Origin of the sequence: Rhodopseudomonas infernalis, from assembly GCF_022271405.1 — a bacterium.
GTDB lineage: Bacteria > Pseudomonadota > Alphaproteobacteria > Rhizobiales > Xanthobacteraceae > Rhodopseudomonas > Rhodopseudomonas infernalis.
In genome coordinates, this window is the sequence record NZ_JAJNAL010000030.1 from 1 (window position 1) to 56,698 (window position 56,698).

The window sequence follows — 56,698 nt, forward strand, 5'->3', positions numbered from 1 at the left end:
GGCCGCGCCCCCCCCCCCCCCCCCACCCCCCCCCCCCCCCCCCCCCGCCGCCCCCCCCCCCCCCCCGGGGCGGGGGGGGGGGGGCGCCCCCCCCCCCCCCCCCCCCCGGGGGGGGGCCCCCCCCCCCCCGCGGGGCGCGCCCCCCCCCCCCCCCCCCCCCCCCCCCCCCCGGGGGGAGGGGAGGTCTAGCGCCGTGCTCAGTCACTGATCGTAGTTAGTTCGCCCGCCCCACCCCCGTCATTCCGGGGCGCTCGCGTCAGCGAGCGAACCCGGAATCTCGAGGTGATGGAAAAGAACCGGCGCACAACAACTTCTGGATTCCGGGTTCGCGCGTTTCCCGCGCGCCCCGGAATGACGGAGTGTGGAGCTAGAAGAGTCGTTCTTTCCTGAAGTCCGCAATTAGTATGCGGGACGACAGCCGCTCTTACTTATAAATATCCTTGTACGTCTCGCGCAGGACGTTCTTCTGGACCTTGCCCATGGTGTTACGCGGCAGGTCGTCGACGAAGATCACCTTCTTGGGCATCTTGAATTTGGCGATCTGGCCGTCGAGGCTCTTGATCACCTGCGTCTCGTCGATCGGCGCGCCCTTGGTCCGCACCACCACGGCGGTGACGCCTTCGCCGAAATCGGCATGGGGCACGCCGATCACGGCGGATTCGACCACGCCCGGCATGGCGTCGATCTCGCTTTCGATTTCCTTCGGATAGACGTTGAACCCGCCGGTGATCACCAGATCCTTGCCGCGGCCGAGGATGTGGACGTAGCCGCGCTCGTCGATCTTGCCGAGGTCGCCGGTGATGAAGAAGCCGTCGTCACGGAATTCCGACTTGGTCTTCTCCGGCATCCGCCAATAGCCCTTGAACACGTTCGGGCCCTTCACCTCGATCATGCCGATCTCGCCGATCGGCAACTCCCGGCCGGTCTCCGGATCGGTGACGCGCGCCGCGACGCCCGGCAGCGCCGGCCCGACCGCGCCGGGGACGCGGTCGCCGTCATACGGGTTCGAGGTGTTCATGTTGGTCTCGGTCATGCCGTAGCGCTCGAGCACGGCGTGACCGGTGCGCGCCTGCCATTCGCGGTGCGTATCGGCGAGCAGCGGCGCTGATCCGGAGATGAACAGCCGCATGTGGCTGGTCGTTTCCTTGGTGAGCCGCGAGCTCTGCAGCAGGCGGGTGTAGAAGGTCGGCACGCCCATCAGCACGGTGGCACGCGCCATCAGGTCGATGATCTTGTCGGGATCGAGCCTCGGCAGGAAGATCATCGCGGCGCGGGCGAACAGCGTGACGTTGCTGGCCACGAACAGGCCGTGCGTATGATAGATCGGCAGCGCGTGGATCAGCACATCGTCGGGCGTGAAGCGCCAGTAGTCCACCAGCGTCAGCGAGTTCGACGCCAGATTGTCGTGGCTGAGCATCGCGCCCTTGGAGCGCCCCGTGGTGCCCGAGGTGTAGAGGATGGCGGCGAGATCGTCGGCGCCGCGCGGCACCGTCGCGAAGTCTTCGTTTGCCTGCGCGGCCGCATCCGTCAGCGAGCCCTGGCCGTCCGCCCCGAGCGTCTCGACGCGCGCGCCGACCTTGGCGGCGAGCTCGGCGATGCCGTCGCGCTTGCCAGGATCGCACACCACCAGCTTGGGCTCGGCGTCGCCGATGAAGTAATCGAGTTCGTGCAGCGTGTAGGCGGTGTTGAGCGGCAGATACACGGCGCCGGCCCGCACCGTCGCCAGATACAACACCAGCGCCTCGACCGATTTCTCGGTCTGCGCCGCCACGCGGTCGCCGGGCTGCACGCCGCGATCGATCAGGACGTTGGCGACGCGTCCGGCGCGGGCCACCAGCTCGCCATAGCTGATCCGGCCGCCCTCCGCAGTTTCGATCGCGAGCTTGGCGGGATCGGCGAGCCCGTCGAACAGACGGGAAAACAGATTGGCGCTCATGGGGATGTTCCGTCAGGCTGCGAAAAGGCAGCACTGCAATAACAACAACGCCGATCCGAGCGCAACGGCCGGCGACAGCCCAAGCGGCTAGGAACGGTCGACGCGGCGTTCGGTTTCGCCCTGCGACAAAAAAGAAATCCTGAAACGGCGCCCGAAACCTCCCGTAACTCCGCTCGACAAGGCACTCCGCCCACGGCGCTCTCGCCGGTGCGGGCCGGGTCATCAACCGCCCGCTTCACTTGCGCGGGTCTTCAACCAAACGGGAGACGAGAGATGTCCAAGCGAATTGCTTTTCTGTCCGCCGCCGCGCTCAGCGTGCTGACCCTCAACGCCGTCGTGACGGTGCCGGCGTCGGCCGAAGACAAGATGATGATGAAGAAGAGCGAGATGAGCGGCGACAAGACCGTGATGGTCGGCGGCGCGCCGATGTATCCGTCGAAGAACATCGTCGAGAACGCGGTCAACTCCAAGGATCACACCACCCTGGTCGCCGCCGTGAAGGCCGCCGGCCTCGTCAAGACGCTGGAAGGCAAGGGTCCGTTCACCGTGTTCGCCCCGACCAACGCCGCCTTCGGCAAGCTTCCGGCCGGCACCGTCGACACGCTGGTGAAGCCGGAGAACAAGAAGCAGCTCACCAAGATCCTCACCTATCACGTCGTGCCCGGCAAACTCGTCGCCGCTGACCTGACCGACGGCAAGAAGCTGACCACCGTCGAAGGCGAGACGCTGACCGTGAAGCGCATGGGCGACCAGGTGATGCTGGTCGACTCCAAGGGCGGCAGCTCGACCGTGACGATCCCGAACGTCAATCAGTCCAACGGCGTGATCCACGTGGTCGATACCGTCCTGATGCCGTCCTAATCGGACACCGGCCGCTCCTCACGTCCCCCGGGAGCGGCCGGACGAAGTGGCTCCCTGGCCGCTTCGCGAGGCGCGGGCCGCATGCGGCTCGCGCTTTCGTGATCACCACCTCGGTTCTATGCTGGCGATCGTGAGGGAGTGACCGTAACGAGGCGGGGTTATGGTTGGGCGAAACGCCTCCTCCACTTTGACCATCCCGTTTCAGGACAGTAGCCGATGTCGAGCACGACGATCAGCGATCAGACCGGCGCCGCGCGCGTCGAGGGCGCCGCCAAAGTGATCCAGCCCGCCTGGGTGCGGATCATGCACTGGATCAACGCGGCCGCGATGATCGCGATGATCATGTCGGGCTGGCAGATCTACAATGCCTCGCCGCTGTTCGACTTCCAGTTCTCGCGCAACATCACGCTGGGCGGCTGGCTCGGCGGCGGATTGTTGTGGCACTTCGCCGCGATGTGGGTGCTGGTGATCAACGGCATCCTGTATGTGGCGCTCGGCTTCGCCACCGGCCGCTTCCGCCGCAAGCTGTGGCCGATCTCGCCGCGCGGCGTGGTGTCGGATCTCGCCAAGGCGGCGACCTTCCGGCTGTCGCATGCCGACCTGTCGGTTTACAACTACGTGCAGCGTCTGCTCTATGTCGGCATCCTGCTGGTCGGCGTGCTGATCGTGCTGTCCGGCCTGTCGATCTGGAAGCCGGTGCAATTCCAGGCGCTCACCGCACTGTTCGGCGGCTACGACACCGCCCGCTACGTGCACTTCGCCGCCATGACGGCGATCTGCGCCTTCCTGGTCGTGCACATCCTGCTCGCGCTGCTGGTGCCGAAAAGCCTGCGCGCGATGATCATCGGGAGATAGGCCATGATGCGTATCAAATCCCTGCTGATACCCGGTGTCGACAAGAAGCTGCTGGTCAAGGACGCCGCGGCGCTGATGCCGGACGTCAGCCGCCGGCGCTTCCTCACTGGCGGCGCCAGCCTCGGGGCGCTGACGCTGCTCACCGGCTGCGACGTGGTCGACGGCGCATCGGCCGAGACGCTGCTCGCCAAGGTGTCGAAATTCAACGACGCGGTGCAGGCGGCGATCTTCAATCCCGACACGCTGGCGCCGACCTATTCGGACAAGGACATCACCCGCCCGTTCCCGTTCAACGCGTTCTATTCACTGGACGACGCGCCGACCATCGACGGCAAGGAATGGGCGCTCGAAGTCACCGGGCTGGTCGATAACAAGAAGAGCTGGACGATCGAAGAGCTCGGCAAGTTGCCCGAGGTGAGCCAGATCACCAGGCACATTTGCGTCGAGGGCTGGAGCGCGATCGGCTCGTGGAGCGGCACGCCGCTGCGCGATTTCCTCAAGCTGGTCGGCGCCGACACCCGCGCCAAATACGTCTGGTTCCGCTGCGCCGACGACTACACCTCGCCGATCGACATGCCGACCGCGCTGCATCCGCAAACCCAGATGACGTTCAAATACGACGGCCAGGTGCTGCCGCGCGCCTACGGCTACCCGATGAAGATCCGCATCCCCACCAAGCTCGGCTTCAAGAATCCCAAATACGTCGTGTCGATGGAAGTCACCAACGACTACAAAGGCGGCTACTGGGAAGACCAGGGCTACAATTCGTTCAGCGGCCTCTGACGTCCCACCCCACCCACCGTCATTCCGGGGCGCGCAGCAAAGCTGCGCGAACCCGGAATCCAGAAGTGATGAAAAAGAACCAGCCACCGAGATTCCGGGTTCGCTCGCTGCCGCGAGCGCCCCGGAATGACTCGTGGAGAGGCCCGTCCAGCCGCGCTGCTTGCGAAAAGTTCCCCGATGGCCCCGCGGCTGATGGCGTGTTGGCGGTGTCATCGCCGTGGTGATAGCGTCGCGCAGCAAATCGAAACGGGAGGGACGTATGATTCGAGCCATGTTGTGCACCGCTGCGCTGATCGGCTTCACCGGCAGCGCGCTGGCGGCCGACACCGCCAAGGCGCTGCTGAAGAATGCCGCGGGCGCCGAGATCGGCACCGCCACCCTCACCGAAGGCGCCAAGGGCGTCGCTATCAAGTTGAGTCTGAAGGGGCTGCCGCCCGGCGAGCACGCCTTCCACGTCCACGCCGTCGGCAAATGCGAGCCGCCGTTCACCTCGGCAGGCGGCCATTTCAATCCGGACAACAAGAAGCACGGCAAGATGGCCGAGGGCGGTGCCCATGCGGGCGACATGCCGAACCTCGAGATCCCGGCTTCGGGCGCACTCGACATCGACGTCACCAACGACGCGGTGACGCTCGCCAAGGGCAAACCGAATTCGGTGTTCAAGGACGGCGGCACCGCGCTGGTGATCCACGCCAAGGCCGACGACTACAAGTCCGATCCCGCCGGCAACGCCGGCGACCGCATCGCCTGCGGGGTAATCGAACAGGCGAAGTAACCGTCCAGGCGACCGTCATCCCGGGGCGAGCGTCGCGTTTCCAGGGCATTTCATTCCGGGGCACGCGTCGGGTTTCAGGGCATGTCATCCCGGGGCGCGCGTCGCCTTTCCAAGGCACGTCATTCCGGGGCACGCGCGCAGCGCGTGAACCCGGAATCCCGACCTGTTCTGCGCCGACGCACGTCGCACCAACCACCGGATTCCGGGCTCGCTCGCTGCGCGAGCGCCCCGGAATGACGTCCGTGGGTGAATTATTACTTCAGCGGCCGTTGAAACGCCGACAGCACCGCGCCGAGCGCCAGCGTCGCGGCCGACACCGCCAGCGCCGAGGACAGGTTGCCGATCGCATCGGTGATGGCGCCGACCACCAGCGGGCCCAGCGTCTGGCCGATGCCGAACGCAATCGTCATGGCGGCGATCGCCCCCGGCCATTGCGCCTGGCTGTAGTTGAAGCGCACGAACGCGGTGGTCGAGGCCACCACGGCGAAGAACGACACCCCGAACGCCAGCGCCGAAATCGCCAGCATCGCGGTCGACAGCCCGAACAACGGCAGCGCCGCGCCGATCGCGTTGACGGCCAGGATGATGGTGGTCGACAGCCCGCCGCGGTGCAGCGCCATCACCCGCCGCCAGACCCAGGGCGTCACGAAGGCGCTGCAGCCGATCAGGCACCAGAACGCGCTCTGCGCCGCGGCGCCGCCGCCGGCGTCGCGCACATAGGCGATCATGAAGGTCATGTAGGCGATGTAGCCGGCGCCGAACATGAAGTAGCCGGCCAGATAGATCAGCACCGGCCGCACCCGGAAGCTCGCCGGCATCTCGCTGCTCATGGTGGCGTGGCTGTCGAGCGGCGCCAGCAGCAGCGGCAGCGTCATCGCGGCGCCCAGCGCCCCCATCACCAGCCAGCCGATCCACCATGAGCCAGGCCCCGCCGCCTGCAGCAGAAACGGCGTGATCAGCCCGGACGACAGAATGCCGATGCCGGGCCCCGCATAGAACAGGCTGAGCAGGAACGCCGAGCGCGCCGGTTGCGACTGCGCGATGATGGTGGCGAGCGCGCCGCCCGCCACGAACGCCAGCGCCGCCCCGACCCCGGCGATCAGCCGCGCCGCCGACAGCAGAATGAAATTGCCCGACGCGGCGCAGATCGCCAGCGACAGCACGCAGGCCAGCGTCCCGGCGCGGACGATCGCGGACAGCCCATAGCGCTGCACCAGCCGCGAGGTGATCAGCGCGCCGACCAGATACCCCGCCGCATTGACGGTGTTCATGAATCCGGCGGCCGAATACGACCAGCCCAAGCTGTCGCGCATGTCCGGCAGCAGCAGCGAATAGGCGAAGCGGCCGATCCCGAGGCCGACCGTGGGTGCTAATGACAGGATCAGGATCAGGCGCGCGGCATGCGGCTGCGCCTCGGTGCGGTCGAGCAGGGTCAAGCGTTTCTCCCGCCGCCATAGTGACAGCGAGTTCGCCATTTGGGCAACAGAGCCGCCCGCAACACTGTCTTGCCAAGCCCGCAACGGCGCTTTAGCACTCGCGCGGATTTCCCACAGGTCGTCATTGCCGGGCTCGACCCGGCAATCCAGCTTCTTCGCGAAAATGGATGGATGCCCGGGTCAAGCCCGGGCATGACGACCTTCCTAATATCGAGGTCTCAAATGGCGACGCATAAACTCCTCCTTCTCCCCGGCGACGGCATCGGCACCGAAGTGATGGCCGAAGTCAGCCGGCTGATCGACTGGCTCAACAAGGCCGGCATCGCCAAATTCGAGACCGAACACGGCCTGGTCGGCGGCGCCGCCTATGACGCCGACAAGGTCGCGATCACCGACGCCACCATGGCGCTGGCGCAGGCCTCCGACGCAGTGATCTTCGGCGCGGTCGGCGGCCCGAAATGGGACGGCGTGCCCTACGAGGCGCGCCCCGAGGCCGGCCTGCTGCGGCTGCGCAAGGATCTGGCGTTGTTCGCCAATCTCCGCCCGGCGGTGTGCTACCCGGCGCTCGCCGAGGCCTCCAGCCTGAAGCCCGACGTGGTCGAAGGCCTCGACATCATGATCGTGCGCGAGCTGACCGGCGGCGTGTATTTCGGCGAGCCGAAGACCATCACGGATCTCGGCAACGGACAGAAGCGCGCGGTCGACACCCAGGTTTACGACACCTACGAGATCGAGCGGATCGGCCGGGTAGCGTTCGACCTCGCTCGCAAGCGCCGCAACAAGGTCACCTCGATGGAGAAGCGCAACGTCATGAAGACGGGCGTGCTCTGGAACGAGGTCATCACCCAGCTGCACGGCCGCGACTACAAGGACGTCGAGCTCGAGCATCAGCTCGCCGATTCGGGCGGCATGAACCTGGTGAAGTGGCCGAAGCAGTTCGACGTCATCGTCACCGACAACCTGTTCGGCGACATGCTGTCCGACATCGCGGCGATGCTGACGGGGTCGCTCGGCATGCTGCCGTCGGCGTCGCTCGGCGAGGTCGACGCCAAGACCGGCAAGCGCAAGGCGATGTACGAGCCGGTGCACGGCTCGGCGCCCGACATCGCCGGCAAGGGCATGGCCAATCCGGTGGCGATGCTGGCCTCGTTCGGCATGGCGCTGCGCTATTCGCTCGACATGGGCGAGCTCGCCGACAAGCTCGACGCCGCGATCGCCGCGGTGCTGGCCAAGGGCCTGCGCACCGCCGACATCAAGAGCGAAGGCTCGACCGTGGTGTCGACCAGCCAGATGGGCGAAGCCATCGTGGCCGAGCTGCAGGCGCTGCACGGCTGAGGCTGAGGCGGGCCGCTTCGCCGGCCGCTCCCCGTAGGGTGGGCAAAGCGAAGCGTGCCCACGCCGACGCCTGAGTGGTGAACGCCGAACCCGTGGGCACGGCGCTGCGCGCCTTTGCCCACCCTACGGGCCCAGGTCCATAAAAAATGCCCGGCTCAGCCGGGCATTTTCGGTTCTGGATGTCTTATCCCGATCTCGGCGTCGCTCAGTACAGCGGGAAGCCGGTCGGGTAGCCGCCCAAATCCGACGGCGGGTTGAGCGGGGCGCGGTCGATCGGGCGCTGGCCATTCTCGCGGGCAAAGGAGTAGCCGGGCGGGTTGGCATAGTCGGTGAACTTGCGGTCGCCCGGCAGCACTTCGGTGCCGGCATCGAGCCACGAGCGCTTGGTGATGTAGACGCGGGTGCGCGGGCCCGACTGGTACGACACGTTCGGACCGCGGTCGCCATAGCGAACCTGGTCGTTCGACCGGTAGACACGCTTCTTGGAGGCCTGCTGCGCGTCTGCGGAGGGGATGCCGGTCGCGATCACGGCTGCCGTCGCGAGCAGCACCGCAAACGTCTTGGCGGCATTGAATTTCAGGGTCATCGGGTCCTCATCGACAGACGCATTGCGAATTACGCCTCTTTCTAGCCGTGCCTGTGGCATTGCCACAAGGTCAATCGGGCAACACCGCGAGCAATAATGCAATCCGGGCCTTGCCAGAATGTTGCATCGATTCCAGCGCTTTAATCCATTGCGCGAATCATTGTCATAACGCCCCGCGCAACCCGAAAGGTGGCGCGCCCGAGGCTGTCCGGCCTGCCGCGCCCGGCGCCGGGCGGCGCGCCGTGTCCCTGCGGCCGCCATCGGCATCCGCGCCGGCGTCGCTGGCCAGATCGATCCGGCCCGCGAAAGCGTCCGTCGCCGCCGTGATCGCCATGTCGGTCAGCGGTGCGGCGGCGTAAACGACGGCGCTGCCGATCAGCGCCAGAGCACCTACATAGACCACGAGGCCCATCAGCGTGCGGCCGCAGTCCTCCGCAAATCCGGCGAGCGCCGGGTGGGTCCGAGAGGCATCAGCCTGGCGTGGCGGGTTGGGTCGCATCGGCAAAGCTCCAGGCGGAAGGGCACGCAAAACGCCGGTGCGGCGGATGCCGCAAGGCAGGTATCAAGTTGTGTTGCGGGCGTTTCTCGCATAGAAGCGCTGGCTTCTCCTTTCCGCGCCTGGGCGCGGCGAAGCGAATTTCTTCGGAGAGTGAACGATGGGTTATAAAGTCGCGGTGGTGGGTGCGACCGGCAATGTCGGGCGCGAGATGCTCGGCATTCTGGACGAACGCAAGTTCCCGGCCGACGAGGTGGTGGCGCTGGCGTCGCGCCGCTCGGTCGGCGTCGAGGTGAGCTACGGCGACAAGACCCTGAAATGCAAGGCGCTGGAGCATTACGACTTCAGCGACGTCGACATCTGCCTGATGTCGGCGGGCGGCGAGGTGTCGAAGGAATGGTCGCCCAAGATCGGCGCGCAGGGCGCGGTCGTGATCGACAATTCGTCGGCGTGGCGGATGGATCCGGACGTGCCGCTGATCGTGCCGGAGGTGAACGCCGCGGCTGCCGCCGGCTTCACCAAGAAGAACATCATCGCCAATCCGAACTGCTCGACCGCGCAGCTTGTGGTGGCGCTGAAGCCGCTGCACGACTTCGCCACCATCAAGCGCGTGGTGGTGTCGACCTATCAGTCGGTGTCGGGCGCCGGCAAGGATGGCATGGACGAATTGTTCTCGCAGACCAAGGCCGTCTACACCAACTCCGAGCTGGTGAATAAGAAATTCCCGAAGCGGATCGCCTTCAACCTCATCCCGCAGATCGACGTCTTCATGGAAGACGGCTTTACCAAGGAAGAGTGGAAGATGGTTGTCGAGACCAAGAAGATTCTCGATCCCAAGATCAAGCTGACCGCCACCTGCGTGCGGGTGCCGGTGTTCGTCAGCCATTCGGAATCGGTCAATATCGAGTTCGAGAATCCGATCTCGGTCGACGAGGCGCGCAACATCCTGCGCAGCGCGCCGGGCTGCCTGGTGATCGACAAGCACGAGCCCGGCGGCTACGTCACGCCGTATGAAGCCGCCGGCGAGGATGCGACCTATATCAGCCGCATCCGCACCGACCCGACCGTCGACAACGGCCTGGTGCTGTGGTGCGTGTCCGACAATCTGCGCAAGGGCGCAGCGCTGAACGCGATCCAGATCGCCGAAGTGCTGATCAACCGCAAGCTGATCACCGCCAAGCAGAAAGCGGCGTAGTCCGTCGTCTGACAGGTCACGACAGCGTGCCGGGCTTGATGCCGTCGAGCCCGGCGATGACGGATCCTTGGTGCGCGGTCCGTTTTGACTGGCCCTCCCCGACAGGCAGTGTTGATCCATGACCGAGACTCAGACCAGAGCAAAAGCCGGCGCCACCATCATTCCGGTGACGCCGTTTCAGCAGAACTGCACGCTGCTGTGGTGCGAGGCCACGCGGAAGGCGGTGGTGATCGATCCGGGCGGGGACGTGCCGGAGATTCTGGCGGCGATCGAGAAGGTCGGCGTCAGCGTCGAGGCGATCTGGCTGACGCATGGCCACATCGATCACGTCGGCGGCGCCGCCGAGCTGCGCGACGCGTTGAAGGTGCAGATCATCGGGCCGCATCGCGACGATCAGTTTCTGCTCGACAACGTCGTGAACAGCGGCCGCAGCTTCGGCATCGACGGCGTGCGCGATGTCACCACCGATCGCTGGCTCGACCAGGGCGACAGCGTCGAGATCGGCGAGCTTAAATTCCAGGTACTGCATTGCCCCGGCCATTCGCCCGGCAGCGTGGTGTTCTTCAACGAGGCGATGCGCTTTGCGCTGGTCGGCGACGTGCTGTTCGCCGGCTCGGTCGGCCGCACCGATCTGCCCGGCGGCAACCACGCGACGCTGATCAGCTCGATCAACGACAAGCTGCTGCCGCTCGGCGACGACGTCGGATTCATCTGCGGCCATGGCCCCGGATCGAGCATCGGCCAGGAGCGCTTGACGAATCCATTTCTGACCTGACGCTGGTGCGTTCTGGTGCAGCCGGACGCGCAAAGGCCAGACGCGCAAAGGACGGACCGCGCGAAGCGGCCCGTCCCGTGCACTCATTCAAGACTCAGCCGGATCAGTCGATGATTTCGACGATGCGGTGGGTACGCGGCTCGACCAGCACGGTGCGGCCGTTGACCACCGTGTAGCGATAGTCACGCGCGGCGCTGAAATTATCCGGGACTTCGTAGTAGGTCACGCCATCGGCCGGCAACACGGCACCGACGCGGACTTCGTCACGATACGAGTAGGACGGCCGGCGCTGCTCGACGACGTAGGAGCGGAAGCGCGGACGGTCGTCGACGCCGAGGATGCCGCTGACACCGCCGACTACGCCACCGATGGTGCCGCCGACGACTGCGCCGATCGGGCCGGCGGCGCGCTCGCCTTCACGCGCGCCGCGCTCGACGCCGCCCGGGACGCCCTGGGCGTTGGCGACGGCAGGAGCAGCAAGCGCGAGAATAACAGCGGCAGTTCCGACAAAGCGATTGAACATGATTGAAGCTCCATAAGTAGGAAAGGTGCATGACAAGTCGCCGCACGATGATCCGTTCCGGCGCTGCAGCACGTCACCTGCAGAAGAATCGGCGCCCCGCCGCTGCGATGAACGGACGTTCAGACTGGAACGAAGCCGAACGGGGAATCGAACTACGCGTTGGCCAGCATCGCGCGGACGCGCGCCAGCATGTCGCCGAGATCGAACGGCTTGGTCATCAGCTCCATGCCGGCCTGGGCGATGTCTTCGGTCATCGCCGCGCTCTCGGCGTAGCCGGTCATCAGCAGCACCTTGAGACCGGGCCGCAGGACGCGCGCCTGATCGGCAAGCTGGCGACCGTTCAGACCGGGCAGGCCGATGTCCGACAGCAGCAGGTCGATCGGCTCGCCGCTCTGCACGAACGCCAGCCCCGACGGGCCGTCGATCGCTTCACGCACCCGGTAACCGTGATCACGCAACATCTCGACGATCACGCCGCGCACCACCGCCTCGTCTTCGATTACCAGCACGGTCTCGCCGCGCGCCGCGTGGTCGTGCGTCGGCTTCGCCGAATCCGGCCCTGCCGATGCCTCGCCGTAATCGCGCGGCAGATACAGCGTCACCGACGTGCCTTCGGCAGGCTTGCTGGCGATGCTGGCATGGCCGTGCGACTGCTGCGCGAAGCCGTAGATCATCGACAGACCAAGGCCCGTGCCCTGCCCCAGCGGCTTGGTGGTGAAGAACGGATCGAATGCGCGAGCCGCGATCTCCTCGGTCATGCCGGAGCCGGTGTCGGCCACGGTGAGGCAGACGTAGTCGCCCGGCACCAGCGCCGGCATCTCGGCGGCATCGAAGCTGCTGTTGCGGGTGGAGATCGTCAGCCGACCGCCGTCCGGCATCGCGTCGCGGGCGTTGATGGCGAGATTGAGCAGCGCGCTCTCGAGCTGATTGGGATCGCACAGTGTCAGCCACACGCCAGGCTCCGGCTTGATCGACAGATCGATCGCCTCGCCGATCGTTCGCCGCAGCAGATCTTCGAGCGACACCACGAGCTGATTGACGTCGACCGGCTTGGGCACCAGCGGTTGCCGCCGCGCGAAGGCGAGCAACCGATGCGTCAGCGCCGCCGCGCGATTGGCCGAGGTCATCGCGGCGCCGATATAGCGATCGAGTGAATCGAGGCGGCCCTGCCCGAGCCGCGTCTGCATCAGATCGAGCGAGCCGACGATGCCGGTCAGCAGGTTGTTGAAGTCGTGCGCGATGCCGCCGGTGAGCTGGCCGACCGCCTCCATCTTTTGCGATTGCCGCAGCGCCTCTTCGGCGAGGCGAAGCCGTTCGGCGGCGGCCTTCTCGGCGGTGACGTCGCGCGCCACCGCGTAGACCGCCTCGGCATCCGAGACGCCTGTCCAGGACAGCCAGCGATAGCTGCCGTCCCTGTGGCGGATGCGGCTCTCGAACCGAACGGTGCCGCCGCTGGCGAGCCGGGCGAATTGCCGCCGCGTGATCGCCTCGTCGGCCGGGTGCTCGAGCCATTCGGAGGTCTTGTCGAGCAGTTCATCGGCGCGCCAGCCCAGCGTCGCGGTCCAGGCCGGATTGACCGTGCGCCACACGCCGTCCTGATCGGCGACCAGCAGCAAATCCTGCGAGACGTTCCAGATCCGGTCACGCTCGCGCGTCTTCTCCTGCACGCGCTGCTCGAGCGTGGTGTTGAGCTGCGCCAGTTGATCGGCCAGCCGGCGCGCGGCCTCTTCGCTGGCCTGCAGCCGCTGCTCGGCTTCGACCTGCTCGGTGACGTCGATATGCGCGCCGACCAGTCGCAGCGGCGCGCCGTCCTCGTCGCGCTCGATCACCGAGCGCACCGAGATCCACCGCGTCTCGCCGTCGCTCGGGCGGATGATCCTGTAGCGGGCCGTGTAGTCGCGCGTCCCGCCTTTCACCGCATCGACGAATTGTCGTTCCGTGGCCTCACGGTCCTCGGGATGAACCCGCCGAACCCAATCCTCGTGGGTCTCGTTGGTCGCATCCGGCGGCAGGCCGTGGACCAGCAGATATTCCGGTGAACGCCGGTTGCGGAATCCCGAACGCAGGTCGACCTCGAGTCCGCCGATCCGGCCGATCTGCTGGACCCGCGCCAGCTCGGCCTCGCGTTCGCGCAGCCGCCGCGACGCCAGCACGTCGCCGGTCACGTCGCGGCACACCACCAGCACGCCGCCGATGTCGCCGTCCTGATCTATCGGGCTGAACCCATAGGTCCAATAGACGTCTTCGAGCCGGCCGTGGCGCAGCACCGGCACCAGCTCGTTCTCGCGCCAGATCGGCTCGCCGCCGCTCAACGTCTGCTCGATCTTCGGCGCGAGCTGGTCCCAGAATTCCGGCCAGCATTCGCGCGCCCCTTGACCGAGCGCACCGGGATGGCGCTCGGGCCCGATCAGTTCGCGATAGGCGTCGTTGTAGAACTGGATCAGGTCGGGACCCCACCACACCAGCATCGGATGCCGGGTTGTGAGGACCAGCCGCAGCACGGTGCGCAGCCCCTGGGGCCAGCCCTGCGGCGGTCCCAGCGGCGAGTTCGCCCAGTCATATGCACGGATCAGCGCGCCGAGCTCACCGCCGCGAGCGAGAAAACTTGCAGTGTGGGAGGGTTTTGGGTCCAGCATGTGCCAGCAGACGATGTCGCGCGTGGCGAGGAACGGCAACCTAACACCGCTTTCCCCGCCCGCAAACCGAGCCCCATACATGGAACTGCCGCCGGCCTCAGCCGGCGACGAAACTACTTCATCAGGCCGGCCGCCGTGAGGGCGCGGGTGATCACGGCATTGACGTCGAGGCCCCGACCTCGCCCCTGCCCGCGTCCGGACGACGGCCGTGCGCGAAAGGTGCCCGCACGAGCATCCGCTTCACTCTCCAGCTTCGGCGCCGGTTTCACCACCGCTGTCTTGCGCTGAACCACACGTCCGGTGAGGCCGAAAAATTCGGCGATCAGATGCGACGACGAAATGCCCGCTTCAAGCAAATACGGGCCGGCGACGCCGTAGGCCTCGTCGTCACCACGGCCGAGCGGCGTGCCGTGCGCCATGCCGGTGACGGTGTAGGACTCGACGGCGATCTCGCCGCGCGGATTCCGCCACACCTGATGCGGAAAGCCGTCGACCTCGCCCTGTTCGGTCGGCACTTCCGGCAGGCCGTTGAGGTCCAGCCATTGCCGGACCAGCGCATCGGCATTGCCGGAATCCACAGTGCGGTCGGCCGTGCCGTGCCAGACCGACAGCTTCGGCCACGGGCCGCGATGCGACGAGGCGTGGCGCACCAGATCGCCCAAGGCGCGGGCGGACTGCGGCGAGGACTGCCGCATCTCCTTCAGCGCCTGCCGCACATTGGTGGCGACACCGTAGGGCAGCCCCGCGATCACGGCGCCTGCGGCGAACACGTCGGGATAGGTCGCCAGCATCACCGCGGCCATCCCGCCGCCCGCGGATAGGCCGGTGACGTAGATCCGCGCATCGTCGATGCCGTGGTGCCGGGTCATATGCTCGACCATCTGCCGGATTGATCCGGCCTCACCGTGATCGCGCCGGATATCCTCGGACGCGAACCAGTTGAAGCAGTTGTTCGGGTTGTTGGCGCGCTTCTGCTCCGGCATCAGCAGGGCGAAGCCATACCGCTCCGCCAATGACGACCAGCCGGTCCCTACTTCATAACCGGCGGCGGTCTGGGTGCAGCCATGCAGCACGACGACGAGGGGAATGCGCTTCGCGCCGACCTCCGGCGCGTACGACAACATTCGCAAATTACCCGGATTGGCGCCGAAATCGGTTGTCTCGGTCAGCCGGCTGGCAGGTTCAGAAGCACCGCCACTCTCGCTCAACCCGCTGAAGCCGTTAATCTTTCGAAGATGGGCGAGAAAATCGATTGTGTTCTTGAGAGACACGGCAGCTCCTATTCCGGCAGCCCACAGGCCCTGGCACATATAGTTGCTGCATTGCAATATGGAATGGATTGCACGCTGCTTTGTGCGTTGCGGCACATGGTCGGAAGATTCGAAGCCCTTGAAGGTTCCTGGCTCGGCCGCACACCAGCCCGGCCCAGGTGCAGCCCGAGCCCGGAGCCGGCGCAAAGCAGCAGCACGATCGCGGTACCGACCTTGAAGCGCAACACCGCCACCATCGCGGCGGCAACCGGCCGAGCGGTTGGCGAGCGAAACGCCGTGCACAGGCCCGGCGGCCGAATCCGGCTGGGAATAGCTGTGCTCAAGCCCGCGCTCGCCGCGCGTGGCGCAACGCTAACAACTCCGCGGCGGCGCCTCGACCGTCGCCCTGGCGCAGACTTCGACAACATCTCGCGCGGCGTGCCGCAGCGGCGCGGGCCCGGCTCGGCGCGCCATTCGGTCGCCGCAACGAAGGTCGATTTGACAACCGCTCCGAAAACCCCGAGCAACCTGACAGCGCCGCGACCATGCAGCCTCGGCGTGCTGCAATGCGCCCGGACGGAGTGCGACTTGTCGGACCATATGTACGACGTCTTCAAATTTCTCCATGTCGTCGGCGTGGTGGTGCTGGTCGGGAATGTCACCATCACGGCGTTCTGGAAGGCGTTCTCCGACATGACGCGCGACCCCAAGATCATCGCCCACGCGCAACGCGGCGTCACCGTGTCGGATTTCATCTTCACGGTGATCGGCATCGTGCTGGTGATGGTCGGCGGCTACGGCGCCGCGCTGGTCCGCGACGTCCCGCTGTTCACCTCGTTCTGGCTGGTCGCCGGCCAGATCCTGTTCGCGATCTCGGGGCTGATGTGGCTGGGCGTGCTGATCCCGCTGCAGATCCGCCAGGCGCGGGCGGCGCGCGGCTTCGCCGACGGCAGCCCGATCCCCGACAGCTATTGGCGCGATGCCAAGCGCTGGCTGGTCTGGGGCATCATCGCCACCGTGCCTCTGGTGGCGGCGATCTTCTTCATGGTGGTCAAGTTCTGACCGCCGCAGAGCCAGCGCCGAGGGGTCCGATGCCTGTTCGGGAAATTCGGCCGACCGTCGAGCGCGACGTGCTGCTGCCCGGCGCGCAGTTCGTCGACGCCTTCTGCATCGGGATCGGCGACCGGGCGCTCGATGCCCGCACCGCGGCGGTCCGGATGATCGAACAGGGCCCAAGCTGGATCGGCATGCTGATGCGGCTGCGCAATCTTATCGTGGCGCCGTTCGGACTGAAGACACCAACCCGCGATCGGCCGGCCCACGGCGACACCATCGGGATCTTTCCGGTGCGGAGCGAGACGCCGCAGCGCATCGTCGCCGGCTTCGACGACAGCCATCTCGACTTCCGCGTCGTGATCGATGTCGAGGGTGGGGAAAACGGCCGCAGGGTCGTCGCCTCGACGCTGGTGCGAACCAACAATCGGATCGGCCGGATCTATCTGGCGACCATTATGCCGTTCCACCGCGCGGTGGTGCGTGCGATGCTGCGACAGCTCGCGGATTGACGGCGCGCGACGGAACTTCAGGGAACGGCAGCGGTTGGCGCAGCGTGGACGGTGACATCGACAACACGACCGGCGTATCGCCCCCCGACGAGCACACCGCAGCGCTGGCGCGGGCGTTCGACAGCGCCTGGGAGCGCTTCGTCGAGGTCGAAGGCTCGCGCGTCGACACCGAGGACAACCGCAAGCGGCTGGCAGCCCGGATCGTCGCGCTGTCCCGCGCCGGCGAGACCGACGAAGATGCACTGGCGCAGTCGGCGCTGATCCATCTGTGCGTGATGGAAGAAGCCGCCCGGCTCGGCAGCAAATTGAAGACCACCGCAGACTCGCCGGTGCCGCCACCAGGCGAGGTGTCGCCGACGGCGCATGCCTTCAGCCCGCAGGTGGTGGCGGCGATGTCCGAGGCGCTCGAGCGCTGCATCGAGACGCTGCCACTGCAGGCGCCGTCGAGCGCCTTGCAATTCCTTTCCGACCATATCCTCGAAGACGCCTCGCGCGGCGAACACGACCCGGAGCGGCTCAGCCAGCTCGCTCTGGAAGCGCTGCGCACGCGCTGACGGACGGGCCCTCAGCCTGCCGGCGCCGTCGCGGCGGCGCCTGACTTCGTCCACTCTCCCACGCGCATTTCCAGATCGACGAAATTCTGCCGCAGCTGTTCCATGGCGAAGCCGAGCGCGAAGAACCGCTCGGCCTGTTCGCCCGACAGGCTGCGGGTCAGTCCGTCCTGCCGCACCGTCTGGACCTCTGCCGAATAGGCATCGAGCGCCGCGGTCACCGCCCGCAGCGGCGGCGGCGGCGTGCGATCGCGCAGCGCCGCGGCGCTGGCGGCGAGATGCAGCGTCGCCGCCGATCGGAACGACTCCAGCGACGGACCCAAACGATCTTTCAGCGGCTGCGGGAAGGGCGCCGTCACGGCGCGGCCGATCATCACCAGATCGTGCCGCAACCGCAGCAGCGTGCGGCTGAGCGGTGCCAGATCCGGCCCCGGTGACACCCCGGTGGCGCGTTCATGCTCGGCCTCGCCGCCGATCTCGGTCAGCTTCACCAGCGATTCGCCGATGCCGTCCTGCAGCCGGTGCAGCGCCTCGGTATCGAGCCCTCTGGTGAGGCCGTTGAGCAATTCGCCGAGCGCCACCGCCATCAGGTCGAGCGCGCGCGCGGCCGAGCCGAGCGCCAGCCCCTGGGCGCGCGACGGCAGCACCAGGAACGACACCAGCAGTCCGGTCAGCGCCCCGACCGCGACTTCCAGCACCCGGTCGATCGCCGAATCCAGCGGCGCCACCTTGGTCATGGTCGGCACCAGCAGCACGATGATCGCCGTGACGGTGGCGACGTTGAAATACGGTTTGATGGCGGTGAGCAGCGCCAGCGGCGCCACCACCAGCGCCAGCACGCCGAGCAGCTCCAGCTCGTTGTGATGCGGCAGCAGGATGGTGATGGCGCCGCCATAGATCGCGCCGCCGATGGTGCCGACCAGATAGTCGAACGCGATCTGCACCGAGCGGCCGACGCTGAGCTGGGTGACGATGATGGCGGTCAGCACCGCCCAGAGCGGCAGCCGCAGATGCAGAGCCTGGGCGATGGCGAGCGCCAGCAACGACGCCAGCGTGACCCGCAGCGCCAGCCCCCATTGCGGCCGGCGCGGGCGCCATTGTGCGGGGTATCGGGACCAGAATGGCTTCATGCTGAAGGAATCGTCGCAACGGTGATGATCGGGCTGACAGAGCATAGCGGCTGCTGCGGTGCAATTGCGGCCGCAGCCCGGCCCTGCGGCCGCGTGGCTTGAACCGCGTCGCCGGCCCGCCTAACGTGCCGCGCAAAACAACAGGGAGCCCCCATGGCCAACGAAACCGCCACGCTCGCCGGCTATGTGGCCGCGCTGCGCTTCGACGACATTCCGCAGGACGTGCTGGCGCGGGCCAAGGTGCTCACCCTCGATTTCCTCGGCAGCGCGATCCGCGCGCGGCGCGACGCCGAATCGACGCCGTCGCTGCTGGCGATGCTGCAGGCGCTGTCGCTCGACGCCGATGGCGAGGCGACCGTGTTCGGCGACGACAAGGGCCGCACGCCGGCGATCGCAGCCCTGCTCAACGGCGCGTTCGGCCATTCGCTCGATTTCGACGACACCCACGCCGACTCCTCGCTGCACCCCTCGGCCCCGGTGGTGCCGGCCGCGTTCGCGGTCGGCGAAATGGTCGGCGCCTCGGGCCGTGACGTGCTGACCGCGATCGTCGCCGGCTACGAGGTGTGCTGCCGGCTCGGCAACGCGCTCGATCCGACCTCGCATTACGCCCGCGGCTTTCACCCGACCGCCACAGCCGGCACCTACGGGGCCGCCGCCGCGGCCGCCAAGCTGTACGGCCTGTCGGCGGATCAGATCGTGTCGGCGTTCGGCGTCTCTGGCAGCCAGGCCGCCGGCTCGCTGCAGTTCCTGGTCAACGGCGCCTGGAACAAGCGCTATCAGGTCGGCGCCGCCGCGATGAACGGCGTCGTCGCCGCCACGCTGGCCAAGAACGGCTTCATCGGCTCGACCGAATCGGTCGAGGGCATCCACGGCCTGCTGGTCGGCTACACCGACACGCCGCATCACGACAAGGCGGTCGCCGATCTCGGCCGCGTCTACGAGACCATGAAGATCGGCGTGAAGCCGTATCCGAGCTGCCGCTACACCCACGCGGCGATCGACACGCTGATCGCGATGCGCCGCGAGCACAATCTGGCGCCGGATCAGATCAAGCGCGTCGAGATCGGGCTGCACCGCAACGGCATCACGCTGACCGGCGACGCCGCCACCAAGCGGCATCCGTCCTCGATCGTCGGCGGCCAGTTCTCGATGTTCTTCACCGGCGCGCTGGCGCTGGAGCAGGGCAGCTTCGGCTGGGACGACTATGCCCGGCTCGGCGATGCGGCGGTCGATGCGCTCGCCGACAAGTTCGACGTCGTCCGCGACGAGCGGCTCGAAGGCAAGACCCATCCGTTCGGCGCGCGGGTGTCGGTCACCACCGACGACGGCACCCACGAGCGGTTCGCGGCCGATCCGCCCGGCGAGCCCGAGACCTTCCCGTCCGATCAGGCGATGGCGCAGAAGTTCCTGCAGCTCGCCCGCCCGGTGCTGGACGGTCAGGCGCAGCGCTTCGCCGACGCCATTCTGACGCTGGAACGCCAGGACAAGGTCGCCGACGCGACGAGACTGGCCCGCGCGCCTGTCTGCTAGGTATTGACTTACTCACAATCTAAAGTAGCTAATCCTCGTCGCATCAATTATTTGGCGAGGTGGCATGCAGCGGTTCGTCTGCGAGCAGAACATCGCGCATTTCGATCGGTTGCTCGAGAGCGCTGCTGACGAAACCTTGCGCCGGACGCTGCTGAAACTGCTCGCCTTGAACAAGCGCGAGCTGGCATTGCTGAATTCGCAGCTCTCCGGCGCGGATCTGTTGCCGATTGCGGCGCGGCGACGCAGTGGTGATCACGAAGGCGGCCTCACGCGGTTGTGGAGCAACTTCGACACCTCCGTCGATCCCTACATGCTGATCGACTCCGGCCCCGGGCTGAAGATCATCGCCATCAACGAAGCCTACGGCCGCGCCACCTACACAAACCACCGCGAGGTTGCGGGCAAGCCACTGTTCGACGTGCTTCCCGACAATCCGGCGATCGAGACCGCCGACGGCGTCAGCAACCTCTACAACTCGCTGCGCGCGGTGGCCGAAACCGGCCAGCCGCATGCTTTGCCGGTTCAGCGCTACGACGTCCGCGACGGCTCTGCGGCATTCATCGAGCGCTATTGGCTGATGATCAACACGCCGCTGCACGCCGCCGACGGAAAACTGATCTGCCTGCTGAATCACATCGAAGACATCACCGCCGAAGTGCTGGCGAACTGATCGCCGCCGATCACGATGCCGTGGCGCAACCATCTGCGGCGTCGCGCGTCTGGAACAGGTCGCGCGGCGCCTCTATGCTTTGCGCATAGCGAAGGCGCGACACCGCACCATGCATGCCAGAGGGAGAATTGAATGCCGCAAGCGACCGTCGATCGCGCGTCGGAATTCCTTGGCGGGCTGTTCACCAGCCTCACCGAACGCGGCCGCAGCCTGTTCCGGTCGAACAACAATCAGCCGAAGACCAAAGACGAGTTGATCGCGCTCGGCGAAACGCTGCTGTCGCGCCGCGGCGAAGCCACCGGCGTCGTGCTCGCGAGCACGCTGCTGTCCGGCTATGACGATGCCGACGAAGCGGACCAGATCGGCTTTCTCGATGCGCTGGCCGAAGAGTTCGGTCCCGACCTCGCGCAGCTCACTGCGGCGGTCGAAGCGTTTCACGTCAGCGGCGCGTCACCGGACGCGGCAGGCCGTCTGCTCGAGGCCGCCGAGCCGCGCCGGCAGGAGCTGATCCGCCGCCTCAACCTCGCGCCGGGCGGCACCGCGTCGCTGGTGCGGATGCGCGAGGGCGTGCTGCGGCATCTCGGCGATCATCCGCAGCTCAAACATGTCGACGACGACTTCGTGCATCTATTCACCTCGTGGTTCAACCGCGGCTTTCTGGTGCTGCAACGGATCGACTGGAATACGCCGGCGAACATTCTCGAGAAGATCATTCGCTACGAGCAGGTCCATGCCATTCACAACTGGGACGATCTGCGCGCGCGGCTCGCGCCGCCGGACCGCCGCTGCTACGGCTTCTTTCATCCGCAGCTGGTCGACGAGCCGCTGATCTTCGTCGAGGTCGCGCTGACGCTGGAGCGTCCGAACGCGATCGCGCCGCTGCTCGATCTCGACCGCGCGCCGATCTCGCCGAAGGATGCGACGACCGCGGTGTTCTACTCGATCTCGAATACGCAAAAGGGCCTCGCCGGCATTTCGTTCGGCAATTTCCTGATCAAGCAGGTGGTCGAGGAGATCAAGCGCGAGCTGCCCAACGTGCAGAGCTTCGTGACGCTGTCGCCGGTGCCGGGCTTCGCCAAATGGCTGGCGCGCGAACGCGCCAACGCCGACTCCGTGCTGCTCGACGCGTCCGCACGCGCGGCGCTCGAGGTGCTCGACACACCGGACTGGTTCGAGGACCCGGAGACGGCCGATCACATCAAGCCGTTGTTGTTGCCGCTCGCCGCCGCGTACTTCCTGCAGGCCAAGAACCCGCGCGGCCTGCCGCTCGACCCGGTGGCGCGCTTCCATCTCGGCAACGGCGCGCGGCTCGAAGCCCTCAACTTCCTCGGCGACCGCTCGCCCAACGGCATGCGGCAGTCGCACGGGCTGATGGTGAACTACCTGTATGCGCTCGGCGAGATCGAGACCAACCACGAGGCCTTCGCCGAACGCGCCCAGATCGCCGCCGCCTCGGCGGTGCGCAAGCAACTGCCGTCGAAGCCGCTGACCAGCGAACCCCGCAAGACCAACGGCAAGGCGGCTCCGCTGGCCATCGCGCCGCCGGCGTAAGGCGCACGCGGACGATGTGATGCAGGCAAACGTCGTCACAATCACCGTCATGCCCGGCCGGGCCTTCGCCGCGCCGAAGGGGCTTCGGCCCCGCAGGCGGGACAAGCCCGGCCATGACGGAAGTAACAAGTTGACCGAGCCGCGCGTCTCGCCGGCTATAGGAAGAAAGAGGGCCCACCATGAGCTGGATGCCGACCGACGATCCCGTGCTTGGCGACCCGAAGACCTGCGACGCGCTCGATCTCGTCATCGTGCCGCGCACGCGTGACCTCGGCGACGGCTTCGCGGTGCGCCGCGCGTTGCCGCACGGCAAGCGGCAGATGGTCGGGCCGTTCATTTTCTTCGATCATTTCGGCCCGGTGCAGTTCATCGCCGGCAAGGGCATGGACGTGCGGCCGCATCCGCATATCGGGCTCGCCACCGTCACCTATCTGTTCGACGGCAAGATCATGCATCGCGACAGCGAGGGCAACATCCAGGAGATCGCGCCCGGCGCGATGAACCTGATGACCGCCGGCCGCGGCATCGCGCATTCGGAGCGCACGCCGGAGGTCGAACGCCGCGACGGCCAGAACATGCTCGGCCTGCAGAGCTGGATCGCGCTGCCGAAGGGCTCGGAAGAGATCGCTCCGTCGTTTCAGCATTTCGCCGCCGGCACGCTGCCGACCGTCGAGACCTCCGGCTTCACCGCGCGCGTGATCGCCGGCAGCGCGTTCGGCAAGTCGTCGCCGGTAACGATGGTGTCGCCGTGGTTCTATGCCGAGGTCAACGCCCGCGCCGGGACCTCGGTGCCGCTCGATCCCGACCACGAGGAGCGCGCCATCTATCTGGTCGACGGCGAGATCGAGATCGCCGGCGACCGCCATGTCGGGCCGCAGCTCTTGATCTTCCGCCCCGGCGACCGCATCACCGTCCGGGTTCAGACCGACACGCGGATGATGTTTCTGGGCGGCGACGCGCTGGAGGGGCCGCGCCACATCTGGTGGAATTTCGTCTCGTCCAGCAACGAGCGCATCGAACAGGCCAAACAGGACTGGAAAACCGGCCGTTTTGCCGCCGTTCCGAACGAGAGCGAGTTCATTCCGCTGCCGGAATGATAAAGTCCCGCTTCCGATTGTTGCGCACCGCCGGCCGCCGGCGGTCGCCTGCTGCGTGAAAGACCGGGCCCATGACCACGATGCTCTCGAGCGACCTGCCGCTGACCAAGATCGGCCGCGGCAAGGTCCGCGACATCTACGCCGTCGACGACGAGCGCCTGCTGCTCGTCACCACCGACCGGATCAGCGCGTTCGACGTGGTGATGGGCGAGACCATCCCGATGAAGGGCGCGGTGCTCACCCAGGTCAGCGCGTTCTGGTTCAGCCAGCTCGGCGGCGTGGTGCCGCACCACATGATCAGCGCCGACACCGACGAGATCGTCGACGCCGTGCCGGCGCTGGCGCCGCACCGCGCCGAGATCGCCGGCCGCACCATGCTGTGCCGTCGCACCACGGTGTTTCCGATCGAATGCGTGATTCGCGGCTACATCACCGGCTCGGCCTGGAAGGAATACGCCGCCTCCGGCACGCTCGCCGGCGAGCAGCTGCCCGAGGGCCTGCTTGAAAGCGGCAAGCTGACGCCGCCGATCTTTTCCCCGGCCACCAAGGCCGAGACCGGCCACGACGAGAACATCACCATCGGCCGGATGCGCGAGATCGTCGGCGAGGAAGACGCCTTCACGCTCGAACACATGACGCGGGCGATCTACACGCTGGGCGAACAGATCGCCCGCGAGCGCGGCATCATCATCGCCGACACCAAATTCGAATTCGGCCGCGACACCGATGGCCGCATCATCCTGATCGACGAGGTGATGACGCCGGATTCGTCGCGGTTCTGGGCCGCCGACGCGTATCAGCCCGGCCGGCCGCAGCCCTCCTTCGACAAGCAGCCGCTGCGCGACCACCTCGACGCCGAACGCCGCGCCGGCCGCTGGAACGGCGAAGCCCCGCCGCCCAAGCTACCCGACGACGTCGTCACCGCGACCTCGCAGCGATATCTCGAAGCCTATCGGCGGCTGACGGGGACCGATTTGGTGGTGAAGTAACGCCGCCCCATCCGCGTCCCCTCCCCGTCATTCCGGGGAGTGCGCGGAACGCGCACGAACCCGGAATCCCGCAGTTGTGGAAACCACTGAGTCGCAGAACACTTCGGGATTCCGGGTTCGCGCTTCGCGCGCCCCGGAATGACAACCGCGGGGGGACCGCCTTTGATACTCATCAACGTCGGCGGCTGAGCCGCAGTTGATATCCGCTCCAACCCCACCCGCCCCTGACCTCGCAAGACGACGGAGTTTCCGCATGCCCAAGGATACGGTGCTGATCAATCGCGACGGACCGGTGACGATCGTGTCGATCAACCGGCCGGAGCGCCGCAACGCGGTCGACGGCGCCACCGCCAAGAAGCTGTACGACGCCTTCCTGGCGTTCGATGCCGACGAGACGTCGTCGGTGGCGGTGCTGACCGGCACCGGCGGCACGTTCTGCGCCGGCGCCGACCTCAAGGCGGTCGCGGCGGGCGACGCCGAGCGCCGGCGCGATATCGCCGGCCATGGCAGCATCGCCCCGATGGGCCCGAGCCGGCTGCGGCTGAGCAAGCCCGTGATCGCCGCGATCGAAGGCTTTGCTGTCGCCGGCGGGCTCGAACTGGCGCTGTGGGCCGACATGCGGGTCGCCGCCGACGACGCCACCTTCGGGGTGTTCTGCCGCCGCTTCGGCGTGCCGCTGATTGATCTCGGCACCATCCGGCTGCCGCGGCTGATCGGCCATTCGCACGCCATGGACCTGATCCTCACCGGCCGCGCCGTGTCGGGCATCGAGGCCCACCGCATCGGCCTCGCCAACCGGCTGGTCCACCGCGGCGAAGCAGCGCTGTGCGCCATCACGCTCGCCAAGGAGATCGCCCAGTTCCCGCAGACCTGCATGCGCGCCGACCGGCTATCAGCCCTGCAGCAATGGGACATGCCGGAAGACGACGCGATCATGAACGAAATGCGCGGCGGCCTGCAGGTGATCGACAGCGGCGAAACCCTCCAGGGCGCCGAACGCTTCACCCAGGGCGAAGGCCGGCACGGGGCGTTCTGAGGGGCTGCTCAGTTATTAAGACATCCGCCCTCTCCCCGTGATTGCGAGGAGCGAAGCGACGAAGCAATCCAGCTCAGTGCACCGCGCTGGATTGCTTCGCTTCGCTCGCAATGACGGGGCTGGCGCTTGTTAAAACAACTTCATCCCCTTCAAACTCGCGTGCCCGTTCTTGCCGACGATGATGTGGTCGTGGACGGCGACGCCGAGCGGGTCGGCGATAGCCGCGATCTGCTTGGTCATCTGGATGTCGGCCTGCGACGGCGTCGGATCGCCGGACGGGTGGTTGTGGACCAGGATCACCGCGGTCGCCGATAGCTCCAGCGCGCGCTTGACGATTTCGCGTGGATACACCGGGGTGTGGTCGACGGTGCCGACCTGTTGCAATTCGTCGGCGATCAGCTGATTGCGCTTGTCGAGAAACAGGATGCGAAACTGCTCCTTGTCGGCGAACGCCATGGTAGTGCGGCAGTAATCGATCACCACCGACCACGACGACAGCACCGTGCGCTGCTTCACCTGCCCCTTGGTGACTCGCGCCGCCGCCGCGGCGATCAGCTTGATCTCGGTAATCGCCGATTCGCCGAGCCCGCTAACTTCGCCCAGCCGCGCCTCCGGCGCCTGGACGGCTTCGGCGAACGAGCCGAACTTCGCGATCAACGCCTTGGCGAGCGGCTTGACATCGCGGCGCGGCAGCGCGCGGAACAGCACCATCTCCAGCAGTTCGTAGTCCGACAGCGCGTCGGCACCGGCCTCGCGAAACCGTTCGCGCAGCCGCTCGCGATGGCCGTGATAATGCGGCGCCTCGGCGAAACCGGGCTGCTGATGCTTATCATCCCGATCGAACGGCATGTGGTCTGCTGACATGTGGTCTGCCGACATGGGGCCTGCTGACTTGGCGGGCGCGAGTCCTCACGGCCTCAACCATGCCGGGCGCGGCTGCTTTTGCAACCGGGAATTCTGCGTTTCCCAAACCGGCCGAAGGCTCAGTCCGCCGTCGGCAGCCGCCGCATGGTAAACTCGATGGTATCATCCGGCAGTTCGCGCCAGCTTTCGACGCCCGACATATAGGCCGCCTTCGGCCAGGCCTCGAAGAAGGCCCGAGCCTTCGCCCGCGCGTCCTGCCGCGGCAGCACGAAGGTTTCCCGCACGAAGCCATCGGCCTTGCTGCGCCGCGCCATGCGTTCCGCAAGGTCGCGGGGCTGATCGTGGGGCGCATTCCGGCTGCGATCGACCATCCTGGTACTCCGAACAACAGCGAATGGGTATCAAGGCAACGGTATATGGGGACTCCTGGAACGAATCCGAGCCCCTGCGCTTGAGTCCCGGTTCCAAGGGGCCGGTCCGGGCTCAGTTTGTTGCGTCAGTGGAGTATGCGTCAATGGCCCCTCGCGCCAATTGGAAAGGCTTTTTGCGGCTGTCGCTGGTGACCTGCCCGGTGGCGCTGTTTCCCGCCACCTCCGACGCCGAAAAGATCAGCTTCAACCAGATCAACCGGAGCACCGGCCACCGCATCAAGTACCTCAAGGTCGATGCCGAGACCGGCGAAGAGGTGTCGTCCGACGACATCATGAAGGGCTACAAGGTCGATTCCGACACGTATATCGAGATCACCCGCGACGAGCTCGACGCCCTCGCGCTGGAATCCACCCGCACCATCGAGATCGATCAGTTCGTGCCGAAGTCGGAGATCGACGACCTCTATTTGGTCAGACCCTACTACATCGTGCCGGACGGCAAGGTCGGCCATGACGCCTATGCGGTGATCCGCGAGACCATCCGGTCGATGGACCGCGTCGCGCTGGCCCGCGTGGTGCTGACCAATCGCGAGCACGTCATCGCGCTGGAAGCGCGCGACAACGGCCTGATGGGCATGCTGCTGCGCTACCCCTACGAAGTGCGCGACTCCGCCGATTACTTCGACGACATCCAGGACGTCAAGATCACCAAGGACATGCTCGACCTCGCCCGGCACATCGTCGAGCAGAAGTCCGGCCACTTCCAGCCCGAGCTGTTCGAGGACCACTACGAGACCGCGCTGACCGAACTGATCAACAAGAAGGTCGCCGGCCAGCCGATCGCCGCCAAGGCCCGCCCGCGCGGCGACAACGTCGTCGACCTGATGGAAGCACTGCGCCGCAGCCTCGGCCAGGGCGACAAGCCAGCCCCGGCCGCCAAGAAGGCCGACGCGTCCGACAAGACCGCGACCGCCAAACCGGCCCGCGCCAAGAAGCGCAAGACCGCGCCCGGCCAGAAGGAAATGCTGCTGCCGATCTCGGGCAGCGGTGCCGGCAAGGCGAAGGAAGAGACCGCAAAGCCCAGGAAGCCCGCACGCACTCCGGCGAGTAGCAAGGCGCGGAAGGCGGGTTAGTTTATCGCAAAATCACTGCCCGTGTCGCCCTCACCCCAACCCTCTCCCGCACGCGGGAGAGGGAGTTCGCTGTGCTTGGGGAGATGCGTACATCGAACGAGAGGGCGTTTCGGCAATCCATGAACGTCGCGCCGAGGCACGGCGCGCCCCCTCTCCCGCTTGCGGGAGAGGGTTGGGGTGAGGGCGACGCGAGTCGTAAGCTAACGGCGGGGCGCGACGGCCTGACGCTCATCGCCACCAGGACGGCGTGCCGCTCGCCGTCGCCGGCGGGCGTTCGGGCTGACGCCGCGGTTCGCGGCGCTGCCTTTGCTTCCTCGCCGGCTTCTCCGCCTCAGGCTCCTTCACCGGGCCGATCCGTTTCAGCGCCGCGTCGGCGGCGCGTTCGCCGGAGTCCCAGGCGCCCTGCACGGTGCCCCACAGATCCTCGCTGGTGGCCTCGCCGGCGATCAGCAGATTGCCGAGCGGCTCGCCCAGCACCTTGCGGGACGGCTGCGCGCCGGGCGCCGCCGCCGACATCGCCCCCAGCACATACGGGTTGGCGTTCCAGCGCGTCACCGCCTGGCGCTCGACCGACCGGGCGATCTCGCTGCCGAACAGCTTGCCGAGCCATTCCAGCGCGAACGCCTGCATGGCGGCCTCGCCCTGCGCCGACAGATCGCGGCCGAAGCTGCCGGCGATGTCGACGACGCACAGCGATGAACCATTGATATTGGCATAGAGCGCGGCGGTGCGCGGGCCGCTGCTCTGCTCGATCAGCAGCTCGTCGCGCGACAGCCCGAGCGGGTTGCCTTTGAACTGCAGCGCGATGCGATCGGTGCTGCCGAGCTGGAGCTTGCCGGCGGCGTCGAGCTGACGCTTCGGCAGCTCCGGCGTGAACTTGATCGCGCCCGAGCTCAGCACATTGGTGGACACGGTGAGGATCACCGCCTTGGCGGCGATGCGCCCCGCCGCGGTTTCGACCCCGGTGTCGCGGCCGTTCCAGACGATGCGGCTGACCGGCGTCGACGTCACCATCGGCAGCGGCGCCGCCAGCCGCGCCAGCAGCGTACCGAGGCCCTGGCGGGCGCCGGCCAGCGCGTTGCGATCCGGCGCGCGACTCTCGTCGCTCGCCGACAGATCCTTCAGGTCGGTGCCGCTGGCGTAGGGGCCGAGCACGTAGTCGATGGTCGGGCCCCACTCGCCGAGATCCTTCGGCAGCGCCGCCGCGCAGGCGACGTCGACCCTGCCGCGCGCCGCCTCGTCGATCGCGCGGCTGGCGCGCACCAGCGTCGCCAGATAGTCCTCGGTCTCGCGCGCACGCGCGTTGCGGCGGCCGATCCGGATCTTCTGCCCCGGCGGCGCCGGCACGATGTCGATGCCGACGCTGCGCGCCTGCTTGGCGATCGGGTTGCGGTCCGGATTGTGCAGAAACCGCGCGCCGCGATCGAACGGCGCCGCGAAGCTCTCGGTGTCGGTGACGCAGCGGCCGCCGGGCTGCGCCGCGGCCTCGACGATCAGCACCTTGCGGCCGGCCGCAACGATTCGCCGGGCGGCCGCGATGCCGGCAGCGCCGGCGCCGACCACCACGACGTCGACCTCGCGCGGCAACGCCGCGCGCGCCCGCGAGGCGAAAGCGGGCACCAGCACGAGGCCGGCCGAGGCCGTCAGGAAGCGGCGGCGGGAGATTGTCATGGCATGGTTTCCAAAGGCTTGTGCGGTCGCGGACAGAGCCGCGATCCTGGCGGGATCGCCGGCCGCTGCGTCTTGCTCAGTCTGCCGGTCGACCCCGTCAAAACCATGATCCCCTTGGGTTTCGCACCCCGTACCGAAGCCGCATCCGGTCGCCGCCGCCGCCAACTTGCCGGAATCGCTGCAGCGCGGCAACGGGCATGGTGAACGAGATGTCGCCGCGGTCCGGAACCGATGAACTAAATTGCAACCGCTGTGGCCAATCATCATTCAGGACACGCGAAGCCCCGGGCGGAGCAGACAGATGGGTTTGGTGCTCGATGCGCTCGGCAAGATGATTGCCGGCTATCTGCAGAAGGAAGAACCCGGCTATGAGCCATTCACGCCGAGCGACCCCGATCAGTTGCGCACGATCCTGCAGCCCGGCGACGTGCTGCTGGTCGAGGGCAATGCGCGGATCTCCGGCATCATCAAATATCTGACGCAGTCGACCTGGTCGCACGCGGCGCTGTATGTCGGGCCGATCGACGGCGCCGCCGAGCCGGACGGCGAACCCCACGTGCTGATCGAGGCGAATATCGGCGAGGGCGTCTCGTCGTCGCCGCTGTCGCGGCATCTCGGCTATCACACCCGCGTGTGCCGGCCGGTCGGGCTATCCTTTGAGGATCGCCACACCGTGTGCCGCTACGCCATCAACCGGATCGGCTTCGGCTACGACACCAAGAACATCATCGACCTGATGCGTTACCTCGTTCCGCTGCCGGTGCCGCAGCGCTGGCGCCGGCGGATGATCGCGCTCGGCTCCGGCGATCCGACCAAGATCATCTGCTCGGCGCTGATCGCGCAGGCGTTCGATGCGGTGCGCTATCCGATCCTGCCGAAGATCACCAAGGCCGGCAGTCGCGCGGCGCGGCGCGAGATCCTGCACATTCGCGATTCCTCGCTGTACATGCCGCGCGACTTCGATATCTCGCCGTATTTCGAGGTCGTCAAGCCATCGATCGTGGGCGGCTTCGACTACACGACGCTGCATTGGGCCGACAAGCAGAAGCCGCTCGCGGAGACAGCGGGCCCGTTCACCACCTGCCAAGATCCCGTCGACCCGGCGCTGCTGCTTCGTGAAACGCCCGACGCGGAGACGCCGCAACGCGCCCCGGAGCTGACGCTGGCCGAGCCGTCTCACGAGCGATGAACCGAGAGCGACTTTCCAGATCGCTCGATCAGCTAACAAATTCCGTCATGGCCGAGCTCGTTCCGGGCATGACGGGTGGAGACGGAATCGCCTGATTTCAATGGGTGCTTTTTCCGGTCAGGCTCTGAGGAGCCCGGCGCAGCCGGGCGTCTCCTCCGCTACGCGCGCGGAATCGCCCGCGGCGGCGGCGGTGCGCTGGAGTTCGAGCAGGCCGTTGATCTCGTCGTTCGGCCGCGCCGGGCTGAACAGGAAGCCTTGCGCTTCGTGGCAGCCTTCGGAGCGCAGCCAGCTCAGCTCGGCTTCGGTTTCGACGCCTTCCGCCGTGATGGTGACGCCGAGCCCCATGCCGAGGCTGATGATGGCGCGGACGATCGCCTGCGAATCGCGGTTGTCGCACAGCCCGCGCACGAACGACTGATCGATCTTGATCTTGTCGAACGGGAAGCTGCGCAGATAGCTCAGCGACGAATAGCCGGTGCCGAAATCGTCCATCGAGATCCGCACGCCGAGCGCCCGCAGCGCGTGCAGCGTGGCGATCACCTGGCTGCTCTTCTCGAGCAGCAGCGTCTCGGTGATCTCGAGTTCGAGCCGGCGCGGCGGCAGGCCGGATTGCTTCAGCGCGTCCATCACGGTCGCCATCAGATTGCCGACACGAAACTGCAGCGGCGACAGATTGACGGCGACGCAAACCTCGCCCGGCCAGCGCGCGGCATCGAGGCAGGCCTGGCGCAGCACCTGGGCGCCGATCGCGTTGATCAGGCCGGTGTCCTCGGCGACCGGGATGAATTCCGCCGGCGAGATCATGCCGCGCTCCGGATGCGGCCAGCGCACCAGCGCCTCGCAGCCGGTGATACGCCCGCTCTCCAGCCCGATCAGCGGCTGGTAGTACGGCCGCAGCACATCATGGCGCAGCGCGGCGCGCAGATCGGTCTCGATCTTGCGCCGCGCCTGGGCGCGCGCGTCCATGCCGGGTTCGAAGAAGCTGAAGCTGCCGCGCGAATCCTTCTTGGCGCGCGACAGCGCCATGTCGGCGTTCATCAGCAGCTTCTCGGAATCGTCGCCGTCGAGCGGCGCCACCGCGATGCCGATGCTGGCGCTGGCGACCACCGAATGGCCTTCGAGCAGATACGGTTCGGCGATCGCGTTGAGCAGCCGCTTGGCCAGCAGCGTGATGTCTTCGGGCCGCTTGATGCCGGTCTGGATCACGGCGAATTCGTCGGAGTTGAGCCGCGCCAGCGGATCCTCCTCGCGCAGCGTCGAGCGCAGCCGCCGCGCGATGCCGCGCAGCAGCTTGTCGCCGACCGCGTGGCCGAGCGTGTCGTTGACCGCCTTGAAGTGATCGACGCCGATGAACAGCACGGCGATCTTCTCGCCGGTGCGCCGTGTCTGCGCCAGCAATTCGTCGAGCCGCTTGCGCAGCAGATTGCGGTTCGGCAGCCCGGTCAGGCCATCGTGATGCGCCATGAAGGCGAGCCGCATTTCAGCGCGCTTGCGCTCGGTGATGTCCATCAGGGCAAGCAGCACCGCAGGCTCGCCGTTGTAGATCAGCTGCCGCGCGTAGATCGCCAGATCGATCAGCGAACCATCGGCTTTGACGTGTTTCCAGGTCTTCGCCGCGCGCTCCTCGCTGCTGGCGTCGCCGGCCCACGGCAGTTCGGTCTCGAAAGCCTGCAGCCGGCGCAGCGTCAGTTCGGCGAACTCGGCCGGCGAATAGCCGTAATGCTCGACGGCGGCCTCGTTGACGGCGAGGATGCGCTCGTTCTGCAACGCGCAGACGATCATCGGCACCGGATTGCTGTCGAACATCAGCCGGAACGAGGCCTCGCGCTGCTTCAGCTCGGTGATGTCGACGCGCAGGCCGATCACCCCGCCGTCGGAGGTGGTGCGTTCCTCGATCTGGATGCAGCGGCCATCGGCCAGCACCTGCTCGTGGCTGTGGCCGGGATGAAACAGCCGGCGCATCCGCTCGGCGATCCATTCCTCCTCGTGGCCGATCGCCTCCGGGTAGTCGCCGCGCGCGACGCCGACCCGCATCGTGTCCCCGATCCGCGCGCCGGGTTTGAACAGATCGGCGCTCGCCTTGTAGATCTCGGCATAACGCTTGTTCCAGAGAATGTAGCGCCCTTCGGCATCGAGGAACACGATACCCTGCGGCAGGATGTCGATCGCCTCGCGCAACCGTTCATGCGATTTGCTCGCCTGCGCCAACGCCGCCGCAAGCGCGCCCTTGCGCTCGGCGACGACGGTCGGGCGCGGCCTCCGCTTCAACACCACCGACGACTTGACGGTCTTGGCGGCGGCTTTGACGCTGGCATTGGCGACGGAACGCTTCGATTCACGGCTGTGCGTACATCGCTTGGATGTCTTGTTGGTCCTCAGCCGGATCTGCGGCATTTCTACGCCCCACGCAATCTGCGACTACGTTGTGCAATATGTGTCTGAAAAAAGGTGTAATGGAGCACGGGCGGGCCTCGGCTACCTGCTGCTTGGCAGCTCGGCAGCGCGGCTGCTCATTGGTGGAGCAACCGAATTGCCGAGTTTCGCGCAAGGCGGCCGCACTGACCGTTTCCGGACAGCTGTCAGAATGAGGTTTTGGGTATTTCTGTGCAGCCCATAGGCGCACCCGACCGATCAGACCAATTCTGCGCCAATGCCGAGAATGGTTGCCGGCCTCTTAACGGCGCGTCCGGGCGCGCCCGCTTCGTCCGTCATGCGTACGCTGCCGCATCTCTGCCTGGCTGATTTTACCAGCCGAGTCGGCTATCATCGGGCCGATGCATCGCCGATCGATTCCCCTCCGATTGTTACTTGCCGCCACGCTGCTCGGCAGCTCGGCCGCGGTTGCGTGCGCCCAGGACAGGGGCACGGTCAATCCGAAGCCGCTGCCGCCGCTCGCCAATCCGAACGACCCCGGCCTGCCGGCGCGCGAGCTGTTCGCCCGCAGATATCTGCCGGCGGCGTTGCCGCCGCGACCGATCGGGTTCTATGCCCATGGCTGCCTCGCCGGCGGCGAGGCGCTGCCGATCACCGGCAGGACCTGGCAGGTGATGCGGCTGTCGCGCAACCGCTACTACGCCTATCCGGCGATGGTCGATCTGGTGGCGCGGCTGTCCGCGAAGGCGCAGCGCGACGCCGGCTGGCCCGGCATTCTGGTCGGCGACATGTCGCAGCCGCGCGGCGGGCCGATGCTGACCGGCCATGCCAGCCATCAGGTCGGACTCGACGCCGACATCTGGCTGACGCCGATGCCGAACCGGCAGCTATCCCGCAACGAGCGCGAGGAGATGTCGGCGGTGATGATGGTACGGCCGGACCGGCTCGACATCGATCCCAAAGCCTGGACGCCGACCCACTGGAAAGTGATCCGCGCCGCCGCGCAGGAGCCGGCAGTCGAACGCATCTTCGTCAACGCGGCGATCAAGAAGGCGCTGTGCCGCGAGGCCAAGGGCGACCGCGGCTGGCTCGGCAAGGTGCGGCCGATGTGGGGGCACGACTATCACTTCCACATCCGGATTTCCTGTCCGCACGGCAGCCCGGGGTGCGAATCGCAGCCGGAGCCGCCGGCCGGCGAAGGCTGCGCGCCGGCGGACCTCGCCTATTGGTTCTCCGACGCGGTGCTGCACCCGAAGCCGCCGAAAGAACCGCCGAAGCCCAAGAAGCCGCTGACGCTGGCGGACCTGCCGACCGAATGCCGCGCCGTCCTGGCGGCGCCTGATCAGCGGCCGGACTGATCAGACCCCCGACAGCGCGGTCCAGACCTTCGACAATTCGCGCTTCAGCTTCTGCGCGCGGGTCGGCGGGGCGTCGTCCTCGTCCTCGGGCAGCCGCAGGCCGACGACGTTGACCCTTCCGCCGCCGAGGCTGCGCGCCACCAGCACGATCGCATCCAGCTGCAGTTCGGCCCCCACGGTCGGCGCGCGGTCGAGGTGGATGTCGAAGTAGTCCGCCAGCGTCAGCGCCTCCTCGCCGGGCTTGACGCTGACCCCGTAGGCGCCGGCGAGGTCGCCGAGCGAGGTCTCGCCCGGCACCACGAAATCGCCGAGCAGATGCGGGTCGGGCGCGGCCGAGGGCGGCATGTCGACGAAGAAACGGTCGAGCGACTCGGCCTTTTCTGGCGGCGCCAGCAGATAAAGATAATCGCCGGGCGCGATCGGCTCGGCCTCCTCGGGCGTCAGGATCCGTTCGTCGCGGATCACCAGGGTCGGCTTCGACCAGGACGGGATCAGCCCGCGCCTGAGATACAGGCTCTTGGCGCGCACCGGATAGCCGACTAGCTGCTGCTCGAGCTGGCCGGGCAGGTCGAGCTCGATACGGCGCGGGCCGCGGTCGGTGCGCGGCAGCGCGACGTGCAGCTTGCGGGCCGCGGGTCCGAGCGTCCAGCCCTGCAGCAGCAGCGAGATGATCACCACCACGAAGGCGACGTCGAAATACAGATACGCCTTCGGCAGCCCGACCAGCATCGGGATCGACGCCAGGAAGATCGCCACCGCGCCGCGCAAGCCCACCCAGGCGATGAACAGCCGCTCGCGCCAGTTGAAGCGGAACGGCGCCAGGCACAGGAACACCGCGGCGGGCCGCGCCACCAGCATCAGCACCAGCGCCACCAGGATCGCCGGCCCGACGCTGCCCATCAGCCGCTGCGGCGACACCAGCAGGCCGAGCAGCACGAACATCACGATCTGCGCCAGCCAGGTCGCGGCGTCGAGAAACGCCACCACCGAATTATGCGCGCGGGTCGGCTGATTGCCGATGATCATGCCGGCCAGATACACGGCGAGAAAGCCGGACGCGTGGGTGATCTGCGAGGCGCCGAACACGACCAGCGCCGCGGTGGTGACGAACGGCGCGTGCAGCCCCTGCGGCAGCGCCACGCGGTTCAGCGCCATCACCACGGCCCGGCCGCCGACCACGCCGATCAGTGCGCCGAGCGCCGCCTCGCGGACGAATTCGACGATGACATGCAGGGTCGAGCTTTCGCCGCGCGAGATCAGCTCGACCAGCATCAGGGTGAGAAACACCGCGAACGGATCGTTGGTGCCGGATTCGACCTCCAGCGTGGCGCCGACGCGGGGGCGCAGCCGCAGGCCTTGCGAATGCACCAGCAGGAACACCGCGGCCGCATCGGTCGACGCCACCACGGCGCCGGCCAGCAGCGCCTCGGTCCAGTTGAGGTCGAGCGCGTAGCGCGCCACCGGCGCGGTGATCAGCGCCGTCACCAGCACGCCGAGCGTCGCCAGCCCCATCGACGGCGCCAGCACCGTCTTGATGCTGGAAAACCGCGTCCGCAATCCGCCGTCGAACAGGATCAGCGCCAGCGCCACCGAGCCGACCAGATAGGCGGTGCTGAGATCGTCGAATTTCAGCCCGCCCGGGCCGGACTCACCCGCCAGCATGCCGAGCAGCAGAAATACCAGCAGCAACGGCGCGCCGAACCGCAGCGCCAGCAGGCTCGACAGGATCCCCGCCATCACCAGGATGGCGCCAAGCAGGATTGCGATGCTGACGGTGTCGAGCGACTCCATCGCACTGGTGTAGCCGAGCGACCCGCCGCTGTCGTCCCTATCGTCGCACAGGCGCTGTGCTTGCGTCGCCCTCACCCGCCCCCTCCCCCGCACGCGGGGGAGGGGGCTCGCCGTGCAGGGGGAGAGGGCTTTTGTTTAGAACTATGCAGACGCCCCGCATCGCAGCAGGCTCCCTCTCCCGCGTGCGGGAGAGGGCTGGGGTGAGGGCGCCCCAGGCACTGAGCTACTGGTCCAAATCACGGACGCCCGGTAAGAGAAAGTCGCCATCCAGCGGAGCGCGGCGCGGACGATGATCGATCTGACACAGGCTTACGAGGCGCTGCTGGGGGCGGCGAGCTCGATCGGCGCGGAATTCACCTCGCCCTGGTTCTACACCCAGCTCGGCATGATCATCGCGGCGCTCGGCGTCGGCCATGGCGGCGGCGCCCTGATCAAGGCGCGGGTCGACATGCCCCGGCTGACGATGGGCTGGCCGGCGCCGCTGCGGATGTTTCTACGGGTGGTGGTCGACAGCGCCTGGACGGCGATTTTCGCCGTGGTGGTGATCGCCATTCGGCTGGTGATGCTGCAGGCGACCTGGCCGAGCCGCAGCTACCTGATCGGCATCTCGGCCAAGCTGGCGCTGGCCTGGCTGGTGATCCGGCTGGTCACCAGCATCCTGCGCAACGCGTTCCTGATCCGGGTGGTGTCGGTGTCGGCCTGGTGCATCGCCGCGCTCAGCATCGTCGGGCAGCTGTTTCCGGTACTCGAAGCGCTCGACTCCGTCGCGATCGTGGTCGGCGATCTGCGGCTGTCGCCGCTGCTGGTGCTGAAGCTCACCGTGCTGCTGGCGGTGGCGCTGTGGCTCGCCAATATCGGCAGCAATTTTTTCGAAGGCCGCATCAAGCAGACCGCCGATCTGACGCCTTCGATTCAAGTGCTGCTGATCAAGCTGATGCGGATCGGCCTGATGGTGGCGGCGATCGCGCTGGTGATGAGCGCGGTCGGCATCAACCTGCAGGCGCTGGCGGTGTTCTCCGGCGCGGTCGGCGTCGGCATCGGCTTCGGCCTGCAGAAGATCTTCGGCAATTTCATCTCCGGCGTGATCCTGCTGGCCGACAAGTCGGTCAAGCCCGGCGACCTCGTCACCATCGGCGACAGCTCCGGCCGGATCAGCGCGATGAACACCCGCTACATTTCGGTCGCCGCCGGCGACGGCCGCGAGTTCCTGATCCCCAACGAGGACCTGATCACCCAGAAGGTGGTGAACTGGACCTACACCGACAAGAACACGCTGGTGAAGGTCGCCTTCGCCACCAATTACGATGCCGATCCGCGCATCGTCTGCAAGCTGGCGGTCGAGGTCGCGGCGGCGGTGCCGCGGGCGTCCAAGACCAAGCCGCCGGGCTGCATCCTGACCGAATTCACCGACACCGGCATGAAGTTCGCGCTGACGTTCTGGATCGCCGAACCCGACGGCATGGACGGCGTCAGGAGCGAGGCGATGCTCGGGCTGTGGGACGCGTTCAAGCGCGAGGGCATCCGCGTTCCCTATCCGGTGCGCGAATTGCGGGTGCGCGGCGGCGCGCTGCCGGTCGAGACCATCGTCGAGACGCCGCAATAAGCGGCTCCGGGCTCGCCCGGAGCCGCTTCGGCTTGCGTGCGGCGCCGTGATGACTAGATTGCATGAATCCTTCCCGTTCCCCGAACCAGACCGGCCCGATGAGCTACGTGGACGCCTCCGACGCCGCCCTCCGCAAGACAGGGCAGATCAAATTGCACGGCGCCGCCGGCTTCGCCGGCATGCGCAAGGCCGGCCAGGTCGTGGCGCAGTGCCTCGACGAGCTGGTCGACATCGTGAAGCCCGGCGTGCCGACGTCGCGGATCGACGATTTCGTGCGCGACTTCGCCTTCAGCCACGGCGCCTTCCCGGCGACGCTGATGTATCGCGGCTATCGCTATTCGACCTGCACGTCGATCAATCACGTGGTCTGCCACGGCATGCCGGGCGACCGGCCGCTGAAGGAAGGCGACATCGTCAATGTCGACGTCACCATGATCGTCGACGGCTGGTACGGCGATTCGAGCCGCATGTACCCGATCGGCCCGATCGCCCGTAAGGCCGAGCGGCTGATCGACGTCACCTACGAGTCGCTGCTGCGCGGCATCGCAGCCGTGAAGCCGGGCGCCACCACCGGCGACATCGGGCATGCGATCCAGAGCTTCGTCGAACCGCAGCAGATGACCGTGGTGCGCGACTTCTGCGGTCACGGCCTCGGCCGGCTGTTCCACGACGAGCCGAACATCATCCACGTCGGCAGCCCCGGCCAGGGCGCGGTGCTCAAGCCCGGCATGTTCTTCACCATCGAGCCGATGATCAATCTCGGCAAACCCTATGTGAAGATCCTGTCCGACGGCTGGACCGCCGTGACCCGCGACCGCTCGCTGTCGGCGCAGTTCGAGCACTCGATCGGCGTGACGGAAACCGGCTGCGAGATTTTTACGCTGTCGCCCAAGGGCCTCGACAAGCCACCATTCGTGAGCTGAGTTCGTCGACCATGTAGGGTGGGCGACGATGTAGGGTGGGCAAAGGCGCGCAGCGCCGTGCCCACGCGCGCCATCAGCTCACTGCCTGGGGCACCCTCACCCCACCCCTCTCCCGCAAGTGGGAGAGGGAGCAGGCTGCCTGCGGAGAGAGGCTGTGCGCTATCCTTGAGACAAAACGATCAGCTCTGAGACCGAGATCATCACTCGCCCCCTCCCCGCGCACGGCGAGCCCCCTCTCCCGCTTGCGGGAGAGGGTTGGGGTGAGGGCGACGCGGGCACTGAGGTCGTTACTTCAACGCCGCAGCCCCCTGCTCCGCGTGGGCACGCTTCGCTTTGCCCACCCTACGGATAACTAACCGCGCAGCGTGCCGCCGGTTTTCTTCGTCACTTCCGCCACGATCTTGGCGCCGACGGCGTCGATCTCCGAATCCGTCATGGTCTTGTCGCGCGGCTGCAGCGTCACGGCGATCGCCACCGACTTCTTGTCGGGATCGATACCCTTGCCCTCATAGACGTCGAACACGCCCACGGACGTAATCAGCTTCTTGTCGACGCCCTGCGCGGCGCGGACCAGATCGGCGGCCGCGACCTTGCGGTCGACGATGAAGGCGAAGTCGCGCGACACCGGATGGAACGCCGACAACTCCAGCGCCGGCTTGGCGCGGGTCGGGCGCTGCTTGGCGTCGGGGATCTTGTCGAGGATCACTTCGAACGCCACCAGCGGGCCAGCGGCGTGCAGCTGCTCGAGCACGCGCGGATGCAGCTCGCCGAAGTAACCGAGCACGTTCTGCGGCCCGATCTGGATCGCGCCGGAGCGGCCCGGATGCAGCCACGCCGGCAGCTTGTTAGTGGCGATCTGCAGCCCCGCCATCGGCGCGCCGGCCGCGGCCAGCACCGCGAACGCATCCGCCTTGGCGTCGAGCGCGGACGCCGGCGCAGAGCCCGACCAGTGCCGGCCGAGCCCGGCCGACGAGGCGACGCCGCGGCGTACGCCGCTGGCCGCAATGAACTGATCCTGCGGCCGGTCACCCTTGAAGATCTGCCCGACCTCGAACAGCGCCAGATCCGGGAAGCCGCGATCGGCATTGGCCTGCGCTGAAGCGATCAGCCCGGGCAGCAGGCTCGGCCGCATGTCGGACAGATCCGACGCGATCGGATTGGCCAGCGACAATTCGGGCTGACCGCCACCGAACAGCTCGGCCGCCGGTTTGGCGATGAACGACCAGGTCACCGCTTCGGTGAGGCCGCGCGCCGCCAGCGCGCGCTTGGCGCGGCGGGTGCGGGTCTGGATCTGGGTCAGCACCGGCTTGCGGGGAGTCTCGCCGCGGTCGAACGGCGTCATCGGCACCTTGTCGACGCCGACGATGCGGACGATTTCCTCGACGATGTCGGCCTTGCCGTGGACGTCGCTGCGCCACGACGGCACCGCCACCTTCACCACCGCGCCGGTGCCGGCCACCATGAAGCCGAGCTGCGTCAGGATGCGGCGCGCTTCGGTGAACGACACTTCGATGCCGGCGAGCCGCTTCACTTCGCTGAGCGGGAAGTCGATGACCCGGTCTTCGCCGAACGCATTGCCGACGACGATCGCCTCCGACGGCGTGCCGCCGCAGAATTCCATCACCAGCCTGGTGGCGAGATCGAGCCCCGGCACCATGAAGGCCGGATCGACGCCGCGCTCGAAGCGATAGCGCGCGTCGGTGTTGATCCCGAGCCGGCGGCCGGTCTGGGCGATGTTGATCTCGTTCCACAGCGCCGATTCGATCAGCACGTCGGTGGTCTCGGCCGAGCAGCCGGACGCTTCGCCGCCCATGATGCCGGCGAGCGATTCGACGCCATGCTCATCGGCGATGACGCAGACGTTGTTATCAAGCGTGTAGGTGCGACCGTCGAGCGCCAGCAGCGTCTCGCCATCCCTGGCGCGGCGCACCACGAGGTTGCCCTTCACCTTGGCGGCGTCGAACACGTGCAGCGGGCGGCTCCGGTCGAACGTCAGGTAGTTGGTGATGTCGACCAGCGCGTTGATCGGGCGCAGCCCGATCGCGGCGAGCCGCTTCTGCAGCCACTCCGGCGACGGCCCGTTCTTGACGCCCTTCACCAGCCGCAGCGCGAAGCCGGGGCACAGCTTGGTGTCCTCGACCGTCACGCTCACCGGGCACGGGAACTCGCCCTTGATCGGCTTGACCGACGGATCCTTGAACTTGCCCATGCCGGCGGCGGCGAGATCGCGCGCGATGCCCGACACGCCGGCGCAATCCTGCCGGTTCGGCGTCAGATTGATATCAAGCACCGGATCGCCGAGCCCGGCCCAGGCCGCATAGGCGGCGCCGACCGGCGCATCGGCCGGCAGCTCGATGACGCCGTCGTGATCCTCGGAGATTTCGAGTTCGGCCGCCGAGCACATCATGCCGCGGCTTTCGACGCCGCGAATATTGCCGATGCCGAGCGTGAAATCCTTCGCCGGGATGTAGGTGCCGGGCGCCGCGAACACGGTGAGGAGACCCGCCCGCGCATTCGGCGCGCCGCACACCACCTGCACCGGCGCGCCCTCGCCGGTGTCGACGCTGCAGACCTGCAGCTTGTCGGCGTTCGGATGCTTCTCGGCAGTGAGCACCTTGGCGATCGTGAACGGCGCCAGCGCCTTGGCCTTGTCCTCGATGCCCTCGACCTCGAGCCCGATCATGGTGAGCTTGTCGGCAAGCGCACCCAGTTGCTCGTCGGTGTCGAGATGATCTTTCAGCCAGGAGAGGGTGAGTTTCATCGGTTGTTACTTCCGTCTGGCGCAGTGCGTGGATCGTTCTTTGTCGAGAAGCTGTGCCGCGCGTCGCCCTCACCCCAACCCTCTCCCGCAAGCGGGAGAGGGAGTCGGCCGTGCCGAATGGAGAGGCGGCGGGTCATGCGGTTAGTCCGAACTATCTGGTGTAGGCCGCGGCTTGGCCGCGCGCGCGGCGCGCTCCCTCTCCCGCTTGCGGGAGAGGGTTGGGGTGAGGGCCCTTGCGGCGAGCTCAGTCGCAATGCTCTGCAACACCCCGTCACGATTGTTCATCACGTCGGCATTGCTGAGGCGGATCACCCGAAACCCGCGCGCCTCGATCGCCGCCGTGCGAGCCGCATCGGCGCGCTCGGCATCGTCGGAATAGTGCTGACCGCCGTCGAGCTCGACCACCAGCTTCTTCGCATGGCAGGCGAAGTCCGCGATGAACGGCCCGATCGGGACCTGACGCTTGAATGAAAAGCCATCGAGCTGCTTGTCGCGCAGCGCCGCCCACATCAGCCGCTCGGCGTCGGTCGACTTCTTCCGCAGCTCGCGCGCGTGGCGGCGCTGGCCCGGAGATACATTCCAGGTCGGTTTCGGCGTCGGCTGCTTCGGATCGTCCATCGCAAGCTCCGTCCCCGTGTCGCCCTCACCCCACCCCTCTCCCGCAAGCGGGAGAGGGAGCGCGCCGTGCGCAATGGCGAGGTCTTCAATCATCTCGACGACAAATCTTTTCAACTAGCCGACAGCGTTTGAGCAATGAGCTCCCGCAAGCGCGGCCTGCTCCCTCTCCCGCTTGCGGGAGAGGGCTGGGGTGAGGGCGACGCGAGTCGCAGCTTCAACGTCCAGCCGGACAAGCGCACTAGCGCCAGCGAATACCAAACTCACGAACTCAATCCGCCCGCCAGCGACGGAATATCCAGCGGCTTGAAGCCGTAGTGATTGAGCCACCTTGCGTCGGCTTCGAACAGCTGCCGCAGATCGCTCATGCCGTATTTCAGCATCGCGATGCGGTCGATGCCCATGCCCCAGGCGAAGCCCTGGTACACGTCGGGATCGAGGCCGCAGGCGGTGAGCACGTTGGGGTGCACCATGCCGCAGCCGAGAATCTCCAGCCAGTCCTCGCCCTCGCCGAACCGGATCTCGTCCTTGCCGCGGCGGCACTGGATGTCGACTTCCAGCGACGGCTCGGTGAACGGGAAGAACGACGGCCGGAACCGCATGTTGACGTTGTCGACCTCGAAGAACGCCTTGCAGAATTCGTGCAGGATCCACTTCAGGTGACCGAGATGGCTGCCCTTGTCGATGACGAGGCCTTCGACCTGATGAAACATCGGCGTGTGAGTCTGATCGCTGTCGCTGCGATAGGTGCGGCCCGGACAGATCACGCGGATCGGCGGCTTCTGGCTCAGCATGGTGCGGACCTGCACCGGCGAGGTGTGAGTCCGCAGCAACAGGCGCGAGCCGTCTTCCTTCGGGTTGAAGTAGAAGGTGTCGTGCATCTCGCGGGCCGGATGGCCCTCGGGGAAGTTCAGCTTGGTGAAGTTGTAGTCGTCGGTCTCGATGTCCGGACCTTCGGCGACCGCAAAGCCCATGTCGGCGAAGATCGTCGTAACCTCGTCCCACACCTGGCTGAGCGGATGAAGCCGGCCGGCCTCCGCCAGCGGCTCGCGCAGCGGCAGCGTGACGTCGATGGTCTCGGCCGCCAGCTTGGCGTCGAGCGCTGCAGCCTTGAGCACGTCGCGGCGCGCGGTGAGCGCTTCGTTGACGGCATCCTTGGCGCGATTGATCGCGGCGCCTTCGGTCTTGCGCTGCTCGGGGTCCATCTTGCCGAGCGTGGCAAGCAGCGCCGAGACGGAGCCCTTCTTGCCGAGCGCGCCGACGCGCACCGCCTCGAGCGCAGCCTCATCGGAGGCGGCGGCGATATCGGCGAGGATCTGGGTTTGCAAAATAGAGAGGTCGGTCATGACGATCCTTCATGAGGATGCTTGAACCGGCTCTCCATGTCCGTCATGCTCGGGCTTGTCCCGGGCATCCACGCCTTGCGGCATGGCCAACAGAGAAGACGTGGATGGCCGGGACGAGCCCGGCCATGACGACTTCAATGCTTGCACAGACAGGCGCGACCGGGACGCCTGTTGTGAGACGACCTCAGGCCGCGAGCGCGGCCTTGGCCTTCTCGGCAATCGCCTGGAACGCCGCCGGTTCGGTGATCGCGAGGTCGGACAGCACCTTGCGGTCGACGACGATGCCGGACTTCGACAGGCCGTTGATGAACACGCTGTAGGTCATGCCGAACGGACGCACCGCGGCGTTGATGCGCTGGATCCACAGCGCGCGGAACGTCCGCTTCTTGCGCTTGCGATCGCGGAACGCGTACTGGCCGGCCTTATCGACCGCGGCCTTGGCGGCCCGGATGGTGTTCTTGCGGCGACCACGGAAACCCTTGGCGGCCTTGTAGACTTTCTTATGCTTGGCGTGAGCCGTCACACCGCGTTTGACGCGAGCCATGACTGATCTCCTTCATCTGAAATTGGTTTGCTTGGCCGCGCGCACGCGGCCCGATGATGAGGTTGCCGCGCTTGAGGGCGCGGCCAGAACGGTCAGGCGTTCGGCAAGAAGTACTTCTTGATGTTGTCGCCGTCGGTCTTGAAGATCACGCGGGTGCCGCGAAGCTGACGGATCTGCTTCTTGGTACGCTTGATCATGCCGTGGCGCTTGCCGCGCTGGGCGGACATCACCTTGCCGGTGGCGGTGACTTTGAAGCGCTTTTTGGCGCCCGATTTGGTCTTCAACTTGGGCATTTGGCTCTCCTATGCCACGCGCGAATAGCGCCCGAAGGCGCTGCGGCGGCGAATATGCTCGTTAGAGCGTTGAAAATGCTCGATCTATCTCAACCAGACAGGTCGGCAGGGCTCACCGCCACGGCAGCCCTTGATCAGCCGGGCGATGAAGCAACGGCTTATGGCAGAGCGCAGCCGGATTGGCAACGCCAAACGGACGCCGGCCGGGCGGGCGGCGCGGCACATCGCTTGCCGGACGAATTTACGGTCGCGGTCGAACCTGACGGCTCCTATCCTTGTCGCATCGTTGTGACACATTGCGCGGCGCCGACCGCAGCCCGACCCGCGGCCCACGACCAGATCTGGAGATCGACATGTCCCCCCTCCGTCCGCAACCTCCGCGCTCCCGGCCCGGCTTTGCTCGCATCGGTCTGCTGACGGCCGCCGGCCTGCTGGCCGCGCTGACGACCTCGGACGCCGAAGCCGCCCGGCGCCGCGCCGCCAATTTCGACGGCACCTGGAACGTGGTTTTCGCCACCCGCGCCGGCAATTGCAGCCCGACCTACAACGCGCCATTCGCCGTGCAGGGCCGCCGCGTCGCCTCGGCCGGCGGCGGCAAGGTGACGGGCGGCATCACCGGCGGCGGCAACGTCGCGGTGCGAATCTCGGTCGGCGCCTCGGTCGCCAACGGCCGCGGCCGCCTCGCCGGCACCACCGGCACCGGCACCTGGAGCGGCGTGATCCAGGGCGACCGCTGCCACGGCGTCTGGCAGGCGACGCGGAGCTAGGTCGGTTCTTTTCCAGCGCGCGCCTTTTCGCCCGCGGCTCCCTCGCCTCAGGCACTGCGCGCCGACGGAGCTTCAACAAGAAAACGGCCCGTCAGATGAGCTGACGGGCCGGACGCGTGATCAAATCTGAAACTGCTGCGCTCAGCGCGGCGCCAGAACCATCACGACCTGACGACCTTCAAAGCGAGCGTCCTGCTCGACTTTGGCGATTTCGGCGACGTCGGCCTTCACCTTGTCCAGCAGCTTGGTGCCGATGTCCTGGTGGGCCATTTCGCGTCCGCGATAGCGCAAAGTGATCTTCACCTTGTCGCCTTCCTCGAAGAAGCGCTGCATCGCCTTCATCTTCACGTCGTAGTCGTGGTCGTCGATCATCGGGCGGAGCTTGATCTCCTTGATCTCGACGATCTTCTGCTTCTTGCGCGCCTCGGCGGCCTTCTTCTGCGCCGAGTACTTGAACTTGCCGTAGTCCATGATCTTGCAGACCGGCGGACTGACGTTCGGCGAAATCTCGACCAGATCCATGCCGGCTTCCATCGCCATCTTGATCGCGACGATGGTCTCGACCTTGCCACGGTTCACACCGTCCTGGTCGATCAGCTGGATCTCGTGGTTGCGAATTTCATCGTTTGTGCGCGGCCCATCCTTGGCAACGGGGGGCGGGGCTCTGTTGGGACGGCGAATGGTGGCTTCTCCAAAATTGTGAACGTTGGTGGCGAACGATCGATCACGGCATCACGCAGCGGCACCCACCGACTGCACCGATCCGATCACGCTCCATATAGGTCACAGCGTGACCAGACGCAAAACGGCGACCGGGCTCAACACCACGGCCATGCGCTTTTCTGATCGCGGCGCAGTTTGACGGAAGAAGCCCCGACCAGCAAGCAGACTTCCGCATAACCAGCGAAAACTGGTGCCGATCCGCGTCTTTTCCGTCACGCAGCGCCCGCATCTGCCTCGATTGACGGCGCGGCCGAACGTACTGCAAAGCAAATCCGCAACGAGGCACTTGATCCATGACAAATCAGCAAATCGCCAGTCCGGAGTTCATCACTGTCGGCGAGGGCCCGGCTCAGCGCCGGATCGCGGTCCGGTCCCGGCCCGGCAGCGGGCCCGGCCTGTTCTGGCTCGGCGGCTTCAACTCCGACATGACCGGCACCAAGGCGGTGGCGCTCGACGCCTTCGCGGCGGAGCGCGGCCGCGCCTGCATCCGGTTCGATTATTCCGGCCATGGCGAATCCTCCGGGGCCTTCGCGGACGGCACCATCGGCCGCTGGCTCGAGGATGCGCTTGCGGTGTTCGACCGCTTCGCCAAGGGCCCGCAGGTGGTGATCGGCTCGTCGATGGGCGGCTGGATGGCGCTGCTGCTGGCGCGCGAACTGATCCGCCGCGGCGGCACGGGCCCGGCCTCGCTGGCCGGCCTGGTGCTGATCGCGCCGGCGCCGGACTTCACCGAAGCGCTGATGTGGAAAGGCTTTTCGCCCGAGATCCGGCGCCAGATCGAGACCGAGGGGGTCTGGATGCGGCCCTCGGAGTATGGCGAGCCCTATCCGATCACCCGGGCGCTGATCGAGGACGGCCGCAACCATTTGCTGCTCGGCGGCACGATCAGCACCGGCTGCCCGATCCGAATCCTTCAGGGCAAGCAGGACCCCGACGTGCCCTGGACCCACGCCTTCGCGCTCACCGAGCACCTGCCCTGCGAAGACGTCGTACTGACCCTGATCCAGGACGGCGACCACCGCCTCTCCCGCCCGCAAGACATCGCCCGGATGCTGGCCGCGGTGGAGGAGTTCGGGTGAGCCGAGGTGACGTCACCCCAATCCCCGCCGTCATCGCCCGCGAAGGCGGGGGATGACGGCTGACAGTGGCGCAGCGTCATGCGCTTCAGCGCGCTAGCTCGTCAGGCCCCACTCCGCCCGCACACTCTCATCGACCTCGTCGCCGAGATGCCGTTCGCGCAGCGCCGCGAACTGATCGTGCGCAACTAACCGCCCCAGCGCCCACACCGCCGCGCCGCGCACCGCCGGATCGGCGTCGCCGAGCAGCCGCTCCGCATCCTGAGCGAGACCTGCATCCCCCGAATTGCCGATCGCGATCAGCACGTTGCGGACGAAGCGGTCGCGGCCGATGCGCTTGACCGGGGACTTGGTGAACAGCGCCCGAAACGCCGAATCGTCGAGCCGGACCAGTTCGGCCAGCGGCCGCGCCCGCAGTCCGTCGCGAGACGCCAGCTTCGCCTCGCGGCCCGCTTGCGCGAACTTGTTCCACGGGCACACCGCGAGGCAATCGTCGCAGCCGTAAATACGGTTACCAAGTTGTTGACGGAATTCGTGCGGGATCGGGCCTTTGTGCTCGATGGTCAGATACGAGATGCAGCGCCGCGCATCGAGCCGGTACGGCGCCGGAAACGCCGCGGTCGGACAGGCATCGAGACAGTTCCGACACGAGCCGCAATGATCGCGCTCGGCGGCGTCGGGCGGCAGCTCCAGCGTGGTGAAGATCGCGCCGAGAAACAGCCAGGAGCCGAACTCGCGCGACACGAGATTGCTGTGCTTGCCCTGCCAGCCGACGCCGGCCGCATGAGCGAGCGGTTTTTCCATCACGGCCGCTGTGTCGACGAACACCTTGAGCTCGCCGCCCGCAGTGGCGACCAGCCAGCGCGCCAGTTGCTTCAGCCGCGCCTTGATGACGTCGTGATAATCGTCGCCCTGCGCATAGACCGAGATCGCCCCGCGATCTCTCTTGCCCGCCACCGCCAGCGGATCCGTTGTAGGACCATAGTTGACGCCGAGCATGATCACGGAGCGCACCTCGCTCCACATCACCCGCGGATCGGCACGCCGCTCCGGCCGGTCTGCCAGCCAGGCCATCTGCCCATGATAATCAGCAGCGAGGTAGTCGCGCAGATGTCCGAGCGCCTCGGGGATGGCATCCGGTGCGCAGACACCGATCGATCCGAAGCCGAGCGCAAGCGCCTGCGCGGCCAGCTCTGCCTTCAGTTTGCCGCAAGCATTTTCGGACGAATCCGGCGCCGGTCCGGCCCGGTTCAGAAGTCGAGATCCACGTAGGTCCGCGACGCCGGCACCCCCGCCAGCCACTCGCTCAGCAGCGGACGGAATGACGGCCGCGACTTGATCCGCGCGTACCAGGCCTTGGCGGCTTCGTCCTCGATCCATGGCACGTCGCCCAAATAATCGATCGCCGACAAATGCGCCGCAGCGGCGAGGTCGGCGTAAGTCATCCGGTCGCCGGCGAGAAAGTTCCGCGTCCGCGCCAGCCAGCCGATATAGGCCAGATGATAGCGCACGTTGGCGGTCGCGGCGCGGATCACGTCCATGGCCGGCGGGCCGCCGCCGTCCTCTTCGCTCATGAAGCGCTTGTAGATGCGCTCGGTCACCAGCGGGCCGCTGGCTTCCTCGAAGAACTTGTCGTTGAACCAGTCCAGCAGCCGACGCACTTCGATCCGCTCGGCGATCGATTGCGGCAACAGCCGCCGGTCGCCGAAGCCTGCGCCATGTGACTCGTCGAGAAACTCGGCGATCACGCCGGCGCCCGGAACCGGCGGCTGCCCTTCGGCAATCAGCACCGGCGTCGTACCGGCCGGATTGAGCGCCAGGAACGCGGTTCGGCGCTCCCACGGGCGCTCTTCAACCAGCCGCAAGTCCAGACCGTGTTCACCGAGCGCAAGCCGCACGAACCGGGATTGCGGGCAGAACGGGTGGTGAAACAGGGTGTACATGGCGACCTTGATAGTTACGCAGGCTTAACAAACTGTGGCCGACAATCGGCGGTCGTGATCGCGGCGCGGCCCGCGGCGGCGCCAAACTACTGAAGTGCGGCGCGCTGGCAAGGCGGCTTTTGGCAAGGCAGCTCCGGCACATTTTTGACATTGCGGCCCGCTACCGAATGCGCGACAAGGTTCCGCCTGTCCGAGACTGATCCCCCTTCCAGCGGACTACCCCCATGCTTTCCGATATCATCAGGGCTGTCATTCTCGGCATCGTCGAGGGTGTAACCGAGTTTCTGCCGGTGTCCTCGACCGGCCATCTGCTGCTCGTCGGTCGTTTCTTCAATCTCGGCGAGGACGCGTTCTGGAAAAGCTTCGCGGTGCTGATCCAGCTCGGCGCGATCCTGGCGATCCTGTCGATCTATTTCGCCAAATTGTGGCGGATTGCGCTCGGGATGTTTTCCGACCCGGCCGCGCAGCGCTTCGTCATCGGCGTCTTGGTGGCATTTCTGCCTGCCGCCGTGATCGGCGCGGCGGCAGGTTCCTACATCAAGGCCTATCTGTTCAATCCTTGGGTGGTGTGTTTCTCGCTGATCGTCGGCGGCGCCATCCTGCTGTGGGTCGATCAGCTCGACCTCAACCCGCAGCACCACGACGCCACCGCGTTTCCGATCAAGATGTATTTCTACATCGGCTGCGCCCAGTGCATGGCGATGATCCCCGGCGTGTCACGCTCGGGCGCCAGCATCGTCGCGGCGATGCTGTTCGGCGCCGACAAGCGCTCGGCCGCGGAGTTCTCGTTCTTCCTGGCGATCCCCACCATGGTGGGGGCATTCGCGTACGACTTCTACAAGAACCGCGGCGAGATGACGACCGATCACCTCACTATCGTGGCGGTCGGCTTCGTGGTGTCGTTCATCACCGCGGTGATCGTGGTGAAGACGTTCCTCGGCTACGTCACCCGGCACGGCTTCGAGCTGTTCGCCTGGTGGCGCGTCGTGGTCGGCACGCTCGGCCTGATCGCGCTGGCGATGGGCCGCTGATCGGCCCGGCATCGCCGGCATCGCCGCATCAGGCGGCGCGGCGATGTCACGCTCCGACGTTTTTGCGCGCGAACTGACCGGTGGCGCGGAAGCGCCAGAGATAGGACGGCACGATCGCCTGCATCGAGTCCGGCGTGATGCCGAGGCCCTGCAGCGTCAGCCCGGCGCTAACGGCAGCTTCCGACACGACGTTGTCCACCTTCAGCAGCGAAACCTGATCGGGCGTCAGCTTGAAATCGCCGGGGGCAAACTGCAGCAAGCCCGCCTGCAGGCTGGCGAGCCCGAACGGCAGCGGCAGCAGCCACCGCTTGCGATCGACGGTGTCGAGAATCAGCTGGATGATCTCGCGCATCGTCATCTGCTCGGGACCGCCGAGTTCGTAGGTCGCGCCCGGGCGGGCATGGCCCTCGACCGCCTCGGCGACCGCGCGCGCGACATCGCCGACATAGACCGGCTGCAGCTTGGTGTCGGCGCCGACCAGCGGCAGCACCGGGGAAATCCGCGCCAGCGTGGCGAAGCGATTGGTGAACTGATCTTCAGGCCCGAACACAACCGAGGGCCGCAGGATCGTGGCCTGCGGCACGGCCGCCAGCACGGCCTGTTCGCCGGCCGCCTTGGAGCGGGCGTAACGCGCCGCTGAGTTGGCATCGGCGCCGATCGCCGAGACATGCACCATCCGGGCGCCGACCGCCGCAGCCGCGTTGGCGATCGCCGCCGCGCCGTCGGCCTGCACCGCATCGAATTTCTGGGCGCCGCCCTCGGCCAGGATCCCGACCAGATTGATCGCCACGTGCGCGCCACGCATCGCCGCCGCCACCGATTCGGGGTAGCGCAGATTGGCCTGCACGGCGTGGATCTGTCCGACCCGGCCGAGCGGCTGCAGATGCCCGGCAAGCTCCGGACGCCGCACCGCCACCCTGATTCGGTAGTCCCGCCGGGCCAGCGCGCTGACCACATGGCGGCCGATGAAGCCCGAACCGCCGAAAACCGTGACGAGGGTGTCGATATTGGAATGCATACGGATCATCCTGGGTCGGAAAGGCGCGCCGGAAAGCTCCGGCAATCGCCCTTATTCTGGCGGTTTCGCGTTAAGCCATCAACCTTTCGCTGTACAGCGGAATTGGCAACGCAAAGCAATTTGACATTTCCGTATCGGGTCCCTATCAACCCGCCCGGGCCCAGGTGGCGGAATTGGTAGACGCGCTGGTTTCAGGTACCAGTGGGTAACACCGTGGAGGTTCGAGTCCTCTCCTGGGCACCATTGCCCTGCCCGCAGCTCTTTGCTGTTTCTTGTTGTGGCTGCCCCTTCCCGCCCTCCTCTCGTTGATGTCGGCATCTCGGCCGCATGGCTCGCCACTTGCTGGCTCGAGCGTTAGGTTGAGCGGCGCTTCGAGGCGTCGGCCTCGTCTTCCCAAACAACGGTTTGCCTGACCATGACCATTCGACTGCACCGCGGCGATCTGCCGGATCTTTCGCGCTACACCACCTCTGTGGCGATCGACACCGAGACGATGGGGCTGCATCCGCATCGCGACCGGCTGTGCGTGGTACAATTGTCGAACGGCGACGGCAGCGCCGATGTGGTGCAGATCCCGCGCGGCCACAGCGACGCACCGAACCTGAAGCGGCTGCTGGCCGACCCCGGCATCGTGAAGATCTTCCACTTCGCCCGGTTCGACCTCGCCGCTCTCTACAACGGGCTCGGCGTGATGCCGCAGCCGGTGTACTGCACCAAGATCGCCTCCCGGCTGTCGCGCACCTACACCGATCGCCACGGCCTCAAGGATCTGGTCCGCGAGCTGCTGAACGTCGATCTGTCGAAGCAGCAGCAGTCGAGCGACTGGGGTGCCGAAACGCTGAGCGACGCCCAGCTCGCCTATGCGGCGTCGGACGTGCTGCATCTGCACGCGCTGCGCGACAAGCTCGATGTCATGCTGGCCCGCGAGAACCGAACCGAGCTGGCACAGGCCTGCTTCGCGTTCCTGCCGCATCGCTCCCGTCTCGACCTCGAGGGCTGGAGCGAGGAAGACATCTTCGCGCATTCCTAGATTCGCGTGATTTAACGGGCGGAATCGCCCCGTTTCGGTCATACTCGTCGTCCTGATGGGCTTGTGATCGGCTCGGCTCCTGGGTCCCCTCGCCTGTCGCGTTGATTGCGACTATCTGGGGTTGCTCCTCCGCGTCGGATTGCTGCCGGCCGGTTCCCTGTCCGGAGCAAAGATTGGAAACGGCAAGGTGCGCGACTGGCTGCTGAGGCCTGTCCCGGCCTCGCGCGGGAGCGGCGGTGGCATCAGTTCAGACGGCGACCTATCGGACCAGCATGGAGGCGCGCTTCGCGGCAGCGGCGCGTCACAGCCGGCTGGTGCGGACGCTGCGCCTGGCGGTGCCGCTCGCGGTGGCTCTCTCGCTCGCCGCGATCCTCGCCATCTCGGTATTCAACCCGTTCCGCATGCTGGCAAAATTGCCGCTCGACGTCGGCGACCTGGTGGTCTCCGGCACCAAGATCACGATGGAATCGCCGCATCTGGCCGGCTTCACCAATGACGGCCGCCCGTACGAGATGTGGGCGCGCTCGGCGACCCAGGATCTCACCAGCGCCGACCACGTCGACCTGCACACCCTGCGGGCCAAGGTGGTCAACGACGATCAGTCGACGGTGGTGATCGAAGCCCGGGACGGCAAATTCAACACCAAGGCGCAGATGTTGAACCTGCAGAAGGACGTCTATCTGCGCACCTCGACCGGCAGCGAAGCCTGGATGACACAGGCCGATATCGATATGGGCAAGGGCAACGTGTCGTCGGACGAGCCGGTCGACGTCAAATGGCTTGGCGGCAAGTTGCGCGGCCAACGGCTGCGGCTTACCGAGAAAGGCGATGTGATCCGATTCGAAGGCGGGGTTGTGATGAACCTGGACAATGCCAGCCTTCCGGCCGCTCCGGAAGACGCCGAAGCGCAGCCGCCGACCGCCCCCGCACCGCGAGCGGAGCAGACGGCGAAAGCCAAGTCGGCTCCCCGCCAACGTGAAGTGACCCGTCCATGACCACTGCCAGTTCTCGTCCCGCCCGCCGCATGCTGTGTGCGATTGCTGGCGCCGCGCTGCTGGCCGGCGCGACGGGAAGCGGCGCCTCGGCGCAGAGCGCCGTGCAGGGCGTTCCGAACGCCATGCAGGGCTTCTCGCAGAACCGCGACCAGCCGATCCAGATCGAATCCGACACGCTGGAAGTCCGCGACAAGAAAAAAGAGGCGACCTTCGCGGGCAGCGTCAAAGTGGTGCAGGGCGACACCACCATGACCTCCAAGAGTCTCGTGGTGTTCTATGATCAGGACCCGCCCGACGCCGGCCCGACCAAGCAGGCCAAGCGCAAGGCGATGCCGGCGGCGACGCCCGGCCCCGGCGGCACCTCGTCGATCCGCCGGCTCGAAGCCAAGGGCAATGTGGTCGTCACCCAGAAGGACCAGGTCGTGACCGGCGACAGCGCAGTGTTCGACACCAAGACCAATCTGGTGACGATGCTGGGCAATGTGGTGCTGACCCAGGCCAAGAACGTGGTCCGGGGCGATCGGCTGCTGGTCGACATGACGACCGGCGTGTCGCGGGTCGAGTCCAACACCGGCCGCGTGCAGGGCTTGTTTCAGTCGTCCGGCAATGGCAGCACCGGCAACCCGCTCGGCATCGGCGCTCCGGCAGCCGGTCAGAAGAAATGATCGCGCGATGGCGCCGACCCGCAGCACGGCGAACCGCGAAACTTGATCGGTGACGGAATGGTGGATCTTCTCGGCATGTTCCGGCGGCGAGACACGAAGCGGCCGGGCGTTGCTCGGCCTGGCCCGGATATCACCGCCCTGCAGGCCGAAGTTGGCGAGTTGCTGACTGCGCCGGTCCGCGACGCTCCGGTTGATCGTGCCGCCGGCCAGGAGGCGCCGCTGGCTCCCACCCCCGCCCCGCAGCGGCAACGCCGGCCGTCGGCAGCGCCGATGCAGGAGCGCGTGGCCCATGCCGGCTATCTGGCGGTCCACAGCATCGAGAAGAGCTTCGGCACCCGCAAGATCGTCCGCGGCGTCAGCATCTATGTCCGCCGCGGCGAAGCGGTCGGCCTGCTTGGTCCGAACGGTGCCGGCAAGACCACCGTGTTCTATATGATCACCGGCCTGATCAAGGCAGACCGCGGTGCGATCGAGCTCGACGGGCACGACGTCACCAAGCTGCCGATGTATCAGCGCGCCCGGCTCGGCATCGGCTATCTGCCCCAGGAGGCCTCGATCTTTCGCGGCCTGAATGTCGAGCAGAATATCATGGCGGTGCTCGAGGCGGTCGAGCCGGACAAGCGCAAGCGTGAGGCCGAGCTCGACAACCTGCTGCAGGAGTTCAACATCGAACGATTGCGCAAGTCGCCGTCGATCGCGCTGTCGGGCGGCGAACGTCGCCGCGTCGAAATTGCGCGGGCACTGGCGAGCCGGCCGAACTACATGCTGCTCGACGAGCCGTTCGCCGGCATCGACCCGATCGCGGTCGGCGACATTCAGGATCTGGTGCGCCACCTCACCAATCGCGGTATTGGCGTACTAATTACCGACCATAACGTCCGTGAGACACTTGGTCTCACCGACCGTGCCTACATCGTTTATGCGGGCGAAATCCTGACCGAAGGCACGCCAGAGGAGATCGTCAACAACCCGGATGTCCGCCGCCTTTACCTTGGCGAGGAATTCCGCCTGTAATCGGTTGCAGTCCGGGCGACGACGCGGCATGCTACCGGTCCCTTGCTCCCGCCGCCCAACTAACCGGCTGAGCCGCCTACTCCAAATTTCCAATTCGTCAAGGCGTATACATCAGCTTGGGAAAGGCGTAAGCAAGAAACGGACCAACTTGGATCGTTCTTGCCGCCATGGCACTTACTCAACGCCTCGAGTTCCGACAGTCGCAGTCGCTGGTGATGACGCCGCAGTTGATGCAGGCGATCAAGCTGCTGCAACTGTCCAATCTGGATCTAGCGACTTTCGTCGAAGACGAACTCGAGAAGAACCCTCTGCTGGACCGCGCGACCGATACGCCCGAGGCGCCCGTCGCGGGCGAACCGTCGATGGAGCGCGGCGAAGCCGGCGGCAGTGAGTTCGGCGGCGATGAGTTCAGCGGCGGCGGCGATCTAGAAAGCGGAGAGTTCGCAAGCGGCGACTCGTTCGAGCCGGGCACCGAAGATTGGATGCACCGCGATCTCGGCAGCCGCAGCGACATCGAGCAGACTCTCGACACCGGCATGGAGAACGTCTTCCCCGAGGAGCCGGCCGAGGCCGCGGCGCGCGCCGCGCAAGACGTCGCGCCCGCGTCCTACACCGAATGGGGCGGCGGCGCGTCCAGTGACGAGGGATATAATCTCGAAGCTTTCGTTGCTGCCGAAAGCTCGCTGGCGGATCATCTGTCCGAGCAACTCGCGGTCGCGCTGACAAATCCGTCGCAACGCATGATCGGGCAGTACCTGATCGATCTCGTCGACGACGCCGGCTATCTGCCGGCCGATCTCGGCGACGCCGCCGAGCGGCTCGGCACCACGCAGGCCGACGTCGAAGCCGTGGTCGGCGTGCTGCAAACGTTCGATCCGCCCGGCATCTGCGCGCGCTCGCTGGCGGAATGTTTGGCGATACAGCTGCGCGAACTCGACCGCTTCGATCCAGCCATGCAGGCGCTGATCGAGCATCTCGACCTGCTCGCCAAACGCGACATCACCAACCTGCGCAAGATCTGCGGCGTCGACGACGAGGACCTCGCCGATATGATCGGCGAAATCCGGCATCTCGACCCCAAGCCCGGCCTGAAGTTCGGCACATCGCGCGTTCAGACCGTGGTGCCGGACGTATTCGTCCGGCCCGGCCCCGATGGCGGCTGGCTGGTCGAACTCAACAGCGACACGCTGCCGAAGGTGTTGGTCAATCAGTCGTACTACTCGGAGCTGTCGAAGACGATCCGCAAGGACGGCGACAAGTCGTACTTCTCGGATTGCCTGCAGAATGCCACCTGGCTGGTACGCGCCCTCGACCAACGGGCTCGCACCATTCTGAAGGTCGCGACCGAGATCGTGCGCCAACAAGACGGCTTCTTCACCTTCGGCGTTGCCCATCTGCGGCCGCTGAATCTGAAGGCCGTCGCCGACGCGATCCAGATGCACGAATCGACGGTGTCGCGCGTCACCGCCAACAAGTACATGGCGACCAACCGCGGCACTTTCGAGCTCAAGTATTTCTTTACCGCGTCGATAGCGTCCGCGGACGGCGGCGAGGCTCATTCGGCCGAAGCGGTGCGTCATCACATCCGGCAATTGATCGATGGCGAAGATCCATCGGGGATTCTCTCCGACGACACCATCGTCGAGAAGCTGCGCGCAGCAGGCATCGATATTGCGCGCCGCACCGTGGCGAAGTATCGCGAGGCGATGCGCATTCCCTCCTCCGTGCAACGGCGCCGCGACAAGCAGAGCGTGCTCGGCTCGGCCCTGTCGACGGCGGATCGCTCCCGCGACATCGCCCCGGCTTGATTACGCCGCCGCTCGGACTACTGTCAGTACCCCAAAGACAAACGAGGCATCCCATGACCATCCGGGTCTCCGGCAAAAGCATCAGCGTCGGCGAAGCCCTGCGCGGCCGCGTCAGCGAACGCACCGAAGAGGTGTTGCGCAAATATTTCGACGGCAACTACTCGGGCCACATCACGCTGAGCAAAGACGGCTTCGGATTCCGCACCGACTGTGCGCTGCACCTCGATTCCGG

At 66.7% G+C, this 56,698-nt stretch carries 52 protein-coding genes and 1 tRNA gene (1 of these 53 cut by a window edge); 31 read left to right on the forward strand and 22 right to left on the reverse strand.

What is annotated here, in order from left to right:
* Positions 1–424: 424 nt before the first annotated feature.
* On the reverse strand, positions 425–1,936 hold the full coding sequence (locus LPW26_RS18345) for a malonate--CoA ligase (protein ID WP_238736978.1): 1,512 nt from the start codon (positions 1,934–1,936) through the stop codon (positions 425–427).
* Positions 1,937–2,209: 273 nt separating this feature from the next.
* Here LPW26_RS18345 and LPW26_RS18350 point away from each other — a divergent pair, with 273 nt between their 5' ends.
* The 4 genes from LPW26_RS18350 to LPW26_RS18365 all read left to right on the forward strand — a co-directional run bounded on the left by LPW26_RS18350 (position 2,210) and on the right by LPW26_RS18365 (position 5,210).
* Positions 2,210–2,797 (forward strand): fasciclin domain-containing protein, encoded by a 588-nt coding sequence (locus tag LPW26_RS18350; RefSeq protein WP_238736979.1) that lies wholly within the window; start codon positions 2,210–2,212, stop codon positions 2,795–2,797.
* A gap of 216 nt (positions 2,798–3,013) precedes the next feature.
* Entirely contained in the window at positions 3,014–3,652 is a 639-nt protein-coding gene (locus LPW26_RS18355) for a cytochrome b/b6 domain-containing protein (RefSeq protein ID WP_238736980.1), read from the forward strand.
* Between the two features lie 6 nt (positions 3,653–3,658).
* Complete coding sequence (locus LPW26_RS18360) at positions 3,659–4,435, forward strand: molybdopterin-dependent oxidoreductase (RefSeq protein ID WP_406677867.1); 777 nt, start codon at positions 3,659–3,661, stop codon at positions 4,433–4,435.
* Between the two features lie 259 nt (positions 4,436–4,694).
* Positions 4,695–5,210, forward strand: a complete 516-nt coding sequence (locus LPW26_RS18365; protein ID WP_238736982.1) for a superoxide dismutase family protein — start codon at positions 4,695–4,697, stop codon at positions 5,208–5,210.
* A gap of 254 nt (positions 5,211–5,464) precedes the next feature.
* On the opposite strand, the gene LPW26_RS18370 is transcribed toward LPW26_RS18365, so the two are convergent.
* Positions 5,465–6,646, reverse strand: coding sequence for a YbfB/YjiJ family MFS transporter (locus LPW26_RS18370; protein WP_238736983.1), 1,182 nt, complete (start codon positions 6,644–6,646; stop codon positions 5,465–5,467).
* A 222-nt stretch (positions 6,647–6,868) separates the two neighbouring features.
* Between LPW26_RS18370 and leuB the strand changes: the two genes are divergently transcribed.
* Positions 6,869–7,981, forward strand: coding sequence for a 3-isopropylmalate dehydrogenase (gene leuB, locus LPW26_RS18375; RefSeq protein WP_238736984.1), 1,113 nt, complete (start codon positions 6,869–6,871; stop codon positions 7,979–7,981).
* A 205-nt stretch (positions 7,982–8,186) separates the two neighbouring features.
* Here leuB and LPW26_RS18380 read toward each other — a convergent pair whose 3' ends face one another.
* Positions 8,187–8,567 (reverse strand): hypothetical protein, encoded by a 381-nt coding sequence (locus tag LPW26_RS18380; RefSeq protein ID WP_238736985.1) that lies wholly within the window; start codon positions 8,565–8,567, stop codon positions 8,187–8,189.
* A 163-nt stretch (positions 8,568–8,730) separates the two neighbouring features.
* Positions 8,731–9,066 (reverse strand): hypothetical protein, encoded by a 336-nt coding sequence (locus tag LPW26_RS18385; protein WP_238736986.1) that lies wholly within the window; start codon positions 9,064–9,066, stop codon positions 8,731–8,733.
* Positions 9,067–9,223: 157 nt separating this feature from the next.
* Here LPW26_RS18385 and LPW26_RS18390 point away from each other — a divergent pair, with 157 nt between their 5' ends.
* A complete protein-coding gene (locus LPW26_RS18390; protein WP_238736987.1) occupies positions 9,224–10,258 on the forward strand; it encodes an aspartate-semialdehyde dehydrogenase in 1,035 nt (344 codons plus the stop codon).
* Positions 10,259–10,376: 118 nt separating this feature from the next.
* The gene (locus LPW26_RS18395) at positions 10,377–11,033 is read left to right on the forward strand and encodes an MBL fold metallo-hydrolase (protein ID WP_238736988.1); all 657 of its coding nucleotides are present in this window, start codon (positions 10,377–10,379) and stop codon (positions 11,031–11,033) included.
* Positions 11,034–11,136: 103 nt separating this feature from the next.
* Here LPW26_RS18395 and LPW26_RS18400 read toward each other — a convergent pair whose 3' ends face one another.
* From LPW26_RS18400 to LPW26_RS18410, 3 genes are all read right to left on the reverse strand, one after another.
* Entirely contained in the window at positions 11,137–11,556 is a 420-nt protein-coding gene (locus LPW26_RS18400; RefSeq protein ID WP_238736989.1) for a DUF1236 domain-containing protein, read from the reverse strand.
* 152 nt (positions 11,557–11,708) lie between these two features.
* Complete coding sequence (locus LPW26_RS18405) at positions 11,709–14,192, reverse strand: PAS domain-containing hybrid sensor histidine kinase/response regulator (protein ID WP_238737046.1); 2,484 nt, start codon at positions 14,190–14,192, stop codon at positions 11,709–11,711.
* Positions 14,193–14,305: 113 nt separating this feature from the next.
* On the reverse strand, positions 14,306–15,463 hold the full coding sequence (locus LPW26_RS18410) for an extracellular catalytic domain type 1 short-chain-length polyhydroxyalkanoate depolymerase (RefSeq protein WP_238736990.1): 1,158 nt from the start codon (positions 15,461–15,463) through the stop codon (positions 14,306–14,308).
* A gap of 579 nt (positions 15,464–16,042) precedes the next feature.
* Here LPW26_RS18410 and LPW26_RS18415 point away from each other — a divergent pair.
* From LPW26_RS18415 to LPW26_RS18425, 3 genes are read left to right on the forward strand one after another with little or no spacing between them, the layout of a single operon-like run.
* A complete protein-coding gene (locus LPW26_RS18415; protein ID WP_238737048.1) occupies positions 16,043–16,504 on the forward strand; it encodes a DUF2269 family protein in 462 nt (153 codons plus the stop codon).
* Positions 16,505–16,533: 29 nt separating this feature from the next.
* Entirely contained in the window at positions 16,534–17,007 is a 474-nt protein-coding gene (locus LPW26_RS18420; RefSeq protein WP_238736991.1) for a DUF2867 domain-containing protein, read from the forward strand.
* Positions 17,008–17,051: 44 nt separating this feature from the next.
* The gene (locus tag LPW26_RS18425; protein WP_238736992.1) at positions 17,052–17,561 is read left to right on the forward strand and encodes a hypothetical protein; all 510 of its coding nucleotides are present in this window, start codon (positions 17,052–17,054) and stop codon (positions 17,559–17,561) included.
* A gap of 11 nt (positions 17,562–17,572) precedes the next feature.
* Here LPW26_RS18425 and LPW26_RS18430 read toward each other — a convergent pair whose 3' ends face one another.
* On the reverse strand, positions 17,573–18,688 hold the full coding sequence (locus tag LPW26_RS18430; protein WP_238736993.1) for an FUSC family protein: 1,116 nt from the start codon (positions 18,686–18,688) through the stop codon (positions 17,573–17,575).
* A 153-nt stretch (positions 18,689–18,841) separates the two neighbouring features.
* On the opposite strand from LPW26_RS18430, the gene LPW26_RS18435 reads away from it, so the two are divergent.
* The 6 genes from LPW26_RS18435 (at position 18,842) to LPW26_RS18460 (ending at position 25,561) form a co-directional block, all read left to right on the forward strand.
* Positions 18,842–20,218: an MmgE/PrpD family protein gene (locus LPW26_RS18435; protein ID WP_238736994.1), complete on the forward strand. Its 1,377-nt coding sequence runs from the start codon at positions 18,842–18,844 to the stop codon at positions 20,216–20,218.
* 64 nt (positions 20,219–20,282) lie between these two features.
* A complete protein-coding gene (locus LPW26_RS18440) occupies positions 20,283–20,888 on the forward strand; it encodes a PAS domain-containing protein (protein WP_238736995.1) in 606 nt (201 codons plus the stop codon).
* 132 nt (positions 20,889–21,020) lie between these two features.
* Entirely contained in the window at positions 21,021–22,439 is a 1,419-nt protein-coding gene (locus tag LPW26_RS18445) for a malonyl-CoA decarboxylase (RefSeq protein WP_238736997.1), read from the forward strand.
* Positions 22,440–22,618: 179 nt separating this feature from the next.
* Positions 22,619–23,536: a pirin family protein gene (locus tag LPW26_RS18450; protein ID WP_238736998.1), complete on the forward strand. Its 918-nt coding sequence runs from the start codon at positions 22,619–22,621 to the stop codon at positions 23,534–23,536.
* Positions 23,537–23,607: 71 nt separating this feature from the next.
* Positions 23,608–24,525, forward strand: a complete 918-nt coding sequence (locus LPW26_RS18455; RefSeq protein WP_238736999.1) for a phosphoribosylaminoimidazolesuccinocarboxamide synthase — start codon at positions 23,608–23,610, stop codon at positions 24,523–24,525.
* 253 nt (positions 24,526–24,778) lie between these two features.
* Complete coding sequence (locus LPW26_RS18460; RefSeq protein ID WP_238737001.1) at positions 24,779–25,561, forward strand: crotonase/enoyl-CoA hydratase family protein; 783 nt, start codon at positions 24,779–24,781, stop codon at positions 25,559–25,561.
* A gap of 129 nt (positions 25,562–25,690) precedes the next feature.
* Here the strand turns inward: LPW26_RS18460 and radC are convergent, their stop codons facing one another.
* The gene (radC, locus tag LPW26_RS18465) at positions 25,691–26,410 is read right to left on the reverse strand and encodes a RadC family protein (protein ID WP_238737003.1); all 720 of its coding nucleotides are present in this window, start codon (positions 26,408–26,410) and stop codon (positions 25,691–25,693) included.
* A gap of 134 nt (positions 26,411–26,544) precedes the next feature.
* Entirely contained in the window at positions 26,545–26,796 is a 252-nt protein-coding gene (locus tag LPW26_RS18470) for a hypothetical protein (protein WP_238737004.1), read from the reverse strand.
* 143 nt (positions 26,797–26,939) lie between these two features.
* Between LPW26_RS18470 and ku the strand changes: the two genes are divergently transcribed.
* Positions 26,940–27,929: a non-homologous end joining protein Ku gene (gene ku, locus LPW26_RS18475; protein ID WP_238737006.1), complete on the forward strand. Its 990-nt coding sequence runs from the start codon at positions 26,940–26,942 to the stop codon at positions 27,927–27,929.
* A gap of 228 nt (positions 27,930–28,157) precedes the next feature.
* On the opposite strand, the gene LPW26_RS18480 is transcribed toward ku, so the two are convergent.
* Positions 28,158–29,600 carry a flavin monoamine oxidase family protein gene (locus LPW26_RS18480; RefSeq protein ID WP_238737009.1) on the reverse strand — a complete coding sequence of 481 codons (1,443 nt, stop codon included), beginning with the start codon at positions 29,598–29,600 and terminating at the stop codon, positions 28,158–28,160.
* 301 nt (positions 29,601–29,901) lie between these two features.
* On the opposite strand from LPW26_RS18480, the gene LPW26_RS18485 reads away from it, so the two are divergent.
* Positions 29,902–30,789 carry a YiiX/YebB-like N1pC/P60 family cysteine hydrolase gene (locus tag LPW26_RS18485; protein ID WP_238737011.1) on the forward strand — a complete coding sequence of 296 codons (888 nt, stop codon included), beginning with the start codon at positions 29,902–29,904 and terminating at the stop codon, positions 30,787–30,789.
* A 117-nt stretch (positions 30,790–30,906) separates the two neighbouring features.
* Here the strand turns inward: LPW26_RS18485 and LPW26_RS18490 are convergent, their stop codons facing one another.
* Entirely contained in the window at positions 30,907–33,183 is a 2,277-nt protein-coding gene (locus LPW26_RS18490) for a putative bifunctional diguanylate cyclase/phosphodiesterase (RefSeq protein ID WP_238737012.1), read from the reverse strand.
* Between the two features lie 380 nt (positions 33,184–33,563).
* On the opposite strand from LPW26_RS18490, the gene mepA reads away from it, so the two are divergent.
* Positions 33,564–34,520, forward strand: a complete 957-nt coding sequence (gene mepA / locus LPW26_RS18495) for a penicillin-insensitive murein endopeptidase (protein ID WP_238737013.1) — start codon at positions 33,564–33,566, stop codon at positions 34,518–34,520.
* On the opposite strand, the gene LPW26_RS18500 is transcribed toward mepA, so the two are convergent.
* Positions 34,521–36,311 (reverse strand): potassium/proton antiporter, encoded by a 1,791-nt coding sequence (locus LPW26_RS18500; RefSeq protein ID WP_238737050.1) that lies wholly within the window; start codon positions 36,309–36,311, stop codon positions 34,521–34,523.
* A 289-nt stretch (positions 36,312–36,600) separates the two neighbouring features.
* Here LPW26_RS18500 and LPW26_RS18505 point away from each other — a divergent pair, with 289 nt between their 5' ends.
* Positions 36,601–37,914, forward strand: a complete 1,314-nt coding sequence (locus LPW26_RS18505; RefSeq protein WP_238737015.1) for a mechanosensitive ion channel family protein — start codon at positions 36,601–36,603, stop codon at positions 37,912–37,914.
* A gap of 98 nt (positions 37,915–38,012) precedes the next feature.
* Entirely contained in the window at positions 38,013–38,837 is an 825-nt protein-coding gene (gene map / locus LPW26_RS18510; protein ID WP_238737051.1) for a type I methionyl aminopeptidase, read from the forward strand.
* 352 nt (positions 38,838–39,189) lie between these two features.
* On the opposite strand, the gene pheT is transcribed toward map, so the two are convergent.
* The 5 genes from pheT to rpmI all read right to left on the reverse strand — a co-directional run bounded on the left by pheT (position 39,190) and on the right by rpmI (position 44,396).
* Positions 39,190–41,598 carry a phenylalanine--tRNA ligase subunit beta gene (pheT, locus tag LPW26_RS18515; protein WP_238737016.1) on the reverse strand — a complete coding sequence of 803 codons (2,409 nt, stop codon included), beginning with the start codon at positions 41,596–41,598 and terminating at the stop codon, positions 39,190–39,192.
* 141 nt (positions 41,599–41,739) lie between these two features.
* Positions 41,740–42,216: an endonuclease domain-containing protein gene (locus LPW26_RS18520; protein WP_238737017.1), complete on the reverse strand. Its 477-nt coding sequence runs from the start codon at positions 42,214–42,216 to the stop codon at positions 41,740–41,742.
* Positions 42,217–42,476: 260 nt separating this feature from the next.
* Positions 42,477–43,559 carry a phenylalanine--tRNA ligase subunit alpha gene (gene pheS / locus LPW26_RS18525; protein WP_238737018.1) on the reverse strand — a complete coding sequence of 361 codons (1,083 nt, stop codon included), beginning with the start codon at positions 43,557–43,559 and terminating at the stop codon, positions 42,477–42,479.
* A gap of 184 nt (positions 43,560–43,743) precedes the next feature.
* Positions 43,744–44,103: a 50S ribosomal protein L20 gene (rplT, locus tag LPW26_RS18530; protein ID WP_011438946.1), complete on the reverse strand. Its 360-nt coding sequence runs from the start codon at positions 44,101–44,103 to the stop codon at positions 43,744–43,746.
* Between the two features lie 92 nt (positions 44,104–44,195).
* Complete coding sequence (gene rpmI / locus LPW26_RS18535) at positions 44,196–44,396, reverse strand: 50S ribosomal protein L35 (RefSeq protein WP_011438945.1); 201 nt, start codon at positions 44,394–44,396, stop codon at positions 44,196–44,198.
* Positions 44,397–44,749: 353 nt separating this feature from the next.
* Between rpmI and LPW26_RS18540 the strand changes: the two genes are divergently transcribed.
* Positions 44,750–45,163: a hypothetical protein gene (locus tag LPW26_RS18540; protein ID WP_238737019.1), complete on the forward strand. Its 414-nt coding sequence runs from the start codon at positions 44,750–44,752 to the stop codon at positions 45,161–45,163.
* Between the two features lie 141 nt (positions 45,164–45,304).
* Here LPW26_RS18540 and infC read toward each other — a convergent pair whose 3' ends face one another.
* Positions 45,305–45,844 (reverse strand): translation initiation factor IF-3, encoded by a 540-nt coding sequence (gene infC, locus LPW26_RS18545; RefSeq protein WP_238737052.1) that lies wholly within the window; start codon positions 45,842–45,844, stop codon positions 45,305–45,307.
* 335 nt (positions 45,845–46,179) lie between these two features.
* Here infC and LPW26_RS18550 point away from each other — a divergent pair, with 335 nt between their 5' ends.
* Positions 46,180–46,965 (forward strand): alpha/beta hydrolase, encoded by a 786-nt coding sequence (locus LPW26_RS18550; RefSeq protein ID WP_238737020.1) that lies wholly within the window; start codon positions 46,180–46,182, stop codon positions 46,963–46,965.
* A 93-nt stretch (positions 46,966–47,058) separates the two neighbouring features.
* On the opposite strand, the gene queG is transcribed toward LPW26_RS18550, so the two are convergent.
* On the reverse strand, positions 47,059–48,264 hold the full coding sequence (queG, locus tag LPW26_RS18555) for a tRNA epoxyqueuosine(34) reductase QueG (RefSeq protein ID WP_238737021.1): 1,206 nt from the start codon (positions 48,262–48,264) through the stop codon (positions 47,059–47,061).
* Positions 48,213–48,905 (reverse strand): glutathione S-transferase family protein, encoded by a 693-nt coding sequence (locus LPW26_RS18560; protein ID WP_238737023.1) that lies wholly within the window; start codon positions 48,903–48,905, stop codon positions 48,213–48,215. The genes queG and LPW26_RS18560 overlap by 52 nt, the downstream gene beginning before the upstream one ends.
* A 224-nt stretch (positions 48,906–49,129) precedes the next feature.
* Here LPW26_RS18560 and LPW26_RS18565 point away from each other — a divergent pair, with 224 nt between their 5' ends.
* Positions 49,130–49,936, forward strand: a complete 807-nt coding sequence (locus LPW26_RS18565; RefSeq protein WP_238737024.1) for an undecaprenyl-diphosphate phosphatase — start codon at positions 49,130–49,132, stop codon at positions 49,934–49,936.
* 46 nt (positions 49,937–49,982) lie between these two features.
* Here LPW26_RS18565 and LPW26_RS18570 read toward each other — a convergent pair whose 3' ends face one another.
* Positions 49,983–50,954, reverse strand: a complete 972-nt coding sequence (locus tag LPW26_RS18570; protein ID WP_238737026.1) for a complex I NDUFA9 subunit family protein — start codon at positions 50,952–50,954, stop codon at positions 49,983–49,985.
* A 158-nt stretch (positions 50,955–51,112) separates the two neighbouring features.
* On the opposite strand from LPW26_RS18570, the gene LPW26_RS18575 reads away from it, so the two are divergent.
* From LPW26_RS18575 to hpf, 7 genes are all read left to right on the forward strand, one after another.
* Positions 51,113–51,197: transfer RNA gene (locus tag LPW26_RS18575), tRNA-Leu, on the forward strand.
* Positions 51,198–51,369: 172 nt separating this feature from the next.
* Positions 51,370–51,984 (forward strand): ribonuclease D, encoded by a 615-nt coding sequence (locus tag LPW26_RS18580; RefSeq protein WP_238737028.1) that lies wholly within the window; start codon positions 51,370–51,372, stop codon positions 51,982–51,984.
* Between the two features lie 236 nt (positions 51,985–52,220).
* Positions 52,221–52,979, forward strand: a complete 759-nt coding sequence (gene lptC, locus LPW26_RS18585; RefSeq protein WP_238737029.1) for an LPS export ABC transporter periplasmic protein LptC — start codon at positions 52,221–52,223, stop codon at positions 52,977–52,979.
* Positions 52,976–53,644 (forward strand): LptA/OstA family protein, encoded by a 669-nt coding sequence (locus LPW26_RS18590; RefSeq protein WP_406677862.1) that lies wholly within the window; start codon positions 52,976–52,978, stop codon positions 53,642–53,644. The genes lptC and LPW26_RS18590 overlap by 4 nt, the downstream gene beginning before the upstream one ends.
* 57 nt (positions 53,645–53,701) lie before the next feature.
* On the forward strand, positions 53,702–54,658 hold the full coding sequence (gene lptB / locus LPW26_RS18595; RefSeq protein ID WP_238737030.1) for an LPS export ABC transporter ATP-binding protein: 957 nt from the start codon (positions 53,702–53,704) through the stop codon (positions 54,656–54,658).
* A gap of 167 nt (positions 54,659–54,825) precedes the next feature.
* Complete coding sequence (gene rpoN / locus LPW26_RS18600) at positions 54,826–56,466, forward strand: RNA polymerase factor sigma-54 (RefSeq protein ID WP_238737031.1); 1,641 nt, start codon at positions 54,826–54,828, stop codon at positions 56,464–56,466.
* 53 nt (positions 56,467–56,519) lie between these two features.
* A protein-coding gene (gene hpf / locus LPW26_RS18605; protein ID WP_238737032.1) for a ribosome hibernation-promoting factor, HPF/YfiA family crosses the window boundary here: on the forward strand, positions 56,520–56,698 show its beginning. It continues 430 nt past the right edge of the window; only the first 179 of its 609 coding nucleotides appear in the window; the start codon lies at positions 56,520–56,522; its stop codon lies off the right edge, out of view.

Bases quoted from the DNA above. Each gene is read 5' to 3' on its own strand.
- LPW26_RS18345 (WP_238736978.1), bottom strand. From the start codon at position 1,936: ATGAGCGCCAATCTGTTTTCCCGTCTGTTCGACGGGCTCGCCGATCCC.
- LPW26_RS18350 (WP_238736979.1), top strand. From the start codon at position 2,210: ATGTCCAAGCGAATTGCTTTTCTGTCCGCCGCCGCGCTCAGCGTGCTG.
- LPW26_RS18355 (WP_238736980.1), top strand. From the start codon at position 3,014: ATGTCGAGCACGACGATCAGCGATCAGACCGGCGCCGCGCGCGTCGAG.
- LPW26_RS18360 (WP_406677867.1), top strand. From the start codon at position 3,659: ATGCGTATCAAATCCCTGCTGATACCCGGTGTCGACAAGAAGCTGCTG.
- LPW26_RS18365 (WP_238736982.1), top strand. From the start codon at position 4,695: ATGATTCGAGCCATGTTGTGCACCGCTGCGCTGATCGGCTTCACCGGC.
- leuB (WP_238736984.1), top strand. From the start codon at position 6,869: ATGGCGACGCATAAACTCCTCCTTCTCCCCGGCGACGGCATCGGCACC.
- LPW26_RS18380 (WP_238736985.1), bottom strand. From the start codon at position 8,567: ATGACCCTGAAATTCAATGCCGCCAAGACGTTTGCGGTGCTGCTCGCG.
- LPW26_RS18385 (WP_238736986.1), bottom strand. From the start codon at position 9,066: ATGCGACCCAACCCGCCACGCCAGGCTGATGCCTCTCGGACCCACCCG.
- LPW26_RS18390 (WP_238736987.1), top strand. From the start codon at position 9,224: ATGGGTTATAAAGTCGCGGTGGTGGGTGCGACCGGCAATGTCGGGCGC.
- LPW26_RS18395 (WP_238736988.1), top strand. From the start codon at position 10,377: ATGACCGAGACTCAGACCAGAGCAAAAGCCGGCGCCACCATCATTCCG.
- LPW26_RS18400 (WP_238736989.1), bottom strand. From the start codon at position 11,556: ATGTTCAATCGCTTTGTCGGAACTGCCGCTGTTATTCTCGCGCTTGCT.
- LPW26_RS18405 (WP_238737046.1), bottom strand. From the start codon at position 14,192: ATGCTGGACCCAAAACCCTCCCACACTGCAAGTTTTCTCGCTCGCGGC.
- LPW26_RS18415 (WP_238737048.1), top strand. From the start codon at position 16,043: ATGTACGACGTCTTCAAATTTCTCCATGTCGTCGGCGTGGTGGTGCTG.
- LPW26_RS18420 (WP_238736991.1), top strand. From the start codon at position 16,534: ATGCCTGTTCGGGAAATTCGGCCGACCGTCGAGCGCGACGTGCTGCTG.
- LPW26_RS18430 (WP_238736993.1), bottom strand. From the start codon at position 18,688: ATGAAGCCATTCTGGTCCCGATACCCCGCACAATGGCGCCCGCGCCGG.
- LPW26_RS18435 (WP_238736994.1), top strand. From the start codon at position 18,842: ATGGCCAACGAAACCGCCACGCTCGCCGGCTATGTGGCCGCGCTGCGC.
- LPW26_RS18440 (WP_238736995.1), top strand. From the start codon at position 20,283: ATGCAGCGGTTCGTCTGCGAGCAGAACATCGCGCATTTCGATCGGTTG.
- LPW26_RS18445 (WP_238736997.1), top strand. From the start codon at position 21,021: ATGCCGCAAGCGACCGTCGATCGCGCGTCGGAATTCCTTGGCGGGCTG.
- LPW26_RS18450 (WP_238736998.1), top strand. From the start codon at position 22,619: ATGAGCTGGATGCCGACCGACGATCCCGTGCTTGGCGACCCGAAGACC.
- LPW26_RS18455 (WP_238736999.1), top strand. From the start codon at position 23,608: ATGACCACGATGCTCTCGAGCGACCTGCCGCTGACCAAGATCGGCCGC.
- LPW26_RS18460 (WP_238737001.1), top strand. From the start codon at position 24,779: ATGCCCAAGGATACGGTGCTGATCAATCGCGACGGACCGGTGACGATC.
- radC (WP_238737003.1), bottom strand. From the start codon at position 26,410: ATGCCGTTCGATCGGGATGATAAGCATCAGCAGCCCGGTTTCGCCGAG.
- LPW26_RS18470 (WP_238737004.1), bottom strand. From the start codon at position 26,796: ATGGTCGATCGCAGCCGGAATGCGCCCCACGATCAGCCCCGCGACCTT.
- ku (WP_238737006.1), top strand. From the start codon at position 26,940: ATGGCCCCTCGCGCCAATTGGAAAGGCTTTTTGCGGCTGTCGCTGGTG.
- LPW26_RS18480 (WP_238737009.1), bottom strand. From the start codon at position 29,600: ATGACAATCTCCCGCCGCCGCTTCCTGACGGCCTCGGCCGGCCTCGTG.
- LPW26_RS18485 (WP_238737011.1), top strand. From the start codon at position 29,902: ATGGGTTTGGTGCTCGATGCGCTCGGCAAGATGATTGCCGGCTATCTG.
- LPW26_RS18490 (WP_238737012.1), bottom strand. From the start codon at position 33,183: ATGCCGCAGATCCGGCTGAGGACCAACAAGACATCCAAGCGATGTACG.
- mepA (WP_238737013.1), top strand. From the start codon at position 33,564: ATGCATCGCCGATCGATTCCCCTCCGATTGTTACTTGCCGCCACGCTG.
- LPW26_RS18500 (WP_238737050.1), bottom strand. From the start codon at position 36,311: ATGGAGTCGCTCGACACCGTCAGCATCGCAATCCTGCTTGGCGCCATC.
- LPW26_RS18505 (WP_238737015.1), top strand. From the start codon at position 36,601: ATGATCGATCTGACACAGGCTTACGAGGCGCTGCTGGGGGCGGCGAGC.
- map (WP_238737051.1), top strand. From the start codon at position 38,013: ATGAGCTACGTGGACGCCTCCGACGCCGCCCTCCGCAAGACAGGGCAG.
- pheT (WP_238737016.1), bottom strand. From the start codon at position 41,598: ATGAAACTCACCCTCTCCTGGCTGAAAGATCATCTCGACACCGACGAG.
- LPW26_RS18520 (WP_238737017.1), bottom strand. From the start codon at position 42,216: ATGGACGATCCGAAGCAGCCGACGCCGAAACCGACCTGGAATGTATCT.
- pheS (WP_238737018.1), bottom strand. From the start codon at position 43,559: ATGACCGACCTCTCTATTTTGCAAACCCAGATCCTCGCCGATATCGCC.
- rplT (WP_011438946.1), bottom strand. From the start codon at position 44,103: ATGGCTCGCGTCAAACGCGGTGTGACGGCTCACGCCAAGCATAAGAAA.
- rpmI (WP_011438945.1), bottom strand. From the start codon at position 44,396: ATGCCCAAGTTGAAGACCAAATCGGGCGCCAAAAAGCGCTTCAAAGTC.
- LPW26_RS18540 (WP_238737019.1), top strand. From the start codon at position 44,750: ATGTCCCCCCTCCGTCCGCAACCTCCGCGCTCCCGGCCCGGCTTTGCT.
- LPW26_RS18550 (WP_238737020.1), top strand. From the start codon at position 46,180: ATGACAAATCAGCAAATCGCCAGTCCGGAGTTCATCACTGTCGGCGAG.
- LPW26_RS18560 (WP_238737023.1), bottom strand. From the start codon at position 48,905: ATGTACACCCTGTTTCACCACCCGTTCTGCCCGCAATCCCGGTTCGTG.
- LPW26_RS18565 (WP_238737024.1), top strand. From the start codon at position 49,130: ATGCTTTCCGATATCATCAGGGCTGTCATTCTCGGCATCGTCGAGGGT.
- LPW26_RS18570 (WP_238737026.1), bottom strand. From the start codon at position 50,954: ATGCATTCCAATATCGACACCCTCGTCACGGTTTTCGGCGGTTCGGGC.
- LPW26_RS18580 (WP_238737028.1), top strand. From the start codon at position 51,370: ATGACCATTCGACTGCACCGCGGCGATCTGCCGGATCTTTCGCGCTAC.
- LPW26_RS18590 (WP_406677862.1), top strand. From the start codon at position 52,976: ATGACCACTGCCAGTTCTCGTCCCGCCCGCCGCATGCTGTGTGCGATT.
- lptB (WP_238737030.1), top strand. From the start codon at position 53,702: ATGGTGGATCTTCTCGGCATGTTCCGGCGGCGAGACACGAAGCGGCCG.
- rpoN (WP_238737031.1), top strand. From the start codon at position 54,826: ATGGCACTTACTCAACGCCTCGAGTTCCGACAGTCGCAGTCGCTGGTG.